The sequence below is a fragment of the Streptomyces fradiae ATCC 10745 = DSM 40063 genome (assembly GCF_008704425.1).
Taxonomy (GTDB): Bacteria; Actinomycetota; Actinomycetes; order Streptomycetales; family Streptomycetaceae; genus Streptomyces; species Streptomyces fradiae.
The window spans coordinates 4,393,771-4,450,956 of record NZ_CP023696.1; the positions used below are offsets into that span (position 1 = coordinate 4,393,771).

Sequence of the window (57,186 nt, forward strand, 5' to 3'; positions counted from 1 at the left end):
CGTCAGGTAGGTCGAGTTGATGCCGTGCTCCAGGTCGACGTCCACGCCGCTGAAGCCGTACTCCCGCATCAGCGCGTACGCGCTGTCCGCGAACGCCTTGGCGGAGGCGTCGCTGTTGATGATGACGTTGCCCTTCTCGCCGCCGATCGACAGGACGACCGACTTGCCGGCGGCCTTCTTCGCGGCGATGTCCGCCTTGAAGTCGGCGACCGAGGCGTAGCCGACCGCCGGGTCGAGGTTGAAGGTGATCTCGCCGGGCGTGGACGTGGAGTCCGCGAACGACACCGCGATGATGTCGTACTGCTCCTGGACCTCGCGGAGCTTCTGCACCTTGGCGCCGTTGTCGAAGTTCTGCCAGTAGCCGGTCAGCGCGTGCTTCGGCACCGTCGGGTTCGGCTGGGTGCCGCCGCCGGGCGCGGTGCGGGCGCCGACGGCCGCGGACCGGGCGGACTCGCCGGCGGCGTTGGCCGCGGTCACCTGGAACTCGTACGACGTGTCGGCCGCCAGGCCCGTCACGGTCGCGGAGGTGCCGGACACGGACTGGACGCGCGCCCCGTCCCGGTAGACGTGGTAGCCGGTCGCTCCGCTCACCGGGTTCCAGGAGAGCGCCACGGACGAGGAGGTCACCGTCCCCGCGGCCAGCCCGGCCGGGGTTGCGGGCACCACCGGGTCGGGGTCGCCGCCCCCGCCGCCGTCCGGGCCGAAGACCGACACGTCGTCCACGTGGTAGGCGGCCTGCCCGTACCAGCCGTGGGTGTAGACCGTGACGGAGGTGGTGTTCGGGCCGGTGGTGAAGGTGGTGGTCAGCTGCTGCCAGGCGGAGGAGCCGGGTGACCAGGTGGACACGTCGGTCGTCCCGGTGCCGGTCGCGCCCAGGTAGGCGTACCCGCCCTGCGTCCAGGCGCTCAGCCTGTACGTCGAGCCGGGCTTGACCTTCACGGTCTGGGAGCAGCGGGCGTTGTCCAGCCCGGCGGGCGTCGCCTTCAGGGCGGCGGCGCCGGTGCGGACCGGCGAGGCGACGGCGGCGCCGCTGCCGCCGGAGCAGGTCCATTCGGCGAGGCCGGACTCGAAGCCGGCGTTGCGGGCGACGTTGCGGTCCTCCGCCTGCGCGGTGGCGGCGCCGCCGGTCAGGACGAGCCCGGACGCGACGGCGAGCGCGGCGGCGCCGCCGACGAGCGATCTGGTGCGGGTCACGTGCTTCCTCCGGTGGGGGTGGGGGAGTTGGGGGATGGGCGCGTTGGGCCTCGGGCGCCTCCGGGGCCGTGGGGCCCGGCGGTGGGGCGCCCGTGGTCGGTGTGGGCGGCCGGTGGCCGGTCACCGCCGCCGGTGGGGGGAGGCGGATGACGGGTGCTCAGGGGCGCTGCGGGGAGGGGCGTGCGGGGAGGGGCGTGCGGGGTGCGGCGGCGGGGCTGAAGGCGGCCGAGGAGGACTCGGTGACGGGTGATCGGCGGTCGGAATCGGTGGTCGGCGATCGGGGATCGGGGATCGGTGGTCCGGGATCGGTGGTCCGGGGTCGCTGGTCGGCGATCGGGGGCGTGCGGGACGGTGGCCGCCGTGCCCCGCTGCCCGTACAAGTTGGTCCAGACCAATCGCGTTGTCAAGGTCCAGGACCGGCATGGGAGCACCGATCGCCGGTCCGTGGGCGGTGCGCCGGTCAACTCGTGTCCCGTTCGCCCCGATTGGTGACCCACACGCCGCGCATGATCCACCACGAGGAGTCCGAAAGCGGTTCACCAGCCCCGTTCCCGCCGATAAAGTGCGGGTCAGGAGCACACACGGAGCGACAGGTGTCGCAGCCGCCTGCGACGCGCCGGGAACAGCCGGTGGCCGGAGCCGAACGGGGAACGAGCGTGCCGACCGCGATTGCCGTCACCAGCGCCGACCTGGTGCTACCTCCGACCGACCCGCACACCCCCGGCGCCGCCGTGCTCCCGCACCCCGACGACCAGTCACTCGCCGCCGCCCTGGCCGACACCCAGACGCTGGTCGAGCAGTGCGGCCACGTCGTCGCGCTCTACCCGGCGTCCACCCCGCCCGCCCACGTGCGCCGCCTCCACACCGTGCGCGCCCTGCTGGAGAGCGACCGGATAGCCCTGCTGCCGGTCGACCTGCCGCCGCTCGGCGTCGCCGTCCTCGCCCGCCAGCTGCGCCAGCTCTCCGTCTGCGACTTCGGGCCCGGTGTCCTCGCGACCGCCGCCCGGCTCCTCGCCCACTACGTCCACGCCGGAGCCGTACTCAACTCCGTCGCCCGCCTCGACCGCGTCCCCGTCACGCTCAAGGCGCACGCCAAGTCCTGGATGCCGGGGAGCCAGTTCGCCGTCCTGGCCAACCCGCGGCCCCGCCTCGTCCGGCTCGGCTCCCACGGCGGCGACCCGTTCCCCGGCCCCGACTTCGCCACCCGCCTGGCCGTCGCGCGCGGCCAGCTCGCCGGCGACTGGGTGACCGGCACCCTCGCGGCCGCCTGGCGCGTCCAGGGCGTCGACGAGGTGGCGCTCCCCGCGGCCTCCGCCGGGTGGTGGGGGGCGGGCAAGCTGGTCGAGTTCGCCGCGTACCTGCCCGACCTCGCCGTACTGCACCAGCTCGTGTCGTCCGTACGGCGCGAGACCTGCGGCTGGTGCGGCAGCGAACTGCTCGGCGACCGCTGCGGCTTCTGCGCGGCGCCCCTCGCCCCGCCGGACCCCGGCGGCCCCGCCGCCCTCCCGGCGGGCCCGCCGATGCGGCACGCGTCGTGACCCGCCACGCCGCCCCCCGGCCCGCCGTCGCGGCCCTCGACGGGCTCACCGTCGCGGCCCCCGGCAGGCCCGCTCCGCCCGGGTCGGCCCCGGCCGGGTCCGTTCCGGCCGGGTCGGCTCCGCCCGGGTCGGCTCCGCTCGGGGCCGTTCCGGACCGGCCCGCTCCGCCCGGGGCCGCCCCGGCGTCCGGGCACCGCCCACCGCCCACGGGCTCCGCGGCCCACCGCTCACCGCCCCCACGCCCCACGGCTCACCGCCCGCCACCCGCGCGCCCGGCCGCGCGCCGGCCGTCCCCCGCCCGCCACCTCGCGAGGTTCTCCCGCCCATGAACGCACGTCAGCGCCGCGGCGTCATCCTGCTCGTCCTGTCGGTCCTGTGCGCCCTCGGCGCGTTCGCCGGCGTCGTCGCCATCGTCACGGACGTCCAGGCGAAGGTCGGCCCCGAGGTCGCGGCGTACCGCGTCAAGGCGGACGTACCGGCCTACGCGGCCCTGCGGCCCGCCCAGTTCGAGAAGGTCACCATGCCGGAGCGGTGGCTGTCCGCCAACGCCGTACGGGACCTCTCGGCCGTCCAGGGCAAGATCGCCGCGGCCGGCCTCAAGAAGGGCTCCCTGCTCCAGAAGGACATGGTCGCCGACCGCCCGGCCCTCGCCGCCGGCGAACAGGAGATCGCCATCATGATCGACGCCTCCACCGGCGTCGCCGGCAAGATCACCGCGGGGGCGCGGGTCAACATCTTCGCCACCTTCGACGACGAGGGCCGCGGCAAGAACGCCGTCGCCGAGTCCCGGCTCATCGTCGCCGGCGCCCGCGTCCTCGACGTCGGCCGGCTCACCCCCCTCGACCAGCGCCGGGCCGACGGCGGCGGCACGGCGGGCGGCGCCCGCGAGGCCGTGCCGATCACCTTCGCCCTCACCACCGCCGACGCCCAGCGCGTCGCCTACGCCGAGTCGTTCGCCGAGCACGTACGCCTCGCCCTGCTGCCCGAGGACGGCCCCGCCGCCCTGAAGCCCGGCGACTCGAGGTACACCCTCGACGAAGACAAGAACAAGTGAGGGGACGGGCAGCACGATGACCGTTCGCGTCCTCGCGGCCGTCGGCGACCCCGACGCGGCCCGCGCCATCACCACCCTCCTCGACCAGCTCCCCGACGTCGAACAGGCCGCTCCCGCCCCCGCCGGCGACTCCACCACCCTGGTGGACACGCTCGCCCGCGCCGCCGCCGACTCCCTCGACGGGCTGCCCGAGGTCGTCCTCGTCCACGAGCGGATCGGCCCCGTCCCCGCGCTCGACCTGATCCGCGAGACCGCCCTGCGCTTCCCCGCCGTCGGCGTCGTCCTCGTCACCGGCGACACCAGCCCCGGCCTGTACTCGGCCGCCATGGACTCCGGCGCCCGCGGACTCGTCGGCCTGCCCCTGTCGTACGAGGAGCTCGCCCAGCGCGTCCAGTCCGCCGCCGCCTGGGCGTCCGGCGTCCGCCGCCACCTCGGCCAGGGCGGCGACGCCCACACCGGGCCGGGCGGCACCGTCGTCACCGTGAGCGGGGCCAAGGGCGGCGTCGGCACCACGGTCACCGCCGTCCAGCTCGCCCTCGCCGCCCGCGCCTCCGGCCGCACGGTCGCCCTCGCCGACCTCGACCTCCAGTCCGGCGACGTCGCCTCCTACCTGGACGTGCGGTTCCGCCGCTCCGCCGCCGACCTCGCCGCCATCGAGGACATCACCCCCCGCGTCCTCCAGGACGTCCTCTACACCCACCCGACCGGCCTGGCCCTGCTCCTCGCCCCCGCCGACGGGGAGCGCGGCGAGGAGGTCACCGACCGGTCCGCCCGCCAGATCGTCAGCGCCCTGCGCCACCGCTACGAGGTCGTCGTCGTCGACTGCGGCACGCAGATGGACTCCGCGAACGCCGCCGCCGTCGAGATGGCCGACACCGCCCTCCTCGTCGTCACCCCCGACGTCGTCGCCGTCCGCGCCGCCAAGCGCATGGTCCGCCTCTGGGACCGGCTCCAGATCCGCAAGGGCGAGGACACCACCACCGTCGTCAACCGCCACACCCGCAACACCGAGATCCAGCCCGCGCTCGTGGAGCGCATCACCGGCACCCGCGTCGCCCGCACCGCCGTGCCCGCCGCGTTCAAGGAGCTCCAGCCGGCCGTCGACGCGGGCCGCATGCACGACCTGGACGCCAAGTCAGCGGTCAAGCAGGCCCTGTGGGCGCTCGCCGGAGAGCTGGGCCTGGTCAAGGCCCCGGAATCGACGGGCGCCCGGCCGGGCAGGCTGCTGAAGGCACGCAGGAAGTAGCGGGGGAGAGGGGAGGGGCGGCCATGGCACGCGCGCGGACGAAGGCGCCGCACGGCGGACGCCGACGACAGCGGTACGGCGACGAGGGGCACCGGTACGGCGCCCCACGGCTCCCGTACGGCGACGGCGGGCACCGGTACGGCGACCGGGGCCAGGTGGCGGTGGAGTTCACCGGCATGGTCCCGCTCGTGCTCGGCGTCCTGCTCCTGCTCTGGCAGGCGGCCCTGATCGGCTACACGTACTCCCTGGCGGGCAACGCCGCCGACGAGGCCGCCCGCGCGGGAGCCGTCGGCGGCGACTGCGCGGCCGCGGCCGGGTCGAAGCTGTCCGGCGCCTGGTCGGCGAGCACCTCGTGCGGCGGCGCGGGCGACCTGTTCACGGCGGACGTCAGCATCCGCGTCCCCGCCCTGTTCCCCGGCGCGAACCTCCCCTTCACCGTCCGGGCCCACGCGGCGGCGGCCGACGAACGGGACCCCCGGTGACCCCCCGCCCGCACCCGCGCCCCCGCCCCGACCGGGGCCAGGCGGCCATCGAGTTCGTGGGCTGGATCGGCTTCCTGCTGATCGCCGCCCTCGCCGCGATCCAGCTCGGCATCGTCGCCTACGCCGCCCAGCAGGCCGGCACCGCCTCCCGCGCCGCCGCCCGCGTCGCCTCCCAGGGCGGCGACGGCGCGTCCGCCGGGCGCGCCGCCATGAGCGGCTGGCTCGCCGACGGCGCCTCCGTCAGCGCCCCGGCCGGGCCCGAGGACGTCACCGCGACCGTCACCGTCCGCATCCCGACCGTCCTGCCCCTCCTCGGCTTCGACCCGGTCACCCGCACCACCACCATGCCCGTCACGACCAGCGAGGGAGGGACCCCATGAGCCTGCGCGCCCGGATCACCGGCACCGACCCGGCCGGCGGGAAGGACGGCGAGGAGGACCACCTCGTCGGCGTCTACCGCGCCAAACTCCTGGAGGAGATCGACCTCGCGGAGATGTCCGCCCTCCCGGCCGCCGACCGGCGCGTCCGCCTCGAACGGGTCCTCGGCCACATCATCAGCCGCGAGGGCCCCGTCCTCTCCTCCACCGAGCGGTCCCAGCTCATCCGCCGCGTGGTCGACGAGGCGCTCGGCCTCGGCATCCTCGAACCGCTCCTGGAGGACGCCTCCGTCAGCGAGATCATGGTCAACGGCCCCGACCAGGTGTACGTCGAGCGGCACGGCCGCCTCGAACGGCTGCCCATGCGCTTCTCCTCCACCGACCAGCTCATGCAGACCATCGAGCGGATCGTCTCCACCGTCAACCGCCGCGTGGACGAGTCCAACCCCATGGTCGACGCCCGCCTCCCCTCCGGCGAACGCGTCAACGTCATCATCCCGCCGCTCTCCCTCAGCGGCCCCGTCCTCACCATCCGCCGCTTCCCGCGCGCCTTCACGCTCCACGAGATGGTCGCCCTCGGCTCCCTCGACGAGCACATGGTGATGCTGCTCTCCGCCCTGGTCCGCGCCAAGTTCAACGTGATCGTCTCCGGCGCCACCGGCACCGGCAAGACCACCCTCCTCAACGCCCTCTCCGGCCTCGTCCCCGACGGCGAGCGCATCGTCACCATCGAGGACTCCGCCGAACTGCGCCTCCAGCAGTCCCACGTCATCACCCTGGAGGCCCGCCCCGCCAACGTCGAGGGCAAGGGCCGCATCACCATCCGCGACCTCGTCCGCAACTCCCTGCGCATGCGCCCCGACCGCATCATCGTCGGCGAGGTCCGCGGCGGCGAGACCCTCGACATGCTCCAGGCCATGTCCACCGGCCACGACGGCTCCCTCGCCACCGTCCACGCCAACAGCGCCGAGGACGCCCTGACGCGCCTGCAGACCCTCGCCTCCATGTCCGAGGTGGAGGTCCCCTACGCCGCCGTCAAGGACCAGATCAACAGCGCCGTCGACGTGATCGTCCAGCTCACCCGGCACGCCGACGGCACCCGGCGGATCACCGAGATCGCCGTCCTCGACTCCCACGGCCGCGAGGAGTACCGCATCGCCACCGTCTGCCGCTTCGAGGCCCAGCCCATGACCCCCGACGGCCGCGTCCACGGCCGCTTCACCCACCACCCGCTGCCCCGCCGCATCGCCGAACGCCTCCGCCTGCACAACGAGCCCACCCCCGCCGCCTTCGGCGTCGCCCACAGCGACGCCCAGCTCGCCCTGCGCGGCGCCACCGCCGCGTAACCCCACACGCCCCCCACGACAACCGGAATCGACGGACGACGACACGATGGACAACCTCCCGCTCCTGACGCTCGGCGCCACCCTCCTGGCCGGCCTCCTCGCCGTCCTGGGCGTGCACGCCCACGCCGCCGGCAGGGCGCAGCAGAAGGCGCTCGTGGCGCGGATGGCCCAGACGGGCCCCGTCCCCCTCGCCGGCCGGGGCCGCCGGTTCCCCGCCCTCGACCGGCGGCTGCGCCGCACCCGCTACGGCCGCCGCGTCGAGCGGAAGCTCGCCGCCACCGGCCTGGACGTCACCCCCGCCGAGTACACGGTGTACGCCCTCGCCGGCCTCGTCGCCCTGTACGCCACGGCGACCGCCGTGTTCGCCCCGTTCTTCGGCGTCCTGGCCGTCCTCGCCGGGCTGTGGGGCGCCGACGCCTTCCTCACCTGGCAGCGGCGCCGCCGTACCGAGGCGTTCATCAACCAGCTCCCCGAACTGACCCGCGTCCTGGCCAACGCCACCCAGGCCGGGCTCGCCCTGCGCACCGCCATCTCCATGGCCGCCGACGAGCTGGACGACCCGGCCGGCGAGGAACTGCGCAGGGTCGCCGACCAGCTCGCCGTCGGCCGCAGCCTGGACGACGCCCTCGGCGACCTCGCGGACCGGCTGCCCTCCCGCGAACTCGTCGTCCTCGTCACCACCCTCGTCCTGTCCAACCGGGCGGGCGGCCAGGTCGTCGGCTCGCTGCGCAACCTCACCGGCACCCTCGACGAGCGCAAGGAGACCCGCCGCGAGGTCACCACCCTGCTGTCCCAGGTGAAGGTCACCGCCTTCGCCCTGCCCCTCCTCGGCCTCGGCTTCCTCCTGATGATCAACGGGATGAACCCGGGGGCGCTGGACAAGATGACCGGCTCCTTCGCCGGGCAGGCCGGCTCGCTCGTCGCCTTCGCGCTGTACACGGCCGGCTTCGTGATGATCCGCCGCCTCTCGCGGGTCCGGGTCTGAGGCGCGGGGAAGGGAGAGGAGGGAAGCATGGTCCTGCTGCTGGCCGCCCTGACCGGCCTCGCCGTGTACGGGATCTTCCACGGCGTACGCCTGTACCGCGCCGAGGCCGAGCTGCCCGGCGACCTCGCCGTCGCCCTGGAGGTCGGCGCCACCCGCACCACCGCCGTCGGCTCCGGCGTCGACCGGCTCGGCATGCGCTGGGCGCCGTCGGTCCTGCGCCTGATGGGCCCCCGGCGCGTCGACGCCCTGCGCCGCCGCCTCGACATGGCGGGCAACCCCGGCGGCCTCACCGTCGACCGGTACGCCGCCCGCCGCGCCGTGTACGGCACCCTCGGCGTGGCCGCCGCCCTCGCGATGCTGCTGCGCGGCCAGCCCGTCGTGGCGGCCGTCGTCCTGGCGTACGGGCTGACGTGGACGGACGTGCTGCTGCGGCTCGCGATCCGGCGCCGCAGGGACGACATCGAGCGGACCCTGCCCGACTTCCTGGACGTCCTCGCCGTCGTCGTCTCCGCGGGGCTCGGCTTCCGCCAGGCGCTGGAGCGCGTCGCGGAGCGGTACTCCGGGCCCTGGGCCGACGAACTGCGCATCACCCTGCGCCAGATGGACATGGGCGTCAGCCGCCGCGACGCCTTCGACCAGCTGCGCGAGCGCAACGCCTCGGAGCAGGTGTCCATGTTCGTCACCGCCCTCCAGCAGGGCGAGGAACTGGGCGCCCCGATCGTGGAGACGCTCATCCAGATCGCCAACGACATGCGCCGCACCGACGCCCAGAACGCCCGCCGCGCCGCCGCGAAGGCCGTCCCCAAGACGACGCTCGTGGTGACCCTCGTCATGCTGCCCGCCACGATGATCCTCATCGCGCTGAGCTTCTACTACGGCTCCGGCGTCGACCTCACCGAACTGCTCGGCGGCCGGCCGTGACCCCGCACCCCCGCCCCGCCCGCCGGGCGTCTGCGACCGCACACGGACCGGACCCGTTCACCGCGCCCGCCGCACCGTCAGATCCCTTGCCCGCGGCGGGGAGCGGCGGTCGCCTCGACTCGGCCGAATGTGGGGAAGAGGCTTCGCTTCCGCAAGCGGATGTGGGACATTCGTTGCCGAGTCAACGGGAGACGACGGGAGCGACGGGGGCGCGACAGGCCATGGCTGATCACAGTTTCCCGCCCTGGTTGCCGAATCCGGCCCATGGACGGGGCTTGAGGCCCATGATGATGGGGGTTCACCCTGAGTACGGTCACGACCCCACCCCCGTGACCGCACCCGAACCGGACCCGGCACCACGCGCACCCGGCACCGAAGACCCGCACGATCCCGACCCCGGAGGGGACCGCCATGTCGAACATCGCACTGAAGGCCCTGACTCAGGCCAAGGTGTACGTGGGCACCTGGGCGCACACCACGGCCACCGCCCTGAAGCACCGCTCCGACCGAGGCCAGGGGGCGGTGGAGTACGTGGGGGTGATCATCCTGGTGGGGGTGATCATCGCCGCGCTCGTGGGTTCCGGCATCGGTTCGACCATCGCGTCGAGCCTCATCGCCCGCGTCAGCGCGATCCTCGGTGGTTGACCGGAGTACGTGCCCGCGGGCGGGACGCGGGGCAGGCGTCCCCCCTGTACGTCTTCATGCTGGTGAGCCTGCTCTTTCTCGCGCTCGCGTTCTTCGCGGTGGGCCAGGCCGGTGCCACCCGGAACGGTGCCCAGTCGGCTGCTGACGCCGCAGCCCTGGCCGCGGCCAAGGAGTCCAGGGACCGGTTCGACCTCGGCCTCCTCGACGGTCCCGGCTGGGAGGACCTGTTCGGTGGCGAGCTGACGGGGGAGGACGGCTGCGCGGCCGCCCACACCTACGCCGCCGCCAACGGGGCGAGCGTGAGCGAGTGCGGGGCCCTGGGCGACGGACGGTGGGGCTTCCGTGTGACCGTCCGGTCGGTGAAGCCCGTGGGCGACACGATCCTGCCGGGCACGGAGGGCCAGCATGCCTCCGCCACCGCCACTGCCGTCGTCCTGCCTCGGTGCTCCTTCGAAGCAGCGGCCGACGACGTGCCGGACGAGGAGATTCCGGACGGCGGGAATCCGGACGAGTCCAGGGACGACGAGGCCCCCGCGGACGAAGCCCCCACCGACGGAAAGAAGCCGTCCCCCGGGTCCTTGGACTGCGAGGGCACGAAGCTGGACCTCGATCCCCTAGACCTCCCGGACATGTCCGGCCTCTTCGAGGTGCGGCTGACCGAGGACTGACCGCGAAGGAACGCAGAGGAATGACACGCATGGGTACGCAGTACGGCGCGACCGCACGCGCGGTTCGGGTCGCAGCCACGGCCGCCGCGCTGGCGGCTCTGCTCACGGCTTGCGGCAACGGCGGCGGTGACGACGCCAAGGACGGCGGGCCCCAGAAGGCCGGCACCGTCGGTTCGGCACCCGCGGGCGCGAGCGCCCCTCCCCCGCAGGAGGCGTCCACCGGGCCGGACACGAGCGCGACGCTGGCCACGATCAGCGGGGGCAACGGGCTTGAGATCGTCATCCACAGCGCCGTCCGCGAAGAGGGCGGATTCCTCACAGTCAACGGAACACTCAAGAACACCACGGGCAAGCTGGTTGTCACACCGCCCCAGTGGAGCGGCCAGGAGATCCAGGTGCAGAAGACCGGCCCGTCCCTGGCGGGGGTCACCCTGGTCGACAAGGTCGAGAAGAAGCGCTACTACGTACTGCGCGACACCGAGGGCTATCCGCTGACGACCACGGGCGTCAACACCATGCAGGCGAATCAGTCCATCTCCGTGTTCGCGCAGTTCCCCGCGCCGCCGACCACCGTCAGACAGGTCGACATCCAGTTCCCGCTCATGCCCACCGCGACCATCGAGATCTCGTGATGCGCGCCGCCCCCGTCCGACGCCCGGTCACCGGTCTGCTGGGTGCGCTCGTGCTGCTCACCGGTGTCCACCTGGCCGCGCCTTCCCCCGCGCACGCCGACGAGACGCCGGGGGCCGTGCCGCCCGGAACCGAGGCGTCCGCGCCCGTGCCGGAGATCGACCCGGCCGCTCCCGGACTGAAGATGCGCGAGGGCGCCACCCTGGCCGCCGCCAAGGTGCTGCCGATCGTGTCCATCGTGGAGTCCGAGGGCGGTGAGGAGCGCCGTGAGGAGACCAGTACGAACCTGAAGTTCGCGCTCCAGGCCGAGGTGCTCTTCGGCAAGGACAGCGCCAAGCTGACACCCGAGGCGAACAGCCGTATCGCGGCCATCGCCGAGGAGATCAAGAAGCAGAACGCCACCAAGCTCCGGGTGTTCGGCTTCACCGACGACCTCGGTTCCGCCGCCCACGGCGACGTCCTGTCCAAGCAGCGCGCCGACGCCGTGCACGGGGTGCTGTCGCCGCTGCTGGCCGGGCGGAACATCACGTACGAGATCCGCGGTTACGGCGAGCAGTACCCGATCGCGGACAACAGCACCGAGGAGGGCCGCCGCAAGAACCGCCGCGTGGAGGTCTCCTTCCCGACGGGCGGGTAGGCGACGGGGCGATGGGCGGGTAGGCGAGGGCGCCGACCATGCCACCGCGGTGAGCGCGGCGGCCGGGCAGCGGCCACGGCGGCGGCGGGCCCGGGGCCACCCCCGGGCCCGCCGCCGTTCCGCGCCTCGGATCCGGGATCGGCGGGACGTACCTCACACCGCTGTCCCGGCCGTTGCCCGGCGGCCGTGAGTGGGCGGCGGACATAATCGGCCGATGCCCCTGGACCGAACGGCCCCGCCCGCCCGCGCCGCCGCGGTGCCGGACGAAGCCGCCCGCCCCGACGGCCCGCCGCCGACCGCCCCGGCGGCGTCGACGCGGGCCCCGGCCGGCCCGGGCGCACCGTCCATCCCCGCCCAGGCGGGCCCCCGGACCGGCCCGGCCGCTGCCGGTCCCGCCCGTGCCCAGGCCGACCCCGGCGTGCCGGACGCGCACGTACCCTTCCTCCCCGTACCGGCCCGGCGCCGGGCCGGGCGGCGGACCCGCCGGACCGCACCCGCGGCCGCCCAGGCGCCGACCGGCCACATAGCCTCCGGCCACATAGCCTCCGGCCACACAGCCGCCGACCCCGTACCGGTCGACCCCGTACCGGCCGCCTCCATCCCGGCCCCCCGCCCGCCCACCGCCCCCGCCCTCCCCAGGTCCGCGGCCTCGGCCGCCCCCGCGCCCACGGCACCGCGCGCTCCCGCCACGGCGCCCCGGGGTCGCGGCCGGGTGGGCGCGGGGGTCGGGGCGGCGCTGCTCGGGTACGCAGCGACACGGATCGTCGGGCTGGCGGTCCTGTTCGCCGCGGCCGCCGCGAGCGGGGAGGACGCCTGGCACCGGCTGATGGGCCGCTGGGACGCCGTCTGGTACGTCCGCGTCGCCGAGCACGGGTACGGCCACCAGACCACCCTCCCCGACGGAGCCGTCCACTCCGACCTGGCGTTCTTCCCGCTGTTGCCCGCCCTGGAGCGGGCCCTGTCCGCGGCGCTGCCCATCGGCGCCGCGCCCGCCGGGCTGGCCGTGGCCTGGGCCGCCTCGCTCGCCGCCGCCTGGGGCGTCTACGCGGTCGGCGCGCATGTCGCGGGGCGGCGCGCGGGCGTCGCCCTGGCCGTGCTGTGGGGCGTGTACCCGACCGCGTTCGTGCAGTCCATGGCGTACACGGAGACGCTGTTCACCGCCTTCGCCGCCTGGTCGCTGTACGCCGTGCTGCGCGGCCGGTGGGTCCCGGCCGGCGGCCTCGCGGTGCTCGCCGGGCTCACCAGGCCCTCCGCCGTCGCGCTGATCGCCGCCCTCGTCGTCACCGCGCTCGCCACGGCCGTCCGGGAACGGCGGGTCGCTCCGCGCCTGGCCGCCGGCGTGCTGCTGGCGCCCCTGGGCTGGGTGGCGTACGTCGTGTACGTGGCGGTCCGCACCGGCAGCCCCACCGCGTACTTCGACGTCCAGGCGGGCTGGGGCAACAGGATCGACGGGGGCGCCGCGCTCGCCCGGTTCGTCGGCGACCTGCTGACCGGACCCGCGCCGCTCGCCGGGGCCGGGCTCCTCGCGGCGTTCGCGTTGCTCGGCTGGGCGGTGTGGCTGTGCGTGCGGCAGCGGCAGCCGCTGCCGGTCCTGGTCTACACGCTCGCCGTGGCCGCCGTGTCCCTCGTCGGCGCCGCGTACTTCGGCTCCCGGCCCCGGCTGATCATGCCCGCGTTCCCGCTGCTGCTGCCCGCCGCGGTCGCCCTGGTCCGGCTGCGGACCCGGTACGCGGTGGCCGTACTGGCCGCGGCGGCGTCGGCGTCCGCCGTGTACGGGGCGTTCACGCTGCTGGGTCCGGGCCCCCCGTGACCGGCGCGTCGACCACCAGCCGGACGCCCGGCCGCACCCCCCACCGCTCCATCGCCCCGGCCCGCGCCTCCAGCACGTGCCGGGCGCGCAACCGGGGCAGCCCGAGCCGCCCCGGCCGCATTCCCGGCACGACGGCGAGGACGCGCAGGTCCCGGTCGAGGTACGCCACGTCGATGGCGAACCGCATCCGGAAGGTGTGCACGCTCCCGCACGGGGTCAGCAGCATCGCCCCGTCGATCCCGTCCCGCCCCAGCAGCCCGCGCGCCCGCGTCCGGTAGGAGGCGGCGATCTCCAGGGGCACCCCCACACCACCGGCCCCCACACCACCGGCCCCTCGCCCCGCCGCGCCGCCGCCTTCCCGCTCCACCGCGCCTCCGCGACCGAGCGCCGCACCGCCCTCCTGCGGCCCGTCCGCGACCCGCAGCATCCCCGTACCGTCCCGCCGCCATCTCATACCGGCACGGTAGGCGTCCGGGCGGCCCCGTGGACCCGTTTCGGCCCCGTACCGGTTGGGCGGCCCCGTAGGCGCGCGGCCCGGTCCCTTCTAGGGTCGGCGTGTGTACGCCACGCTGATGACCGTCGCCGCCCTGTGGGGCGCCGCCGCCGGGCTGGCCGTACGGCGCGCGGCGCACCGGTTCGCCGTGGAGCCGGACGAGCCCTGGCGCGACGCGTGCCCCGCCGGCCACCCCTACGCCCCGGGCCCGCGCGGCTGGCTGGGCCCCGCGCACTGCCCCGCATGCGCCCCGCCCCCGGAGGGCCCCGCCCCACCCCCGGCCCCTGGGAGCCCCGCCTCCGCGCGCCCCGCCCCACCCCGGGCATCCGCCCCGCCCCCCGCACCCCCCGCACCCCCCGCACCCACCGGTCCAGCCCCGCGCCCGGCAGCATCCGCCCCACCCCCCGCCGCCCAGCACCCCGACGGCCCCCCCGACGGTCCTTGCGGCGGCCCCCCCGACGGCTCCTGCGGCGGTACCACCGGCCCGCGCGCGTCCCGCGTGGCCGTGCCGGTCGCCGGGGCCGTGGGATGCGGGTTGCTCGCGGGGGCCATCGGATGGCGGCCGGAGCTGGCGGTGTGGCTGCTGCTGGCGCCGTTCGCGCTGCTCCTCGCGGTGGTCGACCGGCGCGTCCACCGGCTGCCCGACCCCCTGACCCTGCCGTTGGCCGCGGCGGTCCCGCTCCTCCTGGGGGCCGCCGCGCTGCTGCCGGGCCACGCCGGGTCGTGGTGGTCCTCCGTGCAGGGCGGTCTCGCGCTGGGTGGCGCGTACCTGGTGCTCTTCCTGGTCAACCCGAACGGCATGGGCTTCGGCGACGTGAAGCTCGCCGTACCGCTGGGCGCCGCGCTCGGCTGGTACGGCTGGCCCGCCGTGCTGGCCGGGGCGTTCGCGGGGTTCGTCCTGGGCGGGGCGTACGGCCTCGGGCTGGTCCTGCGCCGCCGGGCGACGCGCGGGAGTGCCATCCCGTTCGGCCCGTTCATGATCGCCGGTGCGGTGCTGGGCCTCGCGCTGGGCGCGCCCGCCCCCTGAACGTCAACCGGGTGCCTCTCCGGCCGGGTCACCCCTGCGGAGGACACGACGGGGCCGGTGCCCGTGCCCGCAGCGCGGTCCACCGCCTCCGGAGCGTGACGACGGCATGTCGTGGCACCCACCACCCTTTACGAAGGGTTATGGTGGAACTCCCCCCCTCGGGCCGGTCCGTATCCCCCCCACGGACCGGCCCGTTTCCTTGCCCGGCCGCGCCGCCCTCCCCGAGCCCCGCCGCGGCCACCCCCGGCTCACCCCCGGCCGTCGCCCAGGCGCCCCCCGCCGCCGCGTCCCCGGCCCCGCTCGGCCCCCCGCCCAGCCCCCGCCCCGGCCTGACGACCGTCCCCCCGCTCAGCCCCCGCCCCGGCCTGACGCCCGTCCCCCCGGCCCCGGCCTGAAGCCCGTGCCCCGCCCCGGCCCGGCCCGACGCCCGGCCGCCGGCCCGGCCCCTCAGCCCCGGTTGGCCCAGATGTTCACGCCCTCCGTGTCGACGGCGAAGGAGTCGATCTCCCTCAGCTCCTCCTCCGTCAGCGGCGGACCGCTCAGCGCCGCGACGTTCTGCTCCAGCTGGGCCACGCTCGACGCGCCGATCAGCGCCGACGTCATCCGCTCGTCGCGCAGCACCCAGGTGAGGGCGAGCTGCGCCAGTGACTGGCCCCGGCGCCGGGCGATGGCGTCCAGGCCGCTCAGCCGCCGCACGACCTCGTCGGTGATCAGGCCGGGGTCCAGGGACTTGCCGAGCGACGCCCGCGACCCCTCGGGGATGCCCCGCAGGTACTTGTCCGTGAGCATGCCCTGCGCGAGCGGGGCGAAGGCGATGCAGCCCATGCCCTGCGCCTCCAGCGTGTCGAGGAGGCCGTCCTCCTCCGTCCAGCGGTTGATCATCGAGTACGACGGCTGGTGGATCAGCGCGGGGACGCCCATCTCGCGCAGCAGCCCCGCCGCCTCGGCGGTCTGCTCGCTGTTGTACGAGGAGACGCCCGCGTACAGCGCCTTGCCCTGCCGGACGGCGTCCGCCAGGGCGCCCATCGTCTCCTCCAGCGGGGTGTGCGGGTCGAAGCGGTGGGAGTAGAAGATGTCGACGTACTCCAGGCCCATCCGCCTCAGCGACGCGTCGAGCGAGGACAGCAGGTACTTGCGGGAGCCCCACTCGCCGTACGGGCCGGGGTGCATCAGGTACCCGGCCTTGGTGGAGACGATCAGCTCGTCCCGGTACGGCCGGAAGTCCTCGGCGAGGATCCGACCGAAGTTCCGCTCGGCCGAGCCGGGCGGCGGGCCGTAGTTGTTGGCCAGGTCGAAGTGGGTGACGCCGAGGTCGAACGCCCTGCGGAGGATGGCCCGCTGGGACTCCAGCGTGCGGTCGTCCCCGAAGTTGTGCCAGAGGCCCAGGGACACGGCGGGGAGCTTGAGGCCGCTGCGGCCGGTCCGGCGGTACTCCATGGAGTCGTACCGGTCGTCGGCGGCGCGGTGGATGGGGGATTCGGACATGCCTTCCTCCCTATCACGGAGTTGTGACACACCGGGTTGGGCCGCCGCCCGTAGCGCGCAGTAATGTGGCGCCCTCGGGGGACGGCCAGCGGTGCCCCGTATGCGAGAGGTGAGATCGGTGAACTTGCGCGACCTGGTGTACAGGCTCTACGCGCGCCGGGTGGAGGGCCGCCTCGACCACGCCCAGGTGCCCAAGCACATCGGCGTCATCCTCGACGGCAACCGCCGCTGGGCGAAGGCGTCCGGCGGCACCCCCGAGCAGGGCCACAAGGCGGGCGCCAGCAAGATCATGGACATGCTCGGCTGGTGCACCGAGACGGACGTCGAGGTCGTCACGCTCTGGATGCTGTCCACCGACAACCTGAACCGCCCCGAGGAGCAGCTCGTGCCGCTCCTCGGCATCATCGAGGACGCGGTCCGCACGATCGCCGCCGACGGCCGCTGGCGCGTGCACCACGTCGGGACGCTCGACCTGCTGCCCGCCCGCACCCAGGCGGTCCTGAAGGCCGCCGAGGAGTCGACCCGGCACATCGACGGGATACTCGTCAACGTCGCGGTCGGCTACGGCGGCCGCCAGGAGATCGCCGACGCCGTCCGCTCGCTGCTGCTGGACCACGCCGCGAAGGGCACGTCGTTCGAGGAGCTCGCGGAGATCGTCGACATCGACATGATCGCCGAGCACCTCTACACGCGCGGCCAGCCCGACCCGGACCTGGTGATCCGCACCAGCGGGGAGCAGCGGCTGTCCGGTTTCATGCTCTGGCAGTCGGCGCACTCCGAGTACTACTTCTGCGAGGTCCACTGGCCGGCCTTCCGCAAGGTCGACTTCCTGCGGGCGTTGCGCGACTACGCCGCCCGCCACCGCCGCTACGGCACCTGACCCGCCACGGCCCCCGGCCCGCCACCGCCCCGGCCCGCCACGGCCTACGGCCCCCGGCCCGCCACGGACCCGCCTCCGCCGCCACGGCCCCCGGCCCGCCGGGGCCCGCGCCCACGATCCCCGCGCCGGCGCCTCCCCCCTCCCCCTTCCTCCCCCTCCCCTTCCTCCCGCCACCACCCCCGCCCCGCGAGCCGGGCCGCCGACGGACGCGGCCCGGCTCCGGCGCGTCCGGGGCCGGGCGCCGAAGCCGCTGGTCGGCCGCCTCCCGCGGGTGGGCGCCCACCGGGCGGACGGCGTGTCATATGCCAGGGCCGGCGGGCATGGCGCGGTGGCCTGGGGGGCATATCCCTTGCAGAGTGAGCGGTACGACAACCCGCTCGCCGCGGGAGGCCCTTTTGCGCCAGGAACACCGCGCGCCGCAGGCGCGTGGACGTACCGGGGGGCCGGAGTCGCGGCCCGTGCAGCGGGGCCCGATCCCGGACCGTCCCACCGCGACGCCGCAGCCGTCGCTCCCCGACCTCACGCGCCTCTATAAGAGGGGGTCTGTCCTTCCGTGGTGACCAGCACTAAGCGCCGTCCCGACGACCGGCGCACCTACGTACTCGACACCAGCGTCCTGCTGGCCGACCCCAACGCCCTGACCCGCTTCGACGAGCACGAGGTCGTGCTGCCCGTCGTCGTGGTGACGGAACTGGAGGCCAAGAGGCACCACCCGGAGCTCGGCTACTTCGCCCGCCAGGCGCTGCGCCTCCTGGACGACCTGCGCGTCCGCTACGGGCGGCTCGACGCGCCCATCCCCGTGGGCGACCTGGGCGGGACCCTGCGCGTGGAGCTGAACCACTCCGACCCGGGCATCCTCCCGGCCGGCTACCGCCTCGGGGACAACGACTCGCGCATCCTCGCCGTCGCCCGCAACCTCCAGGCGGAGGGGTACGACGTCACGGTCGTCTCCAAGGACCTCCCGCTCCGCATCAAGGCGTCCTCCGTCGGCCTGCTCGCCGAGGAGTACCGCGCCGAGCTGGCCGTCACCGACTCCGGCTGGACCGGCATGTGCGAGGTGCCGCTCACCGCCGAGCAGGTCGACCTGCTCTACGCCCAGGAGACGCTGTACGTGCCGGAGGCCGCCGACCTGCCGGTGCACACCGGCCTCGTCCTGCAGTCGGAGCGCGGCAAGGCGCTCGGCCGGGTCTCCTCCGACGGGTCCGTGCGGCTGGTGCGCGGCGACCGGGAGGCGTTCGGCATCCGGGGCCGCAGCGCCGAGCAGCGGATCGCCCTCGACCTGCTGCTCGACCCGGAGGTCGGCATCCTGTCCCTCGGCGGCCGGGCCGGCACCGGCAAGTCCGCGCTCGCGCTCTGCGCCGGCCTCGAAGCCGTACTGGAGCGGCGGCAGCACCAGAAGGTGATGGTGTTCCGGCCGCTGTACGCGGTGGGCGGGCAGGAGCTGGGCTATCTGCCGGGCACCGAGGCCGAGAAGATGAACCCCTGGGCGCAGGCGGTCTACGACACGCTGTCGGCGGTGACGTCGCGCGAGGTCATCGAGGAGATCACCGCCCGCGACATGCTGGAGGTCCTGCCGCTCACCCACATCCGGGGCCGGTCCCTGCACGACGCGTTCGTCATCGTCGACGAGGCGCAGTCCCTGGAGCGCAACGTCCTGCTGACCGTGCTGTCCCGGATCGGGGCGAACTCGCGGGTCGTCCTCACCCACGACGTGGCGCAGCGGGACAACCTGCGCGTGGGGCGGTACGACGGGGTGGTCGCGGTGGTCGAGAAGCTGAAGGGGCATCCGCTGTTCGCGCACGTCACGCTGGCCCGCTCCGAGCGGTCGCAGATCGCGGCCCTGGTGACCGAAATGCTGGAGGACGTCCACATCTGAGCCCGGCGGTGGCGTAAGGTGAGGGCGGTGTGACCGCCTGCTGACCGACCGCCAGGCAAAAGGTACACAACGGAGATTCAGGGACCTGGGCGCCGCCCGGCGAAGCGCGAGAGCTTAGCCGGGCGGCGCCGCGTCGCGCGCCCCTTTCGTCAAAACCGCTGGGGCGAACGGGGTGTGAGCTTTCCCACGCGACGGGAAATTGCCGTGCGCTGGAACCTTCCCGCTAGAGTCTTGCTTCCGTCAGGCCCCGCATACGGCACCGCCGCGTTTCCCAGGAACCGCGGCAGCACCAACAACTCAACAGCCGTCAGCCGTATGCCGCCCGAGCACCACGCGGCGCTCCCGCAGGGGAGTCGCCCACCGGGCCCGTGTCCCCCGTGACCCAGCGAGTGGGGGGACCAGCGCCAGGGGCACGATCGCGCCCGCGAGGTCACCTGTGCGGGCGATGCTGGAAGGAAACCGTGTGAGCCGGATCTCGGTCCGGGGATTCGCGGTGGCGTCGGCCACCGCGGTCACCACTGTCGGCGCCGTCGTCGGTGTCGCCGCGGGCAACCCGCAGGCGGCGCAGCCGGAGAACTTCGAGGCGACCGCCGCCGACACGACCCTCCTCGCCGACATACCTGCCGGCCAGCAGGCACAGGTCCAGGTCGCCTCCCTGACGCAGCAGGCCGAGGCCCAGGCGTCGGCGGCCGACACCGCCGCGCAGCAGGCCGCCTGGGAGGACGCGCGCCGCCAGGCCGCCAAGGACGCCGAGGCGAAGAAGGCCGCCGCCGAGCAGAAGGCCGAGGAGGAGCGCAAGGAGCGGGAGGAGCGGGACGCCCGCGAGCGCGCCAGCCGCGACGCCGTCCGCGACGCCTCCAGCTTCTCCGCGCAGTCCTCGTACACCGTCGCCGAAGTGCAGGCCATGGCCCGCCAGATGATCCCGGGCGACCAGTTCCAGTGCTTCAGCAACATCGTGGAGCGCGAGTCGACCTGGAACTACCGCGCGCAGAACCCCTCGTCCGGCGCGTACGGCCTGGTCCAGGCGCTCCCCGGCAGCAAGATGGCCTCCGCGGGCGCCGACTGGCAGACCAACCCGGCCACCCAGATCAAGTGGGGCCTCAACTACATGAACGAACGCTACGGCAGCCCCTGCGGCGCCTGGTCGTTCTGGCAGGCCAACCACTGGTACTGACAGCGGCGCTCAACGTCCCGGAGCCCCTCGCCGTCCTACGGTGAGGGGCTCCTGCCGTGTACGGTCGGGGGGCCGTGATTCCGGGGGACAGGTGCGGGGAGCAGGGAAGGTCATGTCGAGAGTGCCAGGGTGGCTCGGCCGGCTGGGCGCCGGGCTGAGCCGGATGGGGCGGCAACTGGAGGAGCGCCGCGCGCGAGCGGAGGCCGAGGCGGACGCCGACGGCCCCGTCGGCGCGTCCCCCGCCGGTCCCGGTCCCGGCGCCGCCGGTCCTGCTTCCGGCTCCGGTGAGGCTTCCGCCGCCGGCGCCCGTCCCGGACCGCCTGCCACCGGGGCCCCCGGGCCTGCGGGCGGGTCCGCCGCAGGTGAGTCGGGAAGCGGCCTCGCGGCGGCGCAGCCGGAGGGCGGGGCGCCCGGCATCGTCCCCGCACCCCCCGCGTACGCCCCCGCGGTCGCCGCCCGTCCCGACCCCGTGGACGCGGTCCCCTGGGGGATGCGCGTCGCCGCCGAGGCGGGCTGGCGGCTGCTCGTCCTCGCGGGGACGCTGTGGGTGGTGATGAAGGTCATCAGCACGGTCCAGCTCGTCGTGCTCGCCTTCGTCGCCGCGCTCCTCATCACCGCGCTGCTCCAGCCGACCGTCAGCCGCCTGAAGGGCTTCGGCCTGCCGCGCGGTCTCGCCACGGCGCTCACCGCCGTCACGGGCTTCGTCATCATGGGCCTCGTCGGCTGGTTCGTCGTCTGGCAGGTCATGGACAACCTCGGCAACGTCTCCGCGCGTGTGCGGGACGGCATCGAGGAGCTGAAGCGCTGGGCGATCGACAGCCCGTTCCACGTGACCGAGAGCCAGATCAACGACATCGCCCAGAACCTCAGCGACACGATCGGCACCAACACCGAGGAGATCACCTCCGCCGGCCTCACCGGCGTCACCGTCATGGTCGAGGTCCTGACCGGGATACTGCTGGCGATGTTCTCCACCCTCTTCCTCCTCTACGACGGGAAGAAGGTCTGGCACTGGGTCCTGAAGCTGGTGCCCGCCCAGGCGCGTCCGGGTGTCGCCGGGGCGGGGCCGCGCGCCTGGCGCACCCTCACCGCGTACGTGCGGGGCACGGTGATCGTCGCGCTCATCGACGCCGTCTTCATCGGGCTCGGCATCTACTTCCTCGACGTGCCGCTCGCGGTGCCGCTGGGCGTCTTCATCTTCCTGTTCGCCTTCATCCCGCTGGTGGGCGCGGTCATCTCCGGCGCCCTCGCGGTGGTCGTCGCGCTCGTCACGAACGGGGTGTTCACCGCCCTGATGGTGCTCGTGGTGGTGCTGGCGGTGCAGCAGATCGAGGGGCACGTCCTGCAGCCGTTCATCCTCGGGCGGGCCGTGCGGGTGCACCCGCTGGCGGTCGTGCTGACGGTCGCGGCGGGCGGGCTCGTCGCGGGCATCGGCGGCGCCGTCGTCGCGGTGCCGCTGGTCGCCGTCACCAACACGGTCGTCGGGTACCTGCGCGCGTACAGCGAGGACCAGGTGCTGCGCCGTCTCGCGACCGTGCCCGCCGTCGGGCCCCTCGCCCCGGTGGGCGCGGTGGGCTCGGCGGGCCGGGCGGGCGGCGGACCGGCGGGGCCGGGCGGCTCGGGCGGTGCCGGTGGGGCCGGTGGTTCCGGCAGTGCCGGTGAGGCTGGTGGGGCCGGTGGTTCCGGCGGGGCCGGTGGGCGCGAGCGGCCGGAGACCGAGTGATATCCGAACCCGAACTCGTCGACGACGCGGGCGAGCCGCTGCGCCCCGGCCGGCCGACCGCCTACGCCACGGGCGGCGGCTTCCCGTACGGCTCCGGCGCGGACCCGGTCGAGGGCGGCGCCCCGGCGGTGCTGCCCGGCGGGCGGTACCGGCGGCGCTGGCTGTGGGCCTTCGGCGGCGCCCTGGGCGCGTCCGTGCTGTGGGCGGCCGGCCTCACGGCGTACCAGACGCGCGGTCCGGACCTCGGCGGCTACCGGGCGGCGCCCTCCCTGTGCGCCGAGGCGCCGCTGTCCGCGCTGGTCACCGCGCTCGGCAAGCGCGGCGCCACCACGAGCGCCGAATCGTACGAGCACCCGGTGCTGGACCGGGCGTACTGCGCCGTCACACTGGGCGAGCTGCCGTCCACGTACGAGGTGAACCTCCGGTACGAACTGCACAAGCAGGCCGATCCGGGCGTGGAGTTCGAGGCCGTGCGCAAGGAGGCCGCCCTGCCCGAGGAGCCGGCGCCCGAACCGGTGCCGGGCCTCGGTGAGAAGGCGTACTTCAGCGTCGGCGGCGGTTCCTACGCCGCGCTCGTCGTCCTGGACGGCCAGGCGGAGATCGCGCTCAGCGTCAGCGGGCTCCACGAGTACGTCGACGACACCGGCGACCCGCCCGGCGAGTCGACGCACGCGCCGCTCGACGGGCTCAAGGAGTTCATGGTCGAGGACGTGCGGGAGCTGCTGGAGCGGCTGCGGACCGCGCCGGCCCCCGACGGCTCGGCCTCCCCCACCCGCTGAGGGGCGGGCCCACGGCCGCCATCGGCCCTGGCGCCCCGGCCGTCCGGTGCCCGGTCCGGGGACCTGGACACGGAGAAGCCCCACCGGCGTCGATCGCCGGTGGGGCTTCTCCATGTCCGCGCCGCCTGTCGGCCGCGTCACTCTCCGGTCGGTCCGCCGGTCGGCCGGTCCGGTCGGTCCGGGTCGGTCACTCGGAGGCGGACAGGACCGCTTCCGCGTCCAGCGTCGCGCCGACGGCCTGGACGACCGCGGCGATCTTGAACGCCTCCTGGATCGTGTCGCGCTCCACGCCCGCCTTGCGGAGCACCTGCTCGTGCGAGTCGAGGCACTGGCCGCAGCCGTTGATCGCGGAGACCGCGAGCGACCACAGCTCGAAGTCGACCTTCTCCACGCCCGGGTTGCCGATGACGTTCATCCGCAGGCCGGCGCGCATCGTGCCGTACTCCGGGTCGGAGAGGAGGTGGCGCGTCCGGTAGAAGACGTTGTTCATCGCCATGATGGCGGCGGCCGACTTGGCCGCCTCGTACGCCTCGGGCTTGAGGTTCTCCCTCGCCTCCGGCTCCAGCTCCGCCAGCACCTTCGGGGAGCGCGAGGCGATCGCGCACGCCAGGACGGTGCCCCACAGCTGCTGCTGCGGGAGGTCGCTGTTGCCGATGACCGAGCCGAGGTTGAGCTTCAGGTCCTTCGCGTAGTCCGGGATGGCGGACTTCAGGGCGTCAAGAGACATGGTGGTTCACCCGTTCCGGTAGGTCACTCGCCGGCCAGCAGCTTGACCGGGTCGAGGGTCTCGTCGCCCTTGCTCCAGTTGCAGGGGCACAGCTCGTCGGTCTGCAGGGCGTCCAGGACCCGCAGGACCTCCTTGGGGTTGCGGCCGACGGAGCCGGCGGTCACCATCGCGAACTGGATCTCGTTGTTCGGGTCCACGATGAAGACGGCGCGCTGCGCGAAGCCGTCCTCGCCCTCGACGCCGCAGGCCTGCATCAGCTCGTGCTTGGAGTCGGCCAGCATCGGGAAGGGCAGGTCACGCAGGTCGTCGTGGTCCTTGCGCCAGGCGTGGTGCACGAACTCCGAGTCGCCGGAGACGCCGAGGATCTGCGCGTCGCGGTCCGCGAACTCGTCGTTCAGCTTGCCGAACGCGGCGATCTCGGTCGGGCAGACGAAGGTGAAGTCCTTCGGCCAGAAGAACACCACGCGCCACTTGCCCTCGTAGGCCTTGTGGTCGATCTGCGCGAACTCCTTGCCGCTCTCGAGCGACACACAGGCGGTCAGGTCGTACGTGGGGAACTGGTCACCGACAGTGAGCACACGCTCTCCTAGTGGCGGGGGTGTCCCTCGCGGGACACCCGTGGGGGTTGGACGACCGCCAGCATGGCACGGTGTGCATTGATCAGTGAAATAGCTAGACTGGGTCGTGTTGATTGAAGGTGGTTATCAGTGGTCTCCCCGGCACACTCCGTGCACAAGGGCAAGCAGCCCAGTCTGTCCCAGCTCCGGGCGTTCGCGGCGGTAGCCGAGCATCTGCACTTCCGGGACGCGGCGGCGGCGATCGGCATGAGCCAGCCGGCGCTGTCGGGCGCGGTGTCGGCACTCGAGGAGGCACTCGGTGTCCAGCTCCTTGAGCGTACGACGCGTAAGGTGCTGCTCTCACCGGCGGGGGAGCGTCTCGCCGTCCGGGCCAGGGCGGTGCTGGACGCGGTGGGCGAGCTGCTGGAGGAGGCCGAGGCCGTACGGGCCCCCTTCACCGGCGTGCTGCGCCTCGGCGTGATCCCGACCGTCGCGCCCTACCTGCTGCCGACGGTCCTGCGGCTGGTCCACGAGCGGTACCCGGACCTGGACCTCCAGGTGCACGAGGAGCAGACGTACTCGCTGCTGGAGGGGCTGGGCTCCGGGCGGCTCGACGTGCTGCTGCTCGCCGTGCCGCTGGGCGTGCCGGGCGTGACCGAACTGCCGCTGTTCGACGAGGACTTCGTGCTGGTCACACAGGACGGCCATCCGCTGGGCGGCCGCACGGACATCCCGCGCGACGCACTGCGCGAGCTGCGCCTGCTGCTGCTGGACGAGGGCCACTGCCTGCGCGACCAGGCCCTCGACATCTGCCGGGAGGCCGGGCGCACGGACGGCGCCGCGGTCACCACGACGGCGGCCGGGCTTTCGACGCTGGTGCAGCTCGTGGCGGGCGGGCTCGGTGTGACGCTGCTGCCGCACACGGCCGTGCGGGTCGAGACCGGGCGCAACCCCAGCCTGGTGACCGGCCGCTTCGCGGACCCGGCCCCGTCCCGCCGGGTCGCCCTCGCGATGCGCACGGGGGCGGCGCGCGCGGCCGAGTTCCAGGAGCTGGCCGAGGCGCTGCGCGGCGCCCTGGCCGCCCTGCCCGTACGGGTCCTCCCGGCGGAAGCCCGGTAGGCCGCGGGCGCCCGCGCCGGTGCCTCCGCGCTCCGGCCCGCGCCCGGTGCCTTGGCGCCCGGTGCCCGACCCGCGCCCGGTGCCTTCGCGCCCTGGTGCCCGGCCCGCGCCCGGTCCGATCAGTACGCCAGGCGGGCGGCGACCGGCAGGTGGTCGGAGCCGGTCGGGGGCAGGGTCCAGATCCGGAGGACCTCCGCGCGGCGGGCCAGGACGTGGTCGATGCGGGCGAGCGGCGCCGACGCGGGCCAGCTGAAGGCGAACCCCGTGCCGGCCGTGCCGAGGCGCGAGGTCAGCGGGGCCAGGCCCCGGTCGTCGACCGCGCCGTTGAGGTCGCCGAGCAGCACCACCCGGTCCAGGGGCTCGGCGGCGAGCAGCGAGCCGAGCAGCCCGGCGCTCTCGTCCCGGCGGGCCGCGTCGAAGCCCCGCGCGTTGAGCCGTACGGACGGCAGGTGCGCCACGTACACGGCGACGTCCCCGTGCCGGGTCGACGCCGTGGCCCGCAGTGCGCGCCGCCACCCCGGTTCCACCCCGCGCGGCCGGATGTCCAGTGCGCGCACGTCCGTGAGGGGGTGCGCCGACCAGAGGCCGACCGTGCCGCGGACCTCGTGGTGCGGGTAGCGCGCCGAGAGCGCCGCCCGGTAGGCGGGCAGCGCCCGCGGGGTGACCTCCTGAAGGGCGATCAGGTCCGGGCGGGCCGCCGCCAGGGCCCGTGCGGTGCCCGCCGGGTCGGCGTTCTCGTCGCTGACGTTGTGCTGCACCACCGTCAGGTCGTGCCGCGCGTCCGGGGCGGGCAGGAGCAGCCCCCCGAAGGTACCGGCCCACGCCGTGACCGGCAGCAGCGCGGCGAGCAGCGCGGTCGCCGACCGCCGCACCAGCCCGGCGGCGACGAGCACCGGCACGAGCAGCCCGAGCCACGGCAGGAACGCCTCCACCAGGCTCCCCGGCCGCCCCGGCAGGTCCGGCACGACCGGATGGAACACGATCAGCCACGCGGTGAGCGCCGCCAGTACGGCGAGGACCCGCCCGCGCGACCAGGCCGTACGCCCCCGTCCGTCCCGCCCCCACCGCAGGCGCCATCCCGACCGGCCACCCGTCTCCCGCGCGCCGGTCCCGCCGCGCCCTTCCGGCAGGCCGCTCCGGCCGGGGACGCCGCCCGGACCGGGTACGCCGCTCCCGCCCTGTACACCGCTCCCGTCCCGCACGCCCGCCGCACCCCGCCCGCCGGCCACGGGCTCGAAGCCGTCCTCGTCCTGTACGTCCGCCGCGTCCCGCACCGCTCTCCGTCCCGTACGCCTGCTGCGCGCCGCACGGCGTCGAGGTCCCGCGGCCCGGCCCCTCCGTCCGGTGGCGCCGCCCAGGGGTTCGGCGTCCGTGCGGGGTGGCCGCCCTGTCCGCTGACGACGCGACCGGTGCCCGGCCCGGTTCCTCCGAGCCCGGTCCTCGGCGCCCGGCGCCCGGCGCGCCCGCCCCGCCGGTGCCCCTAAGGCCGCGCGCCGTACCGCGTGCCGTACCACGCCCGCCCCGGCCCTGGGCCTGCGCCCGTCCAGCCGTCCGCCGGGGCGCACTGGAGGGGCGGCGGGCCGGGGGGCAGGCCGCGGAGGGCCGCCGTCCGGGGGCGTCCACACCTTCCGGTCAGTTCCCGGCGATCGGCCCCGGCCCCGACGGCGCGGCGCCTCCCGCCGCCGGGTCCGCCGGGGGCCGCCCCGCCGGAGACCCGGTCCCCGCCGCGGACGCGGGCCCCTCCTGGGCCGCGGCTCCCTCCGGCGGCGCGGCACGCTTCGGCGGGCGGCCCCGCCGGGGGAGGGGCGAGGGAGCGTCCGGGAGGCGGCCCGCCTCCGCCAGGGCGCGGCGGAGCAGGAACTCGATCTGCGAGTTCGCGCTGCGCAGCTCGTCCGACGCCCAGCGCGCCAGCGCCTCGTACACCGCCGGGTCCAGGCGGAGCAGTACCTGCTTGCGCTCGCGGCGGGCGGTCACTGGTAGAGGGAGCCCGTGTTGACGACCGGCTGCGCCGAGCGGTCACCGCACAGCACCACCATCAGATTGGAGACCATGGCCGCCTTCCGCTCGGGGTCCAGCTCCACTATGTCGCGCTCCGTGAGCCGGTCCAGCGCCAACTCCACCATGCCGACCGCGCCCTCCACGATCTTCTGCCGGGCCGCCACCATCGCGCCCGCCTGCTGCCGCTGGAGCATCGCCGAGGCGATCTCCGGGGCGTAGGCCAGGTGCGTGAAGCGCGACTCGATGATCCGCACACCGGCCGCCGCCACACGCGCGTGCAGCTCCGCCGCCAGCTTCTCGGTGATCTCCTCGGCGTCACCGCGCAGCGACAGCCCCTCCTCGTCGTGGGAGTCGTACGGGTACTCGATCGCGATGTGCCGGACCGCCGCCTCCGTCTGCGTGGAGACGAACCGCTCGTAGTCGTCCACCTCGAACATGGCCTGCGCCGTGTCCTCCACCCGCCACACGACGACCGCGGCCAGCTCGATCGGGTTGCCATAGGCGTCGTTGACCTTCAGGACCGCCGTCTCGTGGTTCCGCACGCGCGTCGAGATCGCCACCCGCGACGTCAGCGGGTTCACCCAGCGCAGCCCGTCCGCGCGCACCGTCCCCCGGTACCGCCCGAAGAGCTGCACCACCCGCGCCTCGCCCGGCGCGACCATGTTGAGCCCGCACATCGCGAGCACTGCCGCCAGGCCCACCAGGGCGCCGAGGACGATCAGCCCGGCCCGCGCGGCCGCCGACGTGTCCTCGGCCACCGCCGCACCGGCGACGACGAGGCACACGCCCAGCGCCAGTCCGGCCAGTCCGGCCAGCAGCGCGAGGCCTCCGCCGACGCTGTACGCCGTGAACTCCCGCACCTGCGCCCGCGGCGTCTCCGGCGCCGCCCCGGCGGAGGCGGGTCGCGCGCTCCCCGCGGTCGCCGATCCCCCCGATGCCCCCGATACCCCTGACGCCGCGGATGCCGCCTGCGCCTCCGATGCCGTCGCAGGTGTCGACGGCGTGGACGTGTCGGACATGGTCCCCCCGATCCCGTGCTCTCTTGAGTGAAGCAAAGTGATATCACTTTAGCGCGTACCGCAACCTTGTCCACCCCTGGTGAGTCGGTTCCTGGTGGGACGGGTGCTGATTCTCACGTCCGGAAAGACGGGATCCGTTGGTCTATGTCGGCTGGGCCGGGTTAGCTTGCTGAGCCGATCCGGACGTGGGGACCGGAACGCGACGGACGAACACCGAGCAACGGGAGCGACGGAGCCATGGGCCGAGCGGATGCGCAGCGGTCCCGGCAGCGCGAGGCGCGCCGGGAACAGGGGAGAGGCGGGCGCATACGCCGCCTCTTCACGTGGCGGAAGCTGCTGGGCGCGCTCTTCGTGTTCTGCCTGCTCGCCATGGGCGGCTTCTACGCCGTCTACCTGCTCGTCCCGGTCCCCAGCGCCAACGCCGAGGCGGAGCTGCAGAGCAACGTCTACCGGTACTCCGACGGCTCGATCCTCGCCCGCACCGGCAAGATCAACCGATCCATCGTCGGCCTCGACAAGATCCCCGACCCGGTGGAGAAGGCGTTCGTCGCGGCGGAGAACAAGACCTTCTACGAGGACTCCGGCGTCGACTTCAAGGGCACCGCCCGCGGCGTGGTCAACACGATCACCGGCAAGGGCAAGCAGGGCGGCTCGACCATCACCCAGCAGTACGTCAAGAACTACTACCTGGACCAGAGCCAGACCGTCACCCGGAAGCTCAAGGAGCTGGTGATCTCCCTCAAGGTCGACCAGCGCAAGAGCAAGGAGGAGATCCTCGCCGGGTACCTCAACACCAGCTACTACGGCCGCGGCGCCTACGGCATACAGGCCGCCGCCCAGGCCTACTACGGCGTCGACGCCGGCAAGCTGACGGTCGAGCAGGGCGCCTACCTCGCCGCGCTGCTCCAGGCCCCCTCCCAGTACGACTGGACCTCCGCGTCGCCGAGCGGCCGCAAGCTGGTCACCCAGCGCTGGAACTACGTCCTCGACAACATGGTCGAGGAGCGGTGGCTCGACCCTGCCGAGCGCGCCGGCATGGACTTCCCCGAGCCGCAGTCGCCCCGGCCCGCCCCCGGCATGGAGGGCCAGACCGGCTACCTCGTCGCCGCCGCCAACCAGGAGCTGATACGCCAGGGCGTCGCCGAGGAGGACATCACCGCGGGCGGCTGGACGATCACCCTCCACGTCGACAAGAAGCGCCAGAAGGAGCTGGTCGAGGCGGTCGACAAGCAGCTCGAGAGCAGGCTCGACCGGGAGGACGACGAGGTCGACGCCGCCGTGCAGGCCGGCGCCACCTCCGTCGACCCGAAGACCGGGCACGTCGTCGCCCTGTACGGCGGGGTCGGCGCCACCGAGCACTGGACGTCCAACGCCACCCGCCGCGACTACCAGCCCGCCTCCACGTTCAAGCCGCTCGTCTTCGCCGCGGCCCTGGAGAACCGCTCCCGGACGCAGGACGGCCGCCGGATCGGCGTCAACACCGTGTACGACGGCACCAGCCGCCGTCCCGTCAGGGGCGGCGCCACCTACTTCGCCCCCCAGAACGAGGACGACCGCAGCTACGGCCCGGTCACCGTCCAGCGCGCCATGAACAAGTCGATCAACTCGGTCTTCGCGCAGATGATCGTGGACGTCGGCCCGGCCGAGGTGAAGAAGACCGCGCTGGCCCTCGGCATGCGGGACGTCGACGGCTTCGTGGAGTCGCCCGCGATGTCGCTCGGCACCATGAACGCCTCCACCTGGGACATGGCGGGCGTGTACGCCACGCTCGACAACCACGGCAAGAGGGTCACCCCGTCGATCGTGAAGTCCGCCGAGCACCGCGACCGCACGGCCCAGCTCGCCGACCCGATCGGGCCGCAGGTCGTCAGCCGCCGGACCGCCGACACCGTCACCTCCGTACTGACCGGCGTCGTCCGCAACGGCTCCGGCCAGGCGGCCGGCACCCCGGCGTACCAGGCGGCCGGCAAGACCGGCACGTCGGAGAACAACAAGTCGGCCTGGTTCGCCGGCTACACGCCCGAACTGACCACCGTGGTCGCCCTCTTCGGCGAGGACGCGCAGAAGGGCACCCAGACCACCCTGACCGGCACCGCCGGCATGGGCCGGGCCAACGGCGGCGGCTTCCCCGCCCGCATCTGGGCCGACTACACGCTGGACGCCCTCGGCGGCGGCTCCGACGCGCGGTTCGACCTGGACGTCACGGAGATCGGGGACGGCGGACCGCAGCCCTCCGCGTCCCCGTCGGAGAGCACCACGCCCTCCGCGCCTCCGAGCGACGAGCCGGACGAGCCGACGACGGGCCCGTCCTCCAGCGCCCCCGTGCGCACCCCGTCCACGCCGGCCCCGCCCAGCAGCCCGACGCCGCCCACCCAGTCCCCGTCGTCCTCGCCCTCGTCCTCGCCCGATCCGGGCGGCAGCGGCGACCCGGGCACGGACCCCGGCACGGACGTCGGCCTCACCGACGACAAGGCGTCCCGCCCGTAGCCGGACCGCCGAAAGGGAGGTGGCCGGGTCCCCCACCAGGGACCCGGCCACCTCCCTTCCCGTTCCCGCCCCCGCCGCCCGCGCCCCGTCCGGACGGGGCGCGGGCGGCGGGAGCGGCCGGGCCGCCTCAGAGACGGGTCGGCAGCTCGAACCAGACGACCTTCCCGGTGGACAGCCGGGTCGCACCCCACCGGCGCGCGAGCCGGTTCACCAGGAACAGGCCGCGCCCGCCCTCGTCGGTGTCCCGCGCCCGGCGCTGCCGCGGCAGCTGCGGCGAGTCGTCGCCCACCTCGCAGCGCAGCACCTCGGTCCGCAGCAGCCGCAGCGTCACCGGCCGCGACGCGTACCGCACCGCGTTGGTGACGACCTCGCTGACCAGCAGCTCCACCGCGTCGCCCAGGTCCTCCAGGCCCCAGCGGGCCAGCGCCCTGCGGGCCAGCCGCCGCGCCCGGCCCGGCGCGGCGTCCTCCGGCTCCAGGAACCAGTACGCCACGTCGCTCGGCGTTATCCCGTCGAACCGGGCCGCCAGCAGCGCGATGTCGTCGTCCCGGTCGCCGGGCCCGAGCACGTCGAGCACGTCGTCGCAGAGCGCCTCCAGCGGCGGCGGGTGGTCCGGGCCGGTGAGCTGAGCGGTCGCCGCGAGCCGCTCCCGCAGCTGCTCGATCCCGGTCCACACGTCCCGCAGCCGCGACTCCACCAGGCCGTCGGTGTACAGCAGCAGCGTCGCGCCCGCCGGGGCGTCCAGCTCCACCGCCTCGAAGTCCACGCCGCCCACGCCGATCGGCGCGCCCGACGGGACCCGCAGCACCTCGGCCCGGCCGCCCAGGTGCAGGAGTATCGGCGGCGGGTGGCCGGCGTTGGCGATGGTGATGCGGTGCGCTACCGGGTCGTACACCGCGTACAGGCAGGTGGCCATGCGGTTCTCGCCGAGCCGCTGCGCCTGCTCGTCCAGGTGGTGCAGCACCTCCTGCGGCGGCAGGTCGAGCCCGGCCAGGGTCTGGGCCGTCGTACGCAGCTGGCCCATGATCGCGGCGGAGGTCATGGAGTGGCCCATGACGTCGCCCACGACGAGGGCGACCCGGCTGCCGGGCAGCGGGATCGCGTCGTACCAGTCGCCGCCGACCCGCGCCGTCTCGGCCGCCGGCAGGTAGCGGGACGCCAGCCGCACGCCGGTCGGCTGCGGCAGGTTCTCCGGGAGCATCGTCCGCTGGAGCTCGTCGGCGATGTACGCCTCCCGCCCGTACAGCACCGCCTTGTCGATGCCGAGCGCCGTGTGGGTCGCCAGTTGCGCCGCGACCAGCAGGTCGTTCGGCTCGAACGGGGCGCGCTCCGGGCGGCGCAGGAACACGGCGGCGCCGATCACCCTGCGGCGGCCCCGCAGCGGCGCGAGGACCGCGCGCTCCCCGGACGGTACGACGGAGCCCTCGCCGAGCAGCTCGTGCAGCGCGGCGCGGGCGGCCTCCGAGTCGCCGGACACCGGCCGCACCCCGCGCAGCACCTCGGCCAGGTGCCCGCCGGAACGGACCTCGCACAGCTCGGCGGCGGGACTCTGCTCCACGTCGGGCGCCACGGCCGCCCCGGCGGGCAGCAGCCCGAGGTCGCCGGGGCCGTCCTCCGTTAAACGCAGCCGGTCCGCGCGGCGCAGCCGCAGCACGAACGGGTCCACGGGCCGCTCGTCGCCGACGGGCAGCGGGTCGCGCAGGTAGACGAGGATCGCGTCGGCGAAGGTCGGCACGGTGGCCCGGCACAGGCCCAGCACGATCTCGTCCAGGTCGATGCCGCGCGCGATCCGCCGCGTCGCGGCGCCCACGAACCGCAGCCGCTCGCCCTCCCGCCGCGCGGCGCCCGAGGCGCCCTGGGCCCCCTGGGCGGGGACGCCGCCGGCCGCGGCGCCCGGCGCGGGCGCACCCGCCTCGGGGGCTCCCGCCTCCGGGAGGCCCCCACCGAGGGCTCCCGCCTCCGGGGCACCCGTGTCGGGGCCGCCTGCCGCGGGGCCGTCCGCGGCGCGGGCGCCCGCCTGGGACGGCACGTGGGCGGCGGAGCCGGGACGTTCCGCCTCGGCGGCCGTACGGGGCCTCGCCGGCGCCTCGCCGTCGCAGGCGCCCGCGGCCGTGCGTGCCGCGCCGCGGGCGAGGGACTCGTGGGACGCCCCGAGGGCCGCGTTCGCCGCGTCCGCGGCGCCCGGCACGCCGGCCGCGTCGCCGTCCGTGCCCGCCGCCCGGTCCACGCCGTCCGTGCCGTTCACGCCGTCCGCGCCCGCCGCGCCGTCCGCCGGGTCCACGGGGCCGTGCTGGGCCGGGACGGGCGCGCCGGGATGCGGCCGGCCGTGCGGGGGCGCGGCCACGGCGGCGTCGTCGGCGGCCCCGGGGGCCTCCTGCCGGGGCCGGGTGCGTTCCTGCGGCCGGGCAGCGAGCGGCTGCCGGCCTTCGTGGGAGGTGGGATGCTCCGTCACGCTTGGGATTCCGTCCGTCCGGGCCGGTAGGGCGATGCAATCGCTCTGTCAGGCGCTATACCCGCTCTGAGCGCGGCGTCGACAGGTGGCGGCGAATCCGTGCGCACCTCGGGCACGGCTCCACCCCCTCGTAGGTGACTTACGGTCAGTTGGTGTCCATTGCTCGGTGGTTGCTCACTGCGGGGCCGGGTGGGCCGTCCGGCGGAGGTCGATCCTACGGTTACCCCCCAGGGGCGTATCAAGGGTCTCACGGTGCCGTGCGGGCCGGGGTGCGGTCCCAGTCGGGCGGCAGCTCGGGAACGGCCCAGGACGGGTCGGGGCGCCAGTGCTCCCAGCCGTCCGAGAAGGGGGAGGCCCACGCCCGGATCAGCTCCACGGCGGCGTCGCCCGCCTCCCGCACCCGGCGGGCCTGGGCGGCCCCCATCAGCCCGGCGCGCTGGGCCTGGGCGAACTCGTCCTCGTCCCGCCACAGCCAGCTGCGGTCGGGGTAGACGGAGATGTCGAGGTAGTGGTCCTCGGAGTCCACGCCGCCGGACCAGCGCACGCGGGGCGACTCCAGGTTGACGTACCAGCTGCGGAACTCCCAGCCGTCCTCCCAGAACAGCCACACCGACCACGGGTCGCGGGGACGGGCCAGCTTCAGCACGCCCATGCCGCTCCACCGGGTGCGGACGGTGGTGCGCGGCGCGGTGTAGCGGGTGGCCAGCGGCTCCTCGTGCACGGGCGTGCCGTCCGCGAGCACGGGCTTGACGCACTCGGTGCCGGGCGCCATCCACACCGCGAGCAGGTCGGGGGTGTCGCGTACGACGGTCACCGGGCGGCAGATGTGGACGTGGCCGTCGGCGTTGTCCCGGTACCGCCACAGGATGCGGTCCCCGGCCGCCCAGCGCCGCCCCGCCCCGCCGTCCGCCGCCCGGCCGCCCGGTACGGCGCCCTCGACCGGCGCCCGGCCCGGTACGACCCGGTCGCCCGCCGCCCGGCCCGGTACGACGCCCTCGACCGGCGCCCGGCCCCGTGCCGTCCCGTCGCCGAGCGCCCGGCCCTCCGCGGCTGCGGCACCCGCGGCTCCGGTGCCCGCCGCCCGGACGTCCGTCGCCCCGTCCCGTGCCGCCCGGTCCCGTGCCGCCCCGTCGGCGGGGGGCGCCCCGGCCCCCGCGGCCTCCGCCTCCGAACCCGTCGTCTCCGCTGTCATGCGCAGATCTTAGGACCGCGCCGCGCCCGCCGTCCGCGATCCGGATCACTGCCACCCCACCGCCCCCGCCCGTTCGAACCGCAGGTCAGAGGCGGTACGAACAGGGGCGGACGGACAGGGCGGGACAGGGCGGGGGCGGGGCGGCGGATCAGGGCCTGGTCATCCGCAGGACGTCGAGCGCCCGGTCGAGCTGTTCGAGCGTCAGATCGCCGCGCTCCACGTACCCGGACTCCAGCACGACCTCGCGGATCGTCTTCCGCTCGGCCAGCGACCGCTTGGCGACCTTCGCCGCCTCCTCGTACCCGATGTACCGGTTGAGGGGGGTCACCACGGACGGCGAGGACTCGGCGTACTCGCGGGCCCGCTCCGCGTTGGCGGTGATCCCGTCGACCGTGCGGTCGGCGAGGAGCCGGGCCGCGGCGGCGAGGAGCCGGACGGACTCCAGCAGGTTCCTCGCCATCACCGGGAGCATCACGTTCAGCTCGAAGTTGCCCGAGGCGCCGGCCGTCGCGACGGTCGCGTCGTTGCCGACGACCTGGGCGGCGACCATCAGGACGGCCTCGGGGACCACCGGGTTCACCTTGCCCGGCATGATCGACGAACCCGGCTGGAGGTCGGGGAGGTTGATCTCCGCGAGACCGGTGCGCGGCCCCGACGCCATCCACCGCAGATCGTTGGCGATCTTGGTGAGGGAGACGGCGATCGTACGGAGCTGGCCCGACGTCTCCACCAGCCCGTCCCGCGCGCCCTGCGCCTCGAAGTGGTCCCGCGCCTCGGTCAGCGGCAGCCCCGTGTCCCGCGCCAACTCCGCGATGACCGCGGCGGAGAAGCCGGGCGGGGTGTTGATGCCCGTACCGACCGCCGTGCCGCCCAGCGGCAGCTCGGCCAGGCGCGGCAGGGCCGCCCGCAGCCGCTCCACGCCGTACCGCACCTGCGCCGCGTAACCGCCGAACTCCTGGCCGAGCGTCACCGGCGTGGCGTCCATCAGATGGGTGCGGCCCGACTTCACGACCTCCGCGAACTGCGCCGACTTCCGCTCCAGGGCGGCGGCCAGGTGGTCGAGGGCGGGGACGAGGTCGCCGGTCACGGCGGCGGTCGCCGCGATGTGGATGGACGAGGGGAACACGTCGTTCGACGACTGGGACGCGTTCACGTGGTCGTTGGGGTGCACCGGGCGCCCGCCGAGCCGCTCGGAGGCGAGGGTGGCGAGGACCTCGTTCATGTTCATGTTCGACGAGGTGCCCGAGCCGGTCTGGAAGACGTCGACCGGGAAGTGCTCGTCCCAGCGGCCCTCGGCGACCTCCTCGGCCGCGGCCCGCACCGCCCGCGCGATCTCCGGGTCCAGCACCCCCAGCTCCGCGTTCACCTTGGCCGCCGCCGCCTTCACGCGCGCCAGGGCCTCGATGTGCGCGCGCTCCAGGCGCTGCCCCGACACGGGGAAGTTCTCCACCGCGCGCTGGGTCTGCGCCCGCCACTTGGCGTGCGCGGGGACCCGCACCTCGCCCATGGAGTCGTACTCGACCCGGTATCCGCCGTCACTCGTGTCCGTCATCGTCCCAACCTCCCGCTGTAGTCGAGCACTTGTCTGGTTCGCTCTGTTCCCAAGTGCCGTACCGGCCAGTAAAAACCGTGGGTAACCCCACATCCAGGAGGCGCAATGGCGCGCACCAGACTGAGACTCGTATGCGCGGCGGCCGCCGCCGCACTCGCCGCCACCCTCGCCGGCACGGTCACCGCCCCGCCCGCCGGGGCGGCCCCACCCGCCCCGCCTGCCCCGTCCGCGGCGGCCGTCACCTCCGGCGCCGCCGCATCCGCCGCCGCGCCCGGAGCCGCACGGGCCGCCGCCGCATCCGCCGCCGCGCCCGGAGCCGCGCGGGCCGCCGCCGCGCCCGCGGCCGTACGGGCCGCCACCCCGCTCCCCGCCGGGCTGGAGCGCCGCCGCGCGGCCGAGGCCACCGCCCTCTACGGCAGCCCGGAGGAGCGCCCCCTCGCCGAGCGCCCGACCTCCCTCGTCTCCCTCGGAGACAGCGAGATCTCCGGCGAGGGCATCGGCACCTACGAGCCCGGCACCGACGGCCCCGCCAACTGGTGCCACCGCTCACCCGACGCGGCGATCCACCGCACCGGCATCCCCGCCGACGTCACGTACAACGTCGCCTGCTCCGGCGCCGCCACCCCCCACATCCGCATCGGCGGCACCCCGCAGTACGCCGACGAGCTCGTCCAGAGCGACAACCTCGCGATCAAGGCCCGCAACACCCGCGTCAAGATGGTCCTCCTCGTCGCCGGCGCCAACGACGACCTCCAGTTCGGCCCCGTCATGACGGACTGCGTCACCCGCTACGTCCTCCTCCAGGGCCCCTGCGCGCCGAAGTACGGCCCCGGCTGGCAGGGCCGCGTCGACGCCCTCGTCCCCAAGGTCGAGCAGACCGTCCGCGACCTGCGCACCGTCATGCGCGGCGCCGGGTACGCCGACGGCGACTACCGGCTCGTCGTGATGAGCTACCCGAGCCCCATCGGCCCCGACTTCCGCGACAACCCCCGCTTCCCCGGCAAGCTCGCCTGCGGCGGCCTCGGCTACGACTCCGACACCGTCTGGGGCCGCGACACCGCCGTACCCGCCTTCGAGCGCGGCATCCGCGCCGCCGCCGCGCACACCGGCGCCGTCTACCTCGACGCCTCCCGCCTCTTCCACGGCCACGAGGTCTGCACGGACGAGACCTGGGCGCGCGGCCTCTTCGTCGACACGTCGAAGTTCCCCTGGGACGAGAACTCCGTCCGCCAGTCCTTCCACCCGAACAAGGCCGGTCACGCCGCCTTCGCGTCCTGCCTGACCCAGCTGTACGCGGCCGGGGTGCGCGAGGCGGGCTGCGCCGACCCCGCCTCCACCGGCAGGCCGGTCCTCGTGCCCGGCGCCTGGGACGACAAGTTCGCCCCGCTGCGCAACGCCGCCACCGGCACCTGCGTGGACGTCACCGGCGCCAGCACGCGCAACGGCACCGCCGTCACCGGCTGGGACTGCCACGGCGGGCGCAACCAGGGCTGGTGGCGGGACCCGGCGCGCGGCTCGGTCCACACCGAGCCGACCCACGACCGCTGCCTCGACGTGCCGGGCGCCCGCTACGAGTCCGGCGCCGCCCTGATCGTCTGGGACTGCTCCGGCGCGGCCAACCAGCGCTTCCTCCACGAGGCGGGCACCCTCCGCCCGGCCGCCGCGCCGCACCTGTGCGCGACCCTGGCCTCCGCCCGGGACCCGCTGCGCCTGCGGCCCTGCGTGGAGGGCGCCGCGAACCAGCGCTTCACGTAGGCGGCGGGCACCGGACGGGCGGGCGACCCGCCCGGGGCGTCCCGCGCCCGGGAACGGCCGAGCCCCCGGCGGGAGGACCGGGGGCTCGGAGGGAGGACCGGGGGCTCGGCGGCCGCGACCGGGTCGGGGCGCGGGGGCGTATCCGGGCCGGGGCCGACCCGGGTCGGCCCGGACCGGGGGTCGGCCCGGACCGGGGGTCGGCCCGGACCGGGGGTCGGCCCAGAGCGGGGGTCAGCCCAGACCGGGGCCGCGCACCGGGATGGAGGTGAACGTCGGGGCCGGCGCCGGGTCCTTGAAGAAGTCGTTGCCCTTGTCGTCCACCACGATGAACGCCGGGAAGTCCTCGACCTCGATCCTCCAGACGGCCTCCATGCCGAGCTCCTCGTACTCGACGACCTCGACCTTCTTGATGCAGTCCTGCGCCAGCCGGGCCGCCGGGCCGCCGATGGAGCCCAGGTAGAAGCCGCCGTGCGCGGCGCACGCGTCGGTCACCTGCTGGGAGCGGTTGCCCTTCGCCAGCATGACCTTCGAGCCGCCCGCCGCCTGGAACTGCTCCACGTACGAGTCCATCCGGCCGGCCGTGGTGGGACCGAACGACCCGGAGGCGTACCCCTCGGGCGTCTTCGCCGGGCCCGCGTAGTAGACGGGGTGGTCCTTCAGGTACTGCGGCATCTCCTCGCCCGCGTCCAGCCGCTCCTTGATCTTGGCGTGCGCGATGTCGCGCGCCACGACCAGGGGGCCGCTCAGCGAGAGCCGGGTCTTCACCGGGTACTTGGACAGCTCGGCGAGGATCGTCTCCATCGGCTGGTTGAGGTCGATCCGCACGACGTCCGAGGACTCGTCGAGGTGCTCGTCCGTGGTGTCCGGCAGGAAGCGCGCCGGGTCGGTCTCCAGCTGCTCCAGGAAGACGCCCTCGGCGGTGATCTTCGCGACGGCCTGGCGGTCGGCGGAGCAGGAGACGGCGATGGCGACCGGGCAGGACGCGCCGTGCCGGGGCAGCCGCACCACGCGCACGTCGTGGCAGAAGTACTTGCCGCCGAACTGCGCGCCGATGCCGATCCTCTGCGTCAGCTCGAAGACCTTCTCCTCCAGCTCCTTGTCGCGGAAGCCGTGGCCGAGGACCGAGCCCTCCTCCGGCAGCTCGTCCAGGTAGTGCGCCGAGGCGTACTTGGCGGTCTTCAGCGCGTACTCGGCGGACGTGCCGCCCACGACGATCGCCAGGTGGTACGGCGGGCAGGCGGCCGTGCCGAGCGAGCGGATCTTCTCCTCCAGGAACCTCATCATGGAGGCCTCGTTCAGGACGGCCTTCGTCTCCTGGTAGAGGAACGACTTGTTGGCCGAGCCGCCGCCCTTCGCCATGAAGAGGAACTTGTACGCCCCGCCGTCCGTCGCGTACAGCTCGATCTGCGCCGGGAGGTTGGAGCCGGTGTTCTTCTCCTCCCACATGGTGAGCGGGGCCATCTGCGAGTACCGCAGGTTGAGCTTGGTGTACGCGTCGAAGACGCCCCGCGACAGGGCCTCCTCGTCCCGGCCCTCGGTCAGCACGTTCTGGCCGCGCTTGCCCATGACGATCGCGGTGCCGGTGTCCTGGCACATGGGCAGGACGCCCGCCGCGGCGATGTTGGCGTTCTTCAGCAGGTCCAGCGCCACGAACTTGTCGTTCGCCGACGCCTCCGGGTCGTCGATGATCTTCCGGAGCTGGGCCAGGTGCGCGGGGCGCAGGTAGTGCTGGATGTCGTGGACGGCCTCCTCGGCCAGCTTGCGCAGCGCCTCGGGCTCCACCTTGAGGAACGTCCGCCCGTCGGCCTCGAAGGTGGACACCCCCTCCGACGTCACCAGGCGGTAGGGCGTGGTGTCCTCTCCCAACGGGAGCAGATCGGAGTACGCAAACTCTGGCATGACGGCCATTCCTCACTCGGCGGACAGCGGCGCGGCCCCCTTCGGCAGCGCGTCCCCCAGCGTAAGACGCCGCGCGGCGGCCGGGCCTGTGAGGTAAGGCTCATCCCGCTCTAGTCGCGATCTATCGCGTTTGGCTACGCTGGGCGGGTGGACCTCGAGAAGAAGCCCCAGAAGCAGCCCGACCCGGCCACCCCGCGGCCCGCCGCCCCGCGGCCGACCGCACCGGCCGCCCCGGCGATGCGCGCGTCCGACGCCGACCGCGACCGGGTCGCCGACATCCTCCGCGAGGCCCTGGCCGAGGGACGGCTCGACGCCGAGGAGCACGGCGAGCGCATCGACGCCGTGTACCGCGCGAAGACCCTCGGCGAGCTGGAGCCCATCGTCCGCGACCTGCCGGCCGCCGCCTCCGCCACCGCCCCCGCCGCGCCCCGCGCCGACGTGGCGTACGGGACGTACGACCCGGCCGGGGCGGCCGGCGAGGAGGAGAAGCTGGTCGCCGTCTTCTCCAGCACCTCCCTGCGGGGCCGCCGCCGCATCGGCCCGCGCACGGCCGCGTTCGCCCTCTTCGGCAACATCGAGATCGACCTCACCGAGACCACCTTCACCCAGCGCCTCACCACCATCAACGCCACCTCCATCTTCGGGAACGTGGAGGTCACCGTCCCGGAGAACGTCTCGCTGCGCGGCACCGGCGGCGGGGTGTTCAGCAACTTCGAGGTGGACACCCAGGAGGCCGACGACCCCGAGGCGCCCGTCGTGGTGGTCAACGGCTACTCCGTCTTCGGCAACGTGGAGGCCCGCCCCAGGCGCGGCAAGCGCATCGCGGACCTCCTCCACGACAAGCTCCGCAAGCACCTGGAGCGCTGACGCCCCGTCGGCCCGTCGGCCCGCGCCGGCCCGTCGGCCCCCGTCGGCCCGTCGGCCCGCGCCGGCCCGTCGGCCCGCGCCGGCCCGTCGGCCCGCGCCGGCCCGTCGGCCCGCGCCGGCCCGTCGGCCCGCGCCGGCCCGTCGGCCCGCGCCGGCCCGGCGGGCGGCGCGGCGGTCCGGCGGGCGGCGCCGCGCCCGCCGGGCGACCGGCGGGATCCGGCCATAGCGCGTTCCGCCCTCTGGAAGTACGTGCGACGCAGTGCATAGGCGTGCGCACAGCGGGTAGGGCTTGGTGCGTCGTCTCTCTCGCCCGTGTAGGCCGTCGTCAGGAGTAGACCGTGCTGCCACCGCCGCATCAGCCCCTCCAGGTCGCCGCCGTCCCGTCCCAGCGCGTACCGGCGCGGGAGGACGAGGGCGGTCCCTGGCACACGGAGGCGGTGTGCCGCCGCGACGAGGCGGGGCTGTTCTTCGCCCCGTCGAAGGAGCCCACGGCCGCGCGGCTCGCCCGCGAGGAGGCCGCCAAGCGGGTCTGCGCCCGCTGCCCCGTGATGATCGAGTGCCGTGAGCACGCCCTGGTCCAGCCGGAGCCGTACGGCGTGTGGGGCGGCCTGACCGCCGCCGAGCGCCGGGTGGTGCTCGCCCGCCGCCGGCGCCGCGAGGTCGAGCTGAAGAAGGCCGCGTCCGGCCGCATCGCCGCCGCCGGCTGACCGCGCGGGCGGCGGCACGGACGGTTGCGGGGCGGCACGGACCGGCGTACGCGCGTCGGGCACGGACGTACGCGGGCACGGCGGCACAGACGTGAGAACGGCACACCGCGCGGCACGGCCCGCACGGGAAGGGGCGCTCCCACCGCACTGGGAGCGCCCCTCTTCGTATCGCCGTCCCGGTCGGCCCCGGCCGGGCACCGCCCGCCCGTGGCCGCCGTCGGGCGGTGGCCCCGTGCCGTACCGCCGCCGGAGGCGGCCGTGCGGCTCTACTTCGCCCGGTCGAAGTCGATCTGGCTGTACGCGCGCAGCTTCGACAGCCGGTGCGTCGAGTCGATCTGCCGGATCGTGCCGGACTTCGAGCGCATCACCAGCGACGAGGTCGTCGCCGTCTCGGAGCGGTAGCGCACGCCGCGCAGCAGCTCGCCGTCCGTGATGCCGGTCGCGACGAAGAAGACGTTGTCGCCGCGGACCAGGTCGTCCGTGGACAGCACCCGGTCCAGGTCGTGGCCGGCGTCGAGGGCGCGCTGCCGCTCGGCGTCGTCCTTCGGCCACAGCTTGCCCTGGATGACCCCGCCCAGGCACTTGATGGCGCAGGCGCTGATGATGCCCTCGGGCGTGCCGCCGATGCCCATCAGCAGGTCCACGCCCGTGCCCTCGCGGACCGCCATGATCGAACCGGCCACGTCGCCGTCCGAGATGAACTTGATCCGGGCGCCGGTCTCGCGGATCTCCCGGACGATGCCCTCGTGGCGCGGCCGGTCCAGGATGACGACCGTGACGTCCTCGGGAGCGGAGTTCTTGGCCTTGGCGACCCGGCGGATGTTGACCGACACGGGGGCGTTGATGTCCACGAAGTCGGCCGCCTCGGGGCCCGTGACCAGCTTGTCCATGTAGAACACGGCGGACGGGTCGAACATGGCGCCCCGGTCGGCCGCCGCCAGCACCGCGATGGCGTTGGGCATGCCCTTGGCGTTGAGCGTCGTACCGTCGATGGGGTCCACGGCGATGTCGCACTCGGCGCCGGTCCCGTCACCGACCCGCTCGCCGTTGAAGAGCATCGGGGCCTCGTCCTTCTCCCCCTCGCCGATGACGACGACGCCGTTCATCGAGACGGTGGAGACGAGGGTGCGCATGGCCCGCACGGCCGCGCCGTCGGCGCCGTTCTTGTCGCCGCGGCCGACCCAGCGGCCCGCGGCCATCGCGGCGGCCTCGGTGACCCGGACCAGCTCCAGGGCGAGGTTGCGGTCGGGAGCCTCGGGAGAGACCTCGAGTTCGGACGGCAAGTGGTGCTCGGTCATCGGAGCGCACCTTTCTGTACGGCGACGGCCGGTGGTGAAGAGGGTGCTGCGACTCTATCGGTACGTCGACAAATTGAGCAGAGGGGCCCACGTTTGAGCGGGATGCCCTGATGCGACCATAGGGGGGTGGCAGGTATGCGAGGCAAGCAGACAGTGCGCGGGATGTTCCAGTCGATGGCGGTGATCTGTGCCGCCGCCGGGGTGATCTACCTCTTCGTCCCGCACGACGACACGGCGGACCCGATCCAGCCGGTCGACTACGGCGTGGAGCTGGTGACGGCCCGGCGCGCCGCCCCGTACCCGGTGGCCGCGCCGGAGGGGCTGGCCGGCGAGTGGCGGCCCACCTCGGTCTCGTACAGCCGCAAGGACGAGAACGCCTGGCACCTCGGCTTCCTCACGCCGGAGCGGGAGTACGCCGCGGTCGAGCAGTCGACGGACACGCCGGTGGAGTACGTCGTGAAGGTCACGCACGACGCCCGGGACACCGGCAGGACGCAGCAGGTCGCCGGGCGGGCCTGGGAGCGCTGGGAGGGGCCCAAGTACGACGCCCTGGTGCTGCGCGAGGAGGGCGTGACGACGGTCGTCACCGGCACGGCGTCCTTCGAGCGCCTGGGGGAGATGGCCGCGGCCCTCACGGCGAAGCGCGCCTGACGCTCCGCGCCGGGAAGGCCCTCGCGGGGCGGTGTGTGCGGGCGCCGGCACGGGCGTCCCGGCACCCCGACCGGTACGGGCGCCGCCACGACGGCCCCCGCACGGGCCCGGTCCGCCCCCGTGCGAGCCGCGCCGACCCCGCCCTCGCGGGCCGGCCTCCGGCCGGCCGCCCCCGGAGGGGCCGACCACGCTCGCGGGCCGGCTTCCCGCCGTCCCCGCGGGCCCCGGCCGCCCCCGGCCCGGGGCCCGACCCGCTCGCGGACCGGCCTGACCCGGACCTGACCCGGCCCGGCCTGACCCGGCCCGGCCTGACCCGGCCCGGCCGGACCCGGACGTGGAGCGGGCCGCCCCGGCTGTACGGCGCCGTACCCCGGCGGCACCGGTGGCCACCGGCCCGCACCCGGGGCGCGGGGTCAGCCGCGGGCCGCCGCCATGGCCGCGCCGACGATGCCCGCGTTGTTCTGGAGCCGCGCGGGGACGATCTCGGCCCGCACGTTGTTGATCAGCGGCAGGAACTTCTCCGCCTTCCGGCTCACCCCGCCGCCCACGATGAACAGCTCGGGCGAGAACAGCATCTCGACGTGCGCCAGGTACTTCCGCACCCGGTGCGCCCACTCCTCCCAGCTGAGGTCCTTGTCCTCCTTGGCCCGGGTCGAGGCGTGCTTCTCCGCCTCCCTGCCGTTCAGCTCCAGGTGGCCGAGCTCGGTGTTGGGCACCAGGCGCCCGTCGACGAAGAGGGCGCTGCCGATACCGGTACCGAACGTCAGCATGATCACCGTGCCGGTCCGGCCCCGCCCCGCGCCGTACGTCATCTCCGCGACCCCGGCGGCGTCCGCGTCGTTCAGCACGGTCACCGGCAGCCCGCCGAGCCGCTCGCCCAGCAGCGCCGCCGCGTCGACGTCGATCCAGCCCTTGTCGACGTTGGCCGCCGTGCGGACCGTCGAACCCGTCACCACCCCGGGGAACGTCACCCCGACCGGCCCCGACCAGCCGAAGTGCTCCACGACCTGCGCGACGCAGCCCGCGACGTCCGAGGGCGTCGCGGGCTGCGGGGTCAGCACCTTGTGGCGGGGCTCGGCCAGATCTCCGCGCTCCAGGTCCACGGGAGCGCCCTTGATCCCCGACCCGCCGATGTCCACTCCGAAGACGTTCATGGACACCACGTTACGGCGGGGGAGCGGCCCGCCGGGGGAGGACGGCGAACGCCGGCCCGCGGACCGGGCGCACGGGGCGGGGGCCGGTGGGCCGGCCGTACAGGGGCCGGGGCGGCGGGTGCGGGCCGGGTGTACGTGGGGGTGGCGCGCCCCCCCGGCAGGGCGGCGCGCCCGTGATCAGTTCGCCCGGCGCTCCGACAGTGCGGCGGCCTCGGCGCGCAGGTCGCGGCGGAGCTCCTTCGGCAGGGAGAAGGTGATCGACTCCTCCGCCGTCTTCACGATCTCCACGTCCTCGAAGCCGCGCCGCGCCAGCCACTCCAGGACGCCCTCGACCAGTACCTCCGGCACCGAGGCGCCCGAGGTGACGCCGACCGTGGCCACGCCGTCGAGCCACGCCTCGTCGATCTCGTCGGCGAAGTCGACCAGATGGGCGGCGCGGGCGCCGGCCTGCACGGCGACCTCGACCAGGCGCTTGGAGTTGGACGAGTTGCGCGAGCCGACCACGATGACGAGGTCCGAGTCGGCGCCCATCTCCTTCACGGCGAGCTGGCGGTTCTGCGTGGCGTAGCAGATGTCGTCGCTGGGCGGTGAGACGAGCTGCGGGAACTTCTCCTTCAGCGCGTCGACCGTCTCCATCGTCTCGTCCACCGACAGCGTGGTCTGGGAGAGCCAGACGACCCTGGACGGGTCGCGGACCTCGACCTTGGCCACGTCGCCGGGGCCGTCGACGAGCTGGATGTGGTCGGGTGCCTCGCCGGAGGTGCCGATGACCTCCTCGTGCCCCTCGTGGCCGATGAGGAGGATGTCGTAGTCCTCCTGCGCGAACCGCACGGCCTCCTTGTGGACCTTGGTGACGAGCGGGCAGGTCGCGTCGATCGTCGCGAGCTTCCGCTCGGCGGCCTCCTCGTGGACGATCGGGGCGACGCCGTGCGCGGAGAACATCACGATGGAGCCCTCGGGCACCTCGTGCGTCTCGTCGACGAAGATGGCGCCCTTCTTCTCCAGGGTCTGCACGACGTACTTGTTGTGGACGATCTCGTGCCGCACGTAGATCGGCGCGCCGTACTGCTCCAGCGCCTTCTCGACGGCGATCACGGCGCGGTCCACGCCCGCGCAGTAGCCGCGCGGAGCGGCGAGGAGGACCCGGCGGGCAGGAGGCGTAGGAGTCATGCCCCCCATCGTAAGGGTGGCCGCCCCGCCCGAAGATCGCGCCGCCCCCGCCCGGACGCGCGAGAGACGCGGGCGGCTCGACGGGCCGGGCGGTCCCACGGGCCGGGCGGTCCCACGGGCCGGGCTGCTCCACGGGCCGGGCTGCTCCACGGGCCGGGCGGCTCGACGGGCCGGGCGGTCCCACGGGCCGGGCGGCTCGACGGGCCGGGCCCGTCCCGCGGGCCGGGCCGGGACGGGTGGACGCGGGGCCGGCCGGGCGGCAGGGGCAGGCGGGGCAGGCGGTCACGGGCGGCGGCCGCTGCTCCGCCCCGCTGTCAGCGGCGGCGCGTACGCTCCCCGTATGGCTCTGACTACGTCCGCCGAAGCCCCCCTGCCCGTCGGCCAGGTGTCCCGGCTCATCGGGGGGTGGATCGACCGGCTCGGCGCCGTCTGGGTGGAAGGCCAGATCACGCAGCTCTCGCGGCGCCCCGGCGCCGGAGTGGTGTTCCTGACGCTGCGCGACCCGTCGCACGACATCTCGGTCAGTGTGACGTGCTACCGCCAGGTGTTCGACGCCGTCGCGGACGTCGTGTCCGAGGGCGCGCGGGTCGTGGTGCACGCGAAGCCGGAGTGGTACGCGCCGCGCGGCCAGCTCTCGCTGCGGGCGGCGGAGATACGGCCGGTCGGCATCGGTGAGCTGCTGGCCCGGCTGGAGCAGCTGAAGCGCTCGCTGGCGGCCGAGGGGCTGTTCGCCGTGGAGCGCAAGCGGCCGCTGCCCTTCCTGCCGCAGCTGATCGGCCTGGTCTGCGGCCGGGCGTCGGCGGCGGAGCGCGACGTGCTGGAGGTGGCCCGCCGCCGCTGGCCGGCGGTCCGCTTCGAGGTGCGCAACGTCGCGGTGCAGGGCGTCCACGCGGTGCCGCAGGTGGTGCGGGCGGTGCGGGAGCTCGACCGGATGGACGACGTGGACGTGATCGTCGTCGCGCGGGGCGGCGGCAGCGTCGAGGACCTGCTGCCCTTCTCGGACGAGCAGCTCGTACGGGCCGTCGCCGAGTGCCGTACGCCGGTCGTGTCCGCCATCGGGCACGAGCCGGACGCGCCGCTGCTGGACCTCGTCGCCGACCTGCGGGCGGCCACGCCGACGGACGCGGCGAAGAAGGTCGTCCCGGACGTGCGGGAGGAGCTGGAGCGGGTCCGCTCGCTGCGGGACCGGGCGCTGCGCTGCGTACGGGGGCTGCTGGAGCGGGAGGAGCGGGGCCTGGCGCACGCGCTGGCCCGGCCCGTCATGGAGCATCCGCAGCGGATGGTGGAGGAGCGGCAGGCGCAGGTCGACGCCCTGGTGGCGCGCGGCAGGCGGGTGCTGGGCCATCTGCTGGACCGGGCCGACTCGGAGCTGGCCCACACGCACGCGCGGGTGGTGGCGCTCTCCCCGGCGGCGACGCTGGAGCGGGGGTACGCGGTGCTCCAGCGGGCGGACGGCGCGGTGGTGCGCTCGCCGGACGAGGTGGCCGAGGACGAGGAGCTGCGGGCCCGGGTGGCGGGCGGGGCGTTCGCGGTGCGGCGCGTGGACGGCGGCGGCGCTGTCGTACCCCGCCCGTAGGGTGTCAGGGCAGGGTGCTGGAGATGGCGAGGGGCGAGGACATGGCGGCGAAGGCGACGCGGGCGGCGGACGCGGCGGACGCGGCGGAGACCGGGGCGGTGGGCGCGTCCGGCGCGCCGGACGCGGACGGGGAGGGCGCCGGCGCGGCGGCCGGGGCCGTACCGGAGGGCGGCGCGGCGATCGGGTACGAGCAGGCGCGCGACGAGCTGGTCGACGTGGTCCGCCGGCTGGAGGCGGGCGGGACGACGCTGGAGGAGGCGCTGGCGCTCTGGGAGCGGGGCGAGGAGCTGGCGAAGGTCTGCCGCCACTGGCTGGAGGGTGCCCGCGCGCGGCTGGACGCCGCGCTCGCGCAGGAGCGGGACGGCTCCGACCAGCGGGAATAGCGGCGCATACACGGCGCGGGGGTGACGGGCGGGCGTGCGGTGGCGTACCCCACATCCCTTTACTTGAAACTTCACACATCCCGCCGTACGGTGGAGGCATCGCCCGGCGCACCGCGCCGTGCGCTCGCACTGACCCACCCCGTACGTCGGAAGGCACCACCCCCATGTCGCTCGTCCTCGACCCCGCCGCGCAGGATCTGCTGTTCCGCGAGGCCCGCACCACCGGCGCGTTCACCGACGAGCCGGTGACCGAGGAGCAGGTCCAGGCGATCTACGACCTGGTCAAGTACGGCCCCACCGCCTTCAACCAGACCCCGCTGCGGGTCGTCCTGGTCCGCTCGGCCGAGGCCCGCGAGCGCCTCGTCCCGCTGATGGCCGAGGGCAACCAGGCCAAGACCGCCGCCGCCCCGCTCGTCGCCATCCTCGCGGCCGACAACGAGTTCCACGAGGAGCTGCCGAAGCTGTTCCCGGCGTTCCCCCAGGCCAAGGACGCCTTCTTCGCCGAGCGCCCGGTCCGCGAGGCGTCCGCCAGGATGAACGCCGCGCTCCAGGCCGCGTACTTCATCGTCGGCGTCCGCGCGGCCGGCCTCGCGGCGGGCCCGATGACCGGCTTCGACTTCGCGGCCGTCCAGAAGGAGTTCCTGGACGACGACCACACCCCGCTCATGATCGTCAACCTCGGCAGGGCCGCCGGGGACGCCCCGTACCCGCGCTCCCCGCGCCTGGCGTACGACGAGGTCGTCACCACGGTCTGACGCCCCGCCGCGGGACGCCCGCACAGGGACCGGCCCCGGCCCACCACCTCGTGGTGCGCCGGGGCCGGCCTCTTCACGGACTCCCCGGGCCCGGACACCCGGCGCGGAGGCGCCGCGCGGGCCCGATGGCCGCGCCGGTTCGGCGCCGGGGCGCCGCCCCGGGTCGGAGCGGGGCGCCGGGGGTCAGGGGCGCCGCTGGGCCGTGGCCCGGGCAGCCGCGGCGGCGGCCGCCCGCTGGCGCCGCCCCATGAGCCGCACCTTCCGTACGCAGGTGATCAGACCGGCCACCAGCGTCCCCCCGTACAGCCAGCCGGCGTGCACGGCGAGCGCGGTGACCAGCGCCATCGCGTGCCCTCCGAAGCCTCCCTCGCCGCCCGCGATGGGCATGACCCCGACCGCGAACGCGATGGGCACGCTGATCGGCGCCGTCACCAGGTCCGCGCCCCGCACCCACAGGGCGGTCGCGGCGCTGACGGGCAGGAACAGCAGCCCGTAGACGAGCGGCGAACCGTCGAAGAGCAGCCGGTCGAGGCACCCGACGAGCAGCATGGCGGAGGCGGCGAACAGCCCTCCGCCCAGGCCGGTCAGCCGCGGTTGCGGCAGGCGCCGTACGGCGGCGAGCAGCGCGCCGGGTCCGCGCCGCGTACCCGAGGCCCCGCCGCCGGGCCGGCCGGGCTTCCCCGGCGGGCGACCGTCCGGCGTCCGCCCCGGCCCGCCGCGCGGCGCCCCGGAACGCCCCCCACCGCCCGGCCGCCCGGCGCCACCGGCCGAAAGCCCGCCACCGAGCCGACCACCGGACCGACCGCCGGACCGATCTCCGGGGCCGCCGGAGCCCCCCGGGCCGCCGGGGCCGCCGCGTGCGTTCCCGCCCGCCCCGTCACCGCCGCGGGCGTCGGCGGCCCGTGCGCCACTGCCGTTCACGCGGCCGTCCAGCCGCCGCGGCCGACCGGGCCGCTCCCCGCGCGGCGCTCCGGGTCCCGCGTCGAGCCGCCCACCACGCCGTCCACCGGACTGACCGTCCATGTGCGCACCCTCCTGGCTGTCACGCCGGCTGTCGCGCCGGCCGTCGAGCGGGCACCGGGTCCACGCGTCCGGCCGCACCCCCGCCGCCCCCGCCCCGTACCCGCGCCGCCGCCGGGCCGGCGGCCGGACCGGTCGGCGGCGGGGCCGGGCACCGGGCGGAGCCCCGGACCGCACCCGAGAGCCGGCCGCCGCGCCGCGCGGACGGCGGGGCGCCGCGGCCTCGGGCGGCGAGGGGGACTGCTCCAGTGCTGCTCCACGGTGACAAAGTAGGCGGGGGACGGTCCGAAAACCGGTACGAGACACACCTTTGGGATGACCTTGGCGCGAAGTCCACCGCCCGGACCCGGACCGCCCGCCCGTCGCTCCCGGCGCCGGCACGCCCGTAAACTGGGGGGTCGGCCCACCATCCACACTTCTAGGGAAGTCGCCAACGTGTCGCTCACGATCGGAATCGTCGGCCTGCCGAATGTCGGCAAGTCGACCCTGTTCAACGCCCTGACCAAGAACGACGTGCTGGCGGCCAACTACCCGTTCGCCACGATCGAGCCGAACGTCGGCGTCGTCGGCGTGCCGGACGCCCGCCTCGGGAAGCTGGCCGAGATCTTCGGCTCGCAGCGGATCCTCCCCGCCACGGTCGACTTCGTCGACATCGCCGGCATCGTGCGCGGCGCGAGCGAGGGCGAGGGCCTCGGCAACAAGTTCCTCGCGAACATCCGCGAGTCGGACGCGATCTGCCAGGTCATCCGCGCCTTCAAGGACGAGAACGTCGTCCACGTCGACGGCAAGGTCTCGCCGAAGGACGACATCGAGACGATCAACACCGAGCTGATCCTCGCCGACCTCCAGACCATCGAGAAGGTCCTGCCGCGTCTCCAGAAGGAGTCCCGGATCAAGAAGGACGTGGCGCCGAAGGTCGCCGCGGTCGAGGCGGCCAAGGAGATCCTGGAGCGCGGCGACACCCTCTTCTCCCAGGGCATCCTCCAGGGCTCGGAGAAGGCGGAGCTGCTGCACGACCTCCACCTGCTCACCACCAAGCCGTTCCTCTACGTCTTCAACGTGGACGAGGAGGAGCTGACGGACGAGGCGTTCAAGGACGAGCAGCGCGCCCTCGTCGCCCCGGCCGAGGCGATCTTCCTCAACGCCAAGCTGGAGGCGGACCTCGCCGAGCTGGACGAGGAGGACGCCATGGAGCTCCTCCAGTCCGTCGGCGCCGAGGAGCCCGGCCTGGCCACCCTGGCCCGCGTCGGCTTCGACACCCTGGGCCTCCAGACCTACCTGACGGCCGGCCCGAAGGAGACCCGCGCCTGGACGATCAAGAAGGGCGCGACGGCCCCCGAGGCGGCCGGTGTCATCCACACCGACTTCCAGAAGGGCTTCATCAAGGCCGAGGTCATCTCCTTCGACGACCTGACCGCCACCGGCTCGGTGGCCGAGGCCCGAGCCGCCGGCAAGGCCCGCATGGAGGGCAAGGACTACGTCATGCAGGACGGCGACGTGGTCGAGTTCCGCTTCAACGTTTAATACGTTCGGCAAAAGGCCGTCTGACCTGCGACGGAGCGGGTTGGGCGGCCTTTGCGGTCCGCACCGAGTTTGCAGCGTGCTGACTTTGGTCAGCGCGCGGGGGAGCGGCTACGCCGCTTCGTCGACCTGCGGCTGGGCATCGGCGGACTGGTCCGCGTACGCCTTGTCGACGGCGGCCCGGGTCCGCTCCTCGGAGTCGGGCCACAGGCGGGTGTAGATGTTCAGCGTCATGGCCGCGTTGGTGTGGCCGAGGTGCTCGGATACCGTCTTCACGGACTCGCCGTGCTTGATCAGCAGGCTGGCGTAGTAGTGCCGGAGGGCGTGGGGTCCGGTGCCCTTCGCTATGCCGGCCTTCGCGCAGGCGGGCCGCCAGGACCCATCCATGAAGTGCGTGTAGACCACGGGTCCGCCTTGCGGCGCCGTGAAGATCCAGTCCTCGGGCCCATCAGCGGGGAGGTCCCGCAGGTGGGCCTTCATCGTATCCACCGCCATGCGGGGGAGCGGGACCGTGCGATGCGAGCGAGCCGTCTTGGGTGGGCAGACGTACACGCCGTGCTTGGCGGTCTGCTGGATCTGCTGCTCGACCGAGACGGTCGCGTGCAGCAGGTCCACGTGCCGGAGCTGGAGACCGAACAGCTCGCCGGGGCGGAGCCCGGTGGCGGCACCGAGCAACACGAGGCCCTTGTAGCGGGCGGGTATCTCCTCGGACAGAGTCCGTACCTGCTCGACGGCCAGGGGCACGATCTTCTTCCGTGGCACCGAGGGTAGCTTCGCCTCGGCGCACGGGTTGTGGGGGATCATCCGGTCACGGACGGCCGCCCGGAAGACGGCGTTGACCGTGTTGAAGACCGTCCGTGAGGTGCTGGCGGCCAGCCCGTGCGTGGTGGTGAGGCTGGTGACCCAGCTCTGTACGTCGCCGGGCTTGATGGCGCCGAGTGACCGCTTCTCCCAGGCCGGGTAGACGTAGCAGCGCAGGTGCTGGGCCACCGCCTTGGCCGTGGAAGGCCGGTGCGGCTGGATGGCCCGCCATTCCTCCGCGTACTCCTTGAAGGGCTTCTTCGCCGATCGCGGGTCGACGTACTGGCCGGTGACCAGGCTGGCCGTGACCTCGTCGATCCACCGCTGAGCGTCGATCTTCCGCTCGAAGTGGCGGGCGTGCTCCTTGCCGTCGAGGTCGCGGTAGCGGGCACGCCATTTGCCGTTGGGGCGCTTCTGGATGTTGGCCAAGTGGCCTCTCCTTCGTGTTGGTTGTCAGTAGTGGCCGCCGTCCTCGATGTCACTGCTGAGGGTGCGAGCGTCTCGCTCGTCGCCCATGAGGCGGAGGCACTGCTCGTGGATGGCCCGCGAGCTGTCGGGGTGGGCCTTGATGTGGTCGGCGATGGCGACCACGGCGCGGTGCAGGCGGTCGCGCGCATCTCGGGTCTCGTAGAACGCCTCGACGGCCTCTTGGACGAGGCGCCGGCTGTCGATGTCGAGCCCCTCCAGGGGCAGTGACATCAGCTCTTCGAGGGGGAGCTCGAAGACGCGGGAGAAGGCGAGTGCCTCGTCGAGGTTGATGCGCCGGCGGGGGGTGCCGTTCTCGATGCGCCAGACCGCTGTCTGGTTCATCTTGACGCCCGCTCTGGTCACCCGTTCGGCCAGCTCGGTCGTGCTCCATCCTCTGACCTCGCGCTCCAGGGCCACGCGCGCGGCCACGTTCCCTTCGCTGTAGAGCAGCGGCACCTCGCCGCTCTCGGGCCTGTCGCCTGCCATCGAACCTCCATCGCCACCGTTGCTATCCCAACTGAAACATGGGCTTCCCGGTTTGGTTAGCCGCCGATCCCGGGGTACAACTCTATGCAGATCGAATCGTCACCTAGCCGAATGGGAATGCATGCGATACCTGACCACCGCCGAGGTCGCCGAGCGCAACCGCACAGCCGAGAGCACCGTCCGCTACTGGCGCCACATCGGGAAGGGGCCGCGCGGCATCAAGGTCGGCAAGCGGGTGCTGTACCCCGAGGCCGAGCTGCTGCGCTACGAGCGCACCCTGATCGACGGCCAGGAGGAATGGGGCCTGGCCTCCTGAGCCGCCGACAGGCCCGGACACAGCAACGGCCCCCGGCGCGCCAACGCCGAGGGCCGGAGATTCCCCTGCACGTCGCCCATCCCTGAACGAACGAACCGGTGAGGGGCGGGACCTTGCCCGTCCCGTCCTTCACCTGAGAGGAACGTCGATGGAGGACTCTACGTCCCCCGCCACCTCGAACACATCCCACAAGGTCGTCTGGCCTGCCGCTGCGGTCCCCGGCCAGGGCATCCCGTGGCTCGGTCCGGACCGAGCGGACGGCTGGCCCGCCTCTCCGGGGACCGGCGACCGAACGGACGGTTCCGCTGGTCCGGTCGGTCCGGAACCGGACCGGTCCGCGACCGAGACCCGGACCGAGGTTCCGGTCAACCCGGACCAGGAACCCGGACCGACGGAGAACGCGCAGCTCAGCGGCCTGACAGACCGGACCGGGAACCCGGACCATGCACCCGGTCCGGAAGCCGAGGACTGGACGGAGAGTTCCGGTCGGTCGGCGAACCCGGACCGTCGGTCCGGGTTGACCACGGTCACGACAGCGCTCCGGGGACGGTCCCCGAACCCGGACCGGGAACCGGGGACTGCGAGGGTGCCAGCCTCACGGCGGACCGGGACCAGGACGGGCACGTCGTACTGGACGACCTGCGTGCCGCGATCGGCCGGTACGCCGTACTGTCGAGCGAGGAGGCACTGACCGCGGTCACCCTCTGGGTGGCGGCCTCCCACATCCAGCCCGCCCTCCAGCACGCGCCGCGCCTGGCGGTGGTGGGACCGACCAAGGGCTGCGGCAAGTCCCGGGTCCTGGACGTGCTCCACGAGACCGTGCACCAGCCGATGATGACGGTGAACACCTCGCCGGCGGTGGTCTTCCGGATCATCGGCAAGAACCCGCCGACGCTGCTGGTGGACGAGGCCGACACCATCTTCGGCCCCAAGGCCGGCGACAAGGAGGACCTGCGCGGGCTGCTGAACGCCGGGCACCAGCGCAACCGGCCCGCCTGGCGGATATCCGGCCCGGAGCACAAGCCGACCGCGTTCCCGACCTTCGCCATGGCCGCGCTGGCCGGCATCGGCGACCTACCGGACACGATCACGGACCGCGCCGTCGTGCTCCGCATGCAGAAGCGCAAGCCCGGCGAGAAGGTCGCTCCCTTCCGCTCCCGGCACTCCGTCCCGGAACTGAACGCGCTGCGCGACCGCCTGGCCGCGTGGCTGACCCCGCTGCGCGGGGCAGCGCACCGGCTGGTGCCACCGACGCCGGTCGAGGACCGGGCCGCAGACACCTGGGAGCCCCTGGTCATCGTCGCCGACCTGGCCGGCGGCCACTGTCCCGCGCAGGCCCGTGCGGCCTGCCTGGCGATGACCCGCAACGAGCTGGTCCAGGACGAACAGACGACGCTGAAGACCCGGCTGCTCCGGGACATCCGCCGCGCCTTCGAGCACCAGGGCGACAAGGAGGCGCTGCGCAGCCAGGACCTGCTCGCCGCCCTCCTCCAGGACGCCGAGGCACCGTGGGCCGAGTACGGCACCAAGGGCCTGAACGCCTACCACCTGGCCAACCTGCTGCGTGACTTCGGCATCAGCCCGGCCAACCACCGTTTCGAGAGCGGCAGGCAGGCAAAGGCGTACGCCCGCAACCAGTTCCTCGACGCCTGGGCCCGCTACTGCCCCGACCCTGCCCAACCGGCCCCCGCAGCCGGCGAGACCGTGCCCGCACGTCGGGCCCAGGGCAAGCCGCCGGCCCCTCCGTCCGGGGCGCTGCCCATCGGTCCGCCCGGCGGGCCTGCGGGCGCATCCGTCCCCGCACAGGTCAGCGCGGGGACGGAGTTCCTTGCCGATACGGATCACTCCGTACCTGCGACCACCTCCGTACCTGTCCTGACCAGCGATGGGACGGATGCAACGGACGTGACGAAGCCCCACCCACACGACCACCGGAGCGTCACCATGCCCGAAACGAGCACCGACAACTCCCCCACCCGCCGCCGCAAGGGATTCTTCGGCCTGACCCTCCGATCAGCAGCAAGCTGGAGCGAACGAGCCTCTAACGAGGCTTCGTCCGCGCTTGCCCCCGCCCCAGGGGTGGCGGAGGAGAAGGCCGAGCGCCAGGGGGCGCCCGAGCCGGAGGAAGGCATAGCTGAGACCAGCTGCGCACCCGCACCCGACTCCGTCGCCCCGCGCACTCAGCCGCCGGCCGATGTCCAACCGCCCGTCGAGCAGCCCTCCTGGCGGGATCTCGATGCCCCCGTCCTGCCCGCGCTGATGAACCGCAAGCGCACCGTGGAGAAGCGCGACCAGGAGAAGACCATCCGCTTCACGCGGACCGCGGTGAGCGTGATCAGCGCCGCCGCTCACCAGCGCGGGCAGAAGTTCGCCGGATTCGTCGGCGACGCCGCCCTCGCCGTTGCCCTGGGCAAGGCGGGGCTGGTCGGCAGCCCGGAGGACGCCCCGGTCCGCCCGCTGATCGAGGCCGTCGAGGCACACACGGTGGCGCTGAACCGCATCGGCGGCAACCTCAACCAGATCACCGCAGCCATCCACCGAGGAACCGTGCCCGAGCGTGCCGAGGCGGTGCTGGACCGCGTCGAGCAAGCCGCCGAGAACAGCTACCGACTGATCGACCAGCTCCTGACGGAAGGCACCCGGCATGGTTCCTGACGTCTCCACCGGCTCCGACACCCGCGGACTGATCGTCTACCTCTTCGGCCCCGGCCGCCGCGACGAACACACCGACGCTCACATCGTCGCCGCCTGGGACATGGCCGGTGCCCCCGACCCCGGCCGCGACCCGGCAGCCACCTACACGCAGCTCGCCAAGCGCCTCGACCACCATGTCGACCTGCGCACCCGCGAGCTGGGCGGCAAGAAACCACCTCAGCACGTCTGGCACTGCCCCGTCCGCACCGCGCCCGGCGACCGCTACCTCACCGACGCCGAGTGGGCCGAGGTAGCCCGCCGCATCGTCCACGCCACCGGCATCGCCCCCGAAGGTGACGAGAAGGCGTGCCGGTGGATCGCGGTGCGCCACGCCGACGACCACATCCACATCATGGCCACCACCGTCCGCGCCGACGGGCGCCGCCCGCGCACCCACCACGACGGACAGCGGGCCCAAGCCGAATGCCGCAAGATCGAGGCCGAGTTCGGCCTGCGCCGCCTGAAGTCCGGCGACCTCACCGCGCCGCGCACCCCCACCGGCGCCGAACGCGCCAAGGCCGAGCGCCAGGGCCAGACGGTCACCGCACGACACTGGCTGCGCGAACAGGCGTACGCGGTCGCCGCCGCCGTACACAACGAAGCCGACTACTTCACCGTGCTGCAGTCCCTCGGCATCAAGGTCAAGACACGCCTCGGCCCCGAGACCGGCGACGTGATCGGCTACAGCCTCGCCGCACCCGGCGACACCAACGCGGCCGGCGAACCCGTCTGGTACGGCGGCTCGAAACTCGCCCCCGACCTCTCCATCAACCGTCTACGCGAACGCCTCCCCGACCAGGAGGTGGCCGACAGCCCCCGCTACGTGGCGGACCCCGCCGACCCATGGCGGCACACCACCACCGCCATCCACGCGGCACGCACCGTCCTCGACTCCGGTGACGATGCCGCAGCCCAGGGCCACCTGGCCGCCTTCGGCGACGCCCTGTACAACATCGCCAGCGCCACGACCGGCCCCCACCGGGCAGAACTGCGGGCGGCGGCGACGGCGTTCAACCGCGCCCGCCGCTCCGCCACCCGCGCCGACCACCAGGCCGCCACCGCCCTGCGCAAGGCCGCCAAGGAACTCGCCTATGCCTCCAGCGAGCCGGGCGGACTCGCCATCGCCCTGCTCTTCGCCACCGTGCACCTGGCCCGCGCCGCCGCCAAGTGGCACGAACAGCGCGGCCACGAACAGCAGGCCGCTGCGGCCGAGGAAGCCTTCCGCCACCTCCAGGCGGGCTACCAGCAGGCCGCCGCACCCGTCCTGGCGGACTTGGCCCGCCGCGCACCACGAGCCACAACCGCCCGCCGCTTCGAACAGGACCTTCGCGAGGCCCTCCCTGCCCACGCCGACCGGATCCTCGCCGACCCCACTTGGACCGCCCTGACCACAACCCTCGCCCAGGCCGAGACCGCAGGCCACAACCCCCGACGCCTCCTGACCGAGGTGGGCACCCAGCGGGAACTCGACAGCGCCGAGCACCCCGCCGAGGTCCTCAACTGGCGCATCACGGCTCAGCCGAACCGGCGGGCTCAAGCGGCTCGCACGCGAAGTACGTGTCAGCGGCACGTCGTCCATGTCCGCCATGCCA

At 74.4% G+C, this 57,186-nt stretch carries 48 protein-coding genes and 2 pseudogenes (2 of these 50 cut by a window edge); 32 read left to right on the top strand and 18 right to left on the bottom strand.

The window, feature by feature from the left end; translation table 11 throughout:
- Positions 1–1,194, bottom strand: the 5' portion of a protein-coding gene (locus CP974_RS19775) for a chitinase (RefSeq protein ID WP_031131519.1). The gene continues 498 nt to the left of window position 1, outside the view; the window shows 1,194 of its 1,692 coding nt (coding positions 1–1,194); the start codon lies at positions 1,192–1,194; its stop codon lies beyond the left edge, outside the window.
- Between the two features lie 656 nt (positions 1,195–1,850).
- Between CP974_RS19775 and CP974_RS19780 the strand changes: the two genes are divergently transcribed.
- From CP974_RS19780 to CP974_RS19840, 13 genes are all read left to right on the top strand, one after another.
- On the top strand, positions 1,851–2,732 hold the full coding sequence (locus CP974_RS19780; protein ID WP_031131517.1) for a hypothetical protein: 882 nt from the start codon (positions 1,851–1,853) through the stop codon (positions 2,730–2,732).
- Between the two features lie 325 nt (positions 2,733–3,057).
- Complete coding sequence (cpaB, locus tag CP974_RS19785) at positions 3,058–3,786, top strand: Flp pilus assembly protein CpaB (RefSeq protein ID WP_031131515.1); 729 nt, start codon at positions 3,058–3,060, stop codon at positions 3,784–3,786.
- A gap of 16 nt (positions 3,787–3,802) precedes the next feature.
- Positions 3,803–5,032 carry a CpaE/TadZ family protein gene (locus CP974_RS19790; protein WP_031131514.1) on the top strand — a complete coding sequence of 410 codons (1,230 nt, stop codon included), beginning with the start codon at positions 3,803–3,805 and terminating at the stop codon, positions 5,030–5,032.
- A gap of 23 nt (positions 5,033–5,055) precedes the next feature.
- Complete coding sequence (locus CP974_RS19795) at positions 5,056–5,514, top strand: TadE/TadG family type IV pilus assembly protein (protein ID WP_223844461.1); 459 nt, start codon at positions 5,056–5,058, stop codon at positions 5,512–5,514.
- Positions 5,511–5,894 carry a TadE/TadG family type IV pilus assembly protein gene (locus CP974_RS19800; protein WP_031131510.1) on the top strand — a complete coding sequence of 128 codons (384 nt, stop codon included), beginning with the start codon at positions 5,511–5,513 and terminating at the stop codon, positions 5,892–5,894. The genes CP974_RS19795 and CP974_RS19800 overlap by 4 nt, the downstream gene beginning before the upstream one ends.
- Positions 5,891–7,237, top strand: a complete 1,347-nt coding sequence (locus CP974_RS19805) for a TadA family conjugal transfer-associated ATPase (protein WP_031131508.1) — start codon at positions 5,891–5,893, stop codon at positions 7,235–7,237. Before CP974_RS19800 ends, CP974_RS19805 begins: the two co-directional genes overlap by 4 nt.
- Positions 7,238–7,283: 46 nt before the next feature.
- Positions 7,284–8,222 (top strand): type II secretion system F family protein, encoded by a 939-nt coding sequence (locus tag CP974_RS19810; RefSeq protein ID WP_031131507.1) that lies wholly within the window; start codon positions 7,284–7,286, stop codon positions 8,220–8,222.
- Between the two features lie 27 nt (positions 8,223–8,249).
- Positions 8,250–9,143 carry a DUF5936 domain-containing protein gene (locus CP974_RS19815; RefSeq protein WP_031131505.1) on the top strand — a complete coding sequence of 298 codons (894 nt, stop codon included), beginning with the start codon at positions 8,250–8,252 and terminating at the stop codon, positions 9,141–9,143.
- Between the two features lie 411 nt (positions 9,144–9,554).
- Positions 9,555–9,788, top strand: a complete 234-nt coding sequence (locus CP974_RS19820) for a hypothetical protein (RefSeq protein ID WP_031131503.1) — start codon at positions 9,555–9,557, stop codon at positions 9,786–9,788.
- Positions 9,785–10,456 carry a pilus assembly protein TadG-related protein gene (locus tag CP974_RS19825; RefSeq protein WP_031131501.1) on the top strand — a complete coding sequence of 224 codons (672 nt, stop codon included), beginning with the start codon at positions 9,785–9,787 and terminating at the stop codon, positions 10,454–10,456. The genes CP974_RS19820 and CP974_RS19825 overlap by 4 nt, the downstream gene beginning before the upstream one ends.
- 20 nt (positions 10,457–10,476) lie before the next feature.
- Positions 10,477–11,088 carry a hypothetical protein gene (locus tag CP974_RS19830; RefSeq protein WP_308447206.1) on the top strand — a complete coding sequence of 204 codons (612 nt, stop codon included), beginning with the start codon at positions 10,477–10,479 and terminating at the stop codon, positions 11,086–11,088.
- Positions 11,088–11,723 (top strand): OmpA family protein, encoded by a 636-nt coding sequence (locus CP974_RS19835; protein ID WP_031131498.1) that lies wholly within the window; start codon positions 11,088–11,090, stop codon positions 11,721–11,723. Before CP974_RS19830 ends, CP974_RS19835 begins: the two co-directional genes overlap by 1 nt.
- Before the next feature lie 598 nt (positions 11,724–12,321).
- A complete protein-coding gene (locus CP974_RS19840; RefSeq protein WP_150485898.1) occupies positions 12,322–13,533 on the top strand; it encodes a putative hexosyltransferase in 1,212 nt (403 codons plus the stop codon).
- On the opposite strand, the gene CP974_RS19845 is transcribed toward CP974_RS19840, so the two are convergent.
- Positions 13,505–13,987: a DUF192 domain-containing protein gene (locus tag CP974_RS19845; RefSeq protein WP_078915944.1), complete on the bottom strand. Its 483-nt coding sequence runs from the start codon at positions 13,985–13,987 to the stop codon at positions 13,505–13,507. The genes CP974_RS19840 and CP974_RS19845 overlap by 29 nt on opposite strands.
- A gap of 118 nt (positions 13,988–14,105) precedes the next feature.
- On the opposite strand from CP974_RS19845, the gene CP974_RS19850 reads away from it, so the two are divergent.
- A complete protein-coding gene (locus CP974_RS19850) occupies positions 14,106–15,053 on the top strand; it encodes a prepilin peptidase (RefSeq protein WP_150485899.1) in 948 nt (315 codons plus the stop codon).
- 447 nt (positions 15,054–15,500) lie between these two features.
- Here the strand turns inward: CP974_RS19850 and mgrA are convergent, their stop codons facing one another.
- Complete coding sequence (gene mgrA / locus CP974_RS19860; RefSeq protein ID WP_031137118.1) at positions 15,501–16,538, bottom strand: L-glyceraldehyde 3-phosphate reductase; 1,038 nt, start codon at positions 16,536–16,538, stop codon at positions 15,501–15,503.
- Between the two features lie 118 nt (positions 16,539–16,656).
- Between mgrA and CP974_RS19865 the strand changes: the two genes are divergently transcribed.
- The 5 genes from CP974_RS19865 (at position 16,657) to CP974_RS19885 (ending at position 22,970) form a co-directional block, all read left to right on the top strand.
- Positions 16,657–17,418 (top strand): isoprenyl transferase, encoded by a 762-nt coding sequence (locus tag CP974_RS19865; RefSeq protein WP_031137120.1) that lies wholly within the window; start codon positions 16,657–16,659, stop codon positions 17,416–17,418.
- A 553-nt stretch (positions 17,419–17,971) separates the two neighbouring features.
- Positions 17,972–19,294 carry an RNA 5'-3' helicase PhoH2 gene (gene phoH2 / locus CP974_RS19870; protein ID WP_031131674.1) on the top strand — a complete coding sequence of 441 codons (1,323 nt, stop codon included), beginning with the start codon at positions 17,972–17,974 and terminating at the stop codon, positions 19,292–19,294.
- Positions 19,295–19,757: 463 nt separating this feature from the next.
- The gene (locus tag CP974_RS19875; RefSeq protein ID WP_031131672.1) at positions 19,758–20,468 is read left to right on the top strand and encodes an aggregation-promoting factor C-terminal-like domain-containing protein; all 711 of its coding nucleotides are present in this window, start codon (positions 19,758–19,760) and stop codon (positions 20,466–20,468) included.
- Between the two features lie 112 nt (positions 20,469–20,580).
- Positions 20,581–22,191, top strand: coding sequence for an AI-2E family transporter (locus tag CP974_RS19880; RefSeq protein WP_107067018.1), 1,611 nt, complete (start codon positions 20,581–20,583; stop codon positions 22,189–22,191).
- On the top strand, positions 22,188–22,970 hold the full coding sequence (locus CP974_RS19885) for a hypothetical protein (RefSeq protein WP_051839409.1): 783 nt from the start codon (positions 22,188–22,190) through the stop codon (positions 22,968–22,970). The genes CP974_RS19880 and CP974_RS19885 overlap by 4 nt, the downstream gene beginning before the upstream one ends.
- 187 nt (positions 22,971–23,157) lie before the next feature.
- On the opposite strand, the gene CP974_RS19890 is transcribed toward CP974_RS19885, so the two are convergent.
- Positions 23,158–23,697: an alkyl hydroperoxide reductase gene (locus tag CP974_RS19890; protein WP_031131666.1), complete on the bottom strand. Its 540-nt coding sequence runs from the start codon at positions 23,695–23,697 to the stop codon at positions 23,158–23,160.
- Positions 23,698–23,720: 23 nt separating this feature from the next.
- Positions 23,721–24,275, bottom strand: coding sequence for a peroxiredoxin (locus CP974_RS19895; protein WP_031131664.1), 555 nt, complete (start codon positions 24,273–24,275; stop codon positions 23,721–23,723).
- A 129-nt stretch (positions 24,276–24,404) separates the two neighbouring features.
- Here CP974_RS19895 and CP974_RS19900 point away from each other — a divergent pair, with 129 nt between their 5' ends.
- Positions 24,405–25,373, top strand: coding sequence for a hydrogen peroxide-inducible genes activator (locus tag CP974_RS19900; RefSeq protein ID WP_051839407.1), 969 nt, complete (start codon positions 24,405–24,407; stop codon positions 25,371–25,373).
- 119 nt (positions 25,374–25,492) lie between these two features.
- On the opposite strand, the gene CP974_RS19905 is transcribed toward CP974_RS19900, so the two are convergent.
- The 3 genes from CP974_RS19905 to CP974_RS19915 all read right to left on the bottom strand — a co-directional run bounded on the left by CP974_RS19905 (position 25,493) and on the right by CP974_RS19915 (position 28,231).
- Positions 25,493–26,443, bottom strand: a complete 951-nt coding sequence (locus CP974_RS19905; RefSeq protein WP_031131660.1) for an endonuclease/exonuclease/phosphatase family protein — start codon at positions 26,441–26,443, stop codon at positions 25,493–25,495.
- A gap of 562 nt (positions 26,444–27,005) precedes the next feature.
- The gene (locus CP974_RS19910) at positions 27,006–27,347 is read right to left on the bottom strand and encodes a type II toxin-antitoxin system antitoxin (RefSeq protein WP_051839405.1); all 342 of its coding nucleotides are present in this window, start codon (positions 27,345–27,347) and stop codon (positions 27,006–27,008) included.
- Entirely contained in the window at positions 27,344–28,231 is an 888-nt protein-coding gene (locus tag CP974_RS19915; protein WP_051839403.1) for an SPFH domain-containing protein, read from the bottom strand. Before CP974_RS19915 ends, CP974_RS19910 begins: the two co-directional genes overlap by 4 nt.
- 396 nt (positions 28,232–28,627) lie before the next feature.
- Between CP974_RS19915 and CP974_RS19920 the strand changes: the two genes are divergently transcribed.
- On the top strand, positions 28,628–30,877 hold the full coding sequence (locus tag CP974_RS19920) for a transglycosylase domain-containing protein (protein ID WP_031131654.1): 2,250 nt from the start codon (positions 28,628–28,630) through the stop codon (positions 30,875–30,877).
- A 127-nt stretch (positions 30,878–31,004) separates the two neighbouring features.
- On the opposite strand, the gene CP974_RS19925 is transcribed toward CP974_RS19920, so the two are convergent.
- The 3 genes from CP974_RS19925 to CP974_RS19935 form a co-directional block, all read right to left on the bottom strand.
- On the bottom strand, positions 31,005–32,906 hold the full coding sequence (locus tag CP974_RS19925) for a SpoIIE family protein phosphatase (protein ID WP_373276744.1): 1,902 nt from the start codon (positions 32,904–32,906) through the stop codon (positions 31,005–31,007).
- 670 nt (positions 32,907–33,576) lie between these two features.
- Positions 33,577–34,197, bottom strand: a complete 621-nt coding sequence (gene fomD, locus CP974_RS19930; protein ID WP_051839411.1) for a cytidylyl-2-hydroxypropylphosphonate hydrolase — start codon at positions 34,195–34,197, stop codon at positions 33,577–33,579.
- A 472-nt stretch (positions 34,198–34,669) separates the two neighbouring features.
- Positions 34,670–36,073 carry a class II fumarate hydratase gene (locus CP974_RS19935; RefSeq protein WP_031131648.1) on the bottom strand — a complete coding sequence of 468 codons (1,404 nt, stop codon included), beginning with the start codon at positions 36,071–36,073 and terminating at the stop codon, positions 34,670–34,672.
- A 105-nt stretch (positions 36,074–36,178) separates the two neighbouring features.
- Between CP974_RS19935 and CP974_RS19940 the strand changes: the two genes are divergently transcribed.
- Complete coding sequence (locus CP974_RS19940; RefSeq protein WP_085921367.1) at positions 36,179–37,828, top strand: ricin-type beta-trefoil lectin domain protein; 1,650 nt, start codon at positions 36,179–36,181, stop codon at positions 37,826–37,828.
- A 231-nt stretch (positions 37,829–38,059) separates the two neighbouring features.
- Here the strand turns inward: CP974_RS19940 and CP974_RS19945 are convergent, their stop codons facing one another.
- Positions 38,060–39,736, bottom strand: a complete 1,677-nt coding sequence (locus CP974_RS19945) for a fumarate hydratase (RefSeq protein WP_031136534.1) — start codon at positions 39,734–39,736, stop codon at positions 38,060–38,062.
- A 138-nt stretch (positions 39,737–39,874) separates the two neighbouring features.
- On the opposite strand from CP974_RS19945, the gene CP974_RS19950 reads away from it, so the two are divergent.
- Together CP974_RS19950 and CP974_RS19955 are read left to right on the top strand one after the other, a co-directional pair.
- A complete protein-coding gene (locus CP974_RS19950; RefSeq protein ID WP_031136532.1) occupies positions 39,875–40,594 on the top strand; it encodes a DUF1707 SHOCT-like domain-containing protein in 720 nt (239 codons plus the stop codon).
- Positions 40,595–40,932: 338 nt separating this feature from the next.
- Entirely contained in the window at positions 40,933–41,301 is a 369-nt protein-coding gene (locus CP974_RS19955) for a WhiB family transcriptional regulator (RefSeq protein ID WP_031134920.1), read from the top strand.
- Between the two features lie 266 nt (positions 41,302–41,567).
- Here CP974_RS19955 and glpX read toward each other — a convergent pair whose 3' ends face one another.
- A complete protein-coding gene (gene glpX, locus CP974_RS19960) occupies positions 41,568–42,599 on the bottom strand; it encodes a class II fructose-bisphosphatase (RefSeq protein ID WP_031134918.1) in 1,032 nt (343 codons plus the stop codon).
- 135 nt (positions 42,600–42,734) lie between these two features.
- Between glpX and CP974_RS19965 the strand changes: the two genes are divergently transcribed.
- Positions 42,735–43,250, top strand: coding sequence for a DUF4245 domain-containing protein (locus CP974_RS19965; RefSeq protein WP_174887736.1), 516 nt, complete (start codon positions 42,735–42,737; stop codon positions 43,248–43,250).
- Between the two features lie 413 nt (positions 43,251–43,663).
- On the opposite strand, the gene ppgK is transcribed toward CP974_RS19965, so the two are convergent.
- Positions 43,664–44,404 (bottom strand): polyphosphate--glucose phosphotransferase, encoded by a 741-nt coding sequence (ppgK, locus tag CP974_RS19970; RefSeq protein ID WP_031134914.1) that lies wholly within the window; start codon positions 44,402–44,404, stop codon positions 43,664–43,666.
- A gap of 177 nt (positions 44,405–44,581) precedes the next feature.
- Positions 44,582–45,583 carry a 4-hydroxy-3-methylbut-2-enyl diphosphate reductase gene (locus tag CP974_RS19975; protein ID WP_078915806.1) on the bottom strand — a complete coding sequence of 334 codons (1,002 nt, stop codon included), beginning with the start codon at positions 45,581–45,583 and terminating at the stop codon, positions 44,582–44,584.
- Between the two features lie 331 nt (positions 45,584–45,914).
- Between CP974_RS19975 and xseA the strand changes: the two genes are divergently transcribed.
- From xseA to CP974_RS19990, 3 genes are all read left to right on the top strand, one after another.
- Positions 45,915–47,150: an exodeoxyribonuclease VII large subunit gene (xseA, locus tag CP974_RS19980; RefSeq protein WP_031134910.1), complete on the top strand. Its 1,236-nt coding sequence runs from the start codon at positions 45,915–45,917 to the stop codon at positions 47,148–47,150.
- A gap of 98 nt (positions 47,151–47,248) precedes the next feature.
- Positions 47,249–47,533: an exodeoxyribonuclease VII small subunit gene (locus CP974_RS19985; protein WP_037938903.1), complete on the top strand. Its 285-nt coding sequence runs from the start codon at positions 47,249–47,251 to the stop codon at positions 47,531–47,533.
- A 164-nt stretch (positions 47,534–47,697) separates the two neighbouring features.
- Complete coding sequence (locus CP974_RS19990; RefSeq protein ID WP_031134906.1) at positions 47,698–48,288, top strand: malonic semialdehyde reductase; 591 nt, start codon at positions 47,698–47,700, stop codon at positions 48,286–48,288.
- A gap of 183 nt (positions 48,289–48,471) precedes the next feature.
- Here the strand turns inward: CP974_RS19990 and CP974_RS19995 are convergent, their stop codons facing one another.
- Entirely contained in the window at positions 48,472–48,837 is a 366-nt protein-coding gene (locus tag CP974_RS19995) for a DUF6542 domain-containing protein (protein WP_373276706.1), read from the bottom strand.
- Positions 48,838–49,743: 906 nt separating this feature from the next.
- On the opposite strand from CP974_RS19995, the gene ychF reads away from it, so the two are divergent.
- Positions 49,744–50,832: a redox-regulated ATPase YchF gene (gene ychF, locus CP974_RS20000; protein ID WP_031128900.1), complete on the top strand. Its 1,089-nt coding sequence runs from the start codon at positions 49,744–49,746 to the stop codon at positions 50,830–50,832.
- Between the two features lie 108 nt (positions 50,833–50,940).
- On the opposite strand, the gene CP974_RS20005 is transcribed toward ychF, so the two are convergent.
- Positions 50,941–52,059 carry a tyrosine-type recombinase/integrase gene (locus tag CP974_RS20005; RefSeq protein ID WP_031128899.1) on the bottom strand — a complete coding sequence of 373 codons (1,119 nt, stop codon included), beginning with the start codon at positions 52,057–52,059 and terminating at the stop codon, positions 50,941–50,943.
- Between the two features lie 24 nt (positions 52,060–52,083).
- Positions 52,084–52,584 (bottom strand): helix-turn-helix transcriptional regulator, encoded by a 501-nt coding sequence (locus CP974_RS20010; protein WP_031128898.1) that lies wholly within the window; start codon positions 52,582–52,584, stop codon positions 52,084–52,086.
- Positions 52,585–52,705: 121 nt separating this feature from the next.
- Here CP974_RS20010 and CP974_RS20015 point away from each other — a divergent pair, with 121 nt between their 5' ends.
- The 3 genes and pseudogenes from CP974_RS20015 to CP974_RS20030 form a co-directional block, all read left to right on the top strand.
- On the top strand, positions 52,706–52,900 hold the full coding sequence (locus CP974_RS20015; protein ID WP_031128897.1) for a helix-turn-helix transcriptional regulator: 195 nt from the start codon (positions 52,706–52,708) through the stop codon (positions 52,898–52,900).
- Positions 52,901–53,530: 630 nt separating this feature from the next.
- Positions 53,531–54,688, top strand: a pseudogene (locus CP974_RS20020) (DUF3631 domain-containing protein); the annotation flags it as partial.
- An 856-nt stretch (positions 54,689–55,544) separates the two neighbouring features.
- Positions 55,545–57,186: pseudogene (locus CP974_RS20030) on the top strand (relaxase/mobilization nuclease domain-containing protein) (it continues 57 nt past the right edge of the window).

What these genes read in the sequence shown, in the direction of transcription:
- cpaB (WP_031131515.1), top strand. Translation starts at nt 3,058, where the DNA reads ATGAACGCACGTCAGCGCCGCGGCGTCATCCTGCTCGTCCTGTCGGTC.
- CP974_RS19790 (WP_031131514.1), top strand. Translation starts at nt 3,803, where the DNA reads ATGACCGTTCGCGTCCTCGCGGCCGTCGGCGACCCCGACGCGGCCCGC.
- CP974_RS19795 (WP_223844461.1), top strand. Translation starts at nt 5,056, where the DNA reads ATGGCACGCGCGCGGACGAAGGCGCCGCACGGCGGACGCCGACGACAG.
- CP974_RS19805 (WP_031131508.1), top strand. Translation starts at nt 5,891, where the DNA reads ATGAGCCTGCGCGCCCGGATCACCGGCACCGACCCGGCCGGCGGGAAG.
- CP974_RS19810 (WP_031131507.1), top strand. Translation starts at nt 7,284, where the DNA reads ATGGACAACCTCCCGCTCCTGACGCTCGGCGCCACCCTCCTGGCCGGC.
- CP974_RS19815 (WP_031131505.1), top strand. Translation starts at nt 8,250, where the DNA reads ATGGTCCTGCTGCTGGCCGCCCTGACCGGCCTCGCCGTGTACGGGATC.
- CP974_RS19820 (WP_031131503.1), top strand. Translation starts at nt 9,555, where the DNA reads ATGTCGAACATCGCACTGAAGGCCCTGACTCAGGCCAAGGTGTACGTG.
- CP974_RS19830 (WP_308447206.1), top strand. Translation starts at nt 10,477, where the DNA reads ATGACACGCATGGGTACGCAGTACGGCGCGACCGCACGCGCGGTTCGG.
- CP974_RS19835 (WP_031131498.1), top strand. Translation starts at nt 11,088, where the DNA reads ATGCGCGCCGCCCCCGTCCGACGCCCGGTCACCGGTCTGCTGGGTGCG.
- CP974_RS19845 (WP_078915944.1), bottom strand. Translation starts at nt 13,987, where the DNA reads ATGAGATGGCGGCGGGACGGTACGGGGATGCTGCGGGTCGCGGACGGG.
- CP974_RS19850 (WP_150485899.1), top strand. Translation starts at nt 14,106, where the DNA reads ATGACCGTCGCCGCCCTGTGGGGCGCCGCCGCCGGGCTGGCCGTACGG.
- mgrA (WP_031137118.1), bottom strand. Translation starts at nt 16,538, where the DNA reads ATGTCCGAATCCCCCATCCACCGCGCCGCCGACGACCGGTACGACTCC.
- CP974_RS19880 (WP_107067018.1), top strand. Translation starts at nt 20,581, where the DNA reads ATGTCGAGAGTGCCAGGGTGGCTCGGCCGGCTGGGCGCCGGGCTGAGC.
- CP974_RS19890 (WP_031131666.1), bottom strand. Translation starts at nt 23,697, where the DNA reads ATGTCTCTTGACGCCCTGAAGTCCGCCATCCCGGACTACGCGAAGGAC.
- CP974_RS19920 (WP_031131654.1), top strand. Translation starts at nt 28,628, where the DNA reads ATGGGCCGAGCGGATGCGCAGCGGTCCCGGCAGCGCGAGGCGCGCCGG.
- CP974_RS19935 (WP_031131648.1), bottom strand. Translation starts at nt 36,073, where the DNA reads ATGACGGACACGAGTGACGGCGGATACCGGGTCGAGTACGACTCCATG.
- CP974_RS19940 (WP_085921367.1), top strand. Translation starts at nt 36,179, where the DNA reads ATGGCGCGCACCAGACTGAGACTCGTATGCGCGGCGGCCGCCGCCGCA.
- CP974_RS19945 (WP_031136534.1), bottom strand. Translation starts at nt 39,736, where the DNA reads ATGGCCGTCATGCCAGAGTTTGCGTACTCCGATCTGCTCCCGTTGGGA.
- glpX (WP_031134918.1), bottom strand. Translation starts at nt 42,599, where the DNA reads ATGACCGAGCACCACTTGCCGTCCGAACTCGAGGTCTCTCCCGAGGCT.
- CP974_RS19965 (WP_174887736.1), top strand. Translation starts at nt 42,735, where the DNA reads ATGCGAGGCAAGCAGACAGTGCGCGGGATGTTCCAGTCGATGGCGGTG.
- ppgK (WP_031134914.1), bottom strand. Translation starts at nt 44,404, where the DNA reads ATGAACGTCTTCGGAGTGGACATCGGCGGGTCGGGGATCAAGGGCGCT.
- CP974_RS19975 (WP_078915806.1), bottom strand. Translation starts at nt 45,583, where the DNA reads ATGGGGGGCATGACTCCTACGCCTCCTGCCCGCCGGGTCCTCCTCGCC.
- xseA (WP_031134910.1), top strand. Translation starts at nt 45,915, where the DNA reads ATGGCTCTGACTACGTCCGCCGAAGCCCCCCTGCCCGTCGGCCAGGTG.
- CP974_RS19990 (WP_031134906.1), top strand. Translation starts at nt 47,698, where the DNA reads ATGTCGCTCGTCCTCGACCCCGCCGCGCAGGATCTGCTGTTCCGCGAG.
- CP974_RS19995 (WP_373276706.1), bottom strand. Translation starts at nt 48,837, where the DNA reads ATGCTGCTCGTCGGGTGCCTCGACCGGCTGCTCTTCGACGGTTCGCCG.
- CP974_RS20010 (WP_031128898.1), bottom strand. Translation starts at nt 52,584, where the DNA reads ATGGCAGGCGACAGGCCCGAGAGCGGCGAGGTGCCGCTGCTCTACAGC.
- CP974_RS20015 (WP_031128897.1), top strand. Translation starts at nt 52,706, where the DNA reads ATGCGATACCTGACCACCGCCGAGGTCGCCGAGCGCAACCGCACAGCC.